39 protein-coding genes and 2 tRNA genes are annotated in these 41,886 nt (G+C 59.4%); 22 read left to right on the forward strand and 19 right to left on the reverse strand.

The genetic code is table 11. From position 1 onward, the window contains the following. Positions 1-114 precede the first annotated feature (114 nt). From ACP7D4_RS25015 to ACP7D4_RS25025, 3 genes are all read right to left on the reverse strand, one after another. A complete protein-coding gene (locus tag ACP7D4_RS25015) occupies positions 115-1,761 on the reverse strand; it encodes an alkaline phosphatase family protein (protein ID WP_426211955.1) in 1,647 nt (548 codons plus the stop codon). A gap of 136 nt (positions 1,762-1,897) precedes the next feature. Continuing rightward, complete coding sequence (locus ACP7D4_RS25020) at positions 1,898-2,026, reverse strand: hypothetical protein (protein WP_426107564.1); 129 nt, start codon at positions 2,024-2,026, stop codon at positions 1,898-1,900. Next, positions 2,026-2,235 carry a hypothetical protein gene (locus ACP7D4_RS25025; protein ID WP_426211956.1) on the reverse strand — a complete coding sequence of 70 codons (210 nt, stop codon included), beginning with the start codon at positions 2,233-2,235 and terminating at the stop codon, positions 2,026-2,028. Before ACP7D4_RS25025 ends, ACP7D4_RS25020 begins: the two co-directional genes overlap by 1 nt. A gap of 345 nt (positions 2,236-2,580) precedes the next feature. On the opposite strand from ACP7D4_RS25025, the gene ACP7D4_RS25030 reads away from it, so the two are divergent. After that, positions 2,581-3,969 (forward strand): esterase-like activity of phytase family protein, encoded by a 1,389-nt coding sequence (locus ACP7D4_RS25030; RefSeq protein ID WP_426211958.1) that lies wholly within the window; start codon positions 2,581-2,583, stop codon positions 3,967-3,969. 95 nt (positions 3,970-4,064) lie between these two features. Here ACP7D4_RS25030 and ACP7D4_RS25035 read toward each other — a convergent pair whose 3' ends face one another. Next, the gene (locus tag ACP7D4_RS25035; RefSeq protein WP_426211959.1) at positions 4,065-4,529 is read right to left on the reverse strand and encodes an HMA2 domain-containing protein; all 465 of its coding nucleotides are present in this window, start codon (positions 4,527-4,529) and stop codon (positions 4,065-4,067) included. 217 nt (positions 4,530-4,746) lie between these two features. Here ACP7D4_RS25035 and ACP7D4_RS25040 point away from each other — a divergent pair, with 217 nt between their 5' ends. Further along, a complete protein-coding gene (locus ACP7D4_RS25040) occupies positions 4,747-5,016 on the forward strand; it encodes a DUF3562 domain-containing protein (protein ID WP_426107568.1) in 270 nt (89 codons plus the stop codon). 31 nt (positions 5,017-5,047) lie between these two features. Here ACP7D4_RS25040 and ACP7D4_RS25045 read toward each other — a convergent pair whose 3' ends face one another. The 3 genes from ACP7D4_RS25045 to ACP7D4_RS25055 all read right to left on the reverse strand — a co-directional run bounded on the left by ACP7D4_RS25045 (position 5,048) and on the right by ACP7D4_RS25055 (position 9,104). Continuing rightward, positions 5,048-6,013: a GGDEF domain-containing protein gene (locus tag ACP7D4_RS25045; protein ID WP_426211961.1), complete on the reverse strand. Its 966-nt coding sequence runs from the start codon at positions 6,011-6,013 to the stop codon at positions 5,048-5,050. A 144-nt stretch (positions 6,014-6,157) separates the two neighbouring features. Further along, on the reverse strand, positions 6,158-7,843 hold the full coding sequence (locus ACP7D4_RS25050) for a methyl-accepting chemotaxis protein (RefSeq protein WP_426211962.1): 1,686 nt from the start codon (positions 7,841-7,843) through the stop codon (positions 6,158-6,160). A 154-nt stretch (positions 7,844-7,997) separates the two neighbouring features. Further along, positions 7,998-9,104, reverse strand: coding sequence for an ABC transporter substrate-binding protein (locus tag ACP7D4_RS25055; RefSeq protein ID WP_426211964.1), 1,107 nt, complete (start codon positions 9,102-9,104; stop codon positions 7,998-8,000). Between the two features lie 196 nt (positions 9,105-9,300). Here ACP7D4_RS25055 and ACP7D4_RS25060 point away from each other — a divergent pair, with 196 nt between their 5' ends. Then, the gene (locus tag ACP7D4_RS25060) at positions 9,301-10,545 is read left to right on the forward strand and encodes a DUF2252 domain-containing protein (RefSeq protein WP_426107572.1); all 1,245 of its coding nucleotides are present in this window, start codon (positions 9,301-9,303) and stop codon (positions 10,543-10,545) included. A 74-nt stretch (positions 10,546-10,619) separates the two neighbouring features. Here the strand turns inward: ACP7D4_RS25060 and ACP7D4_RS25065 are convergent, their stop codons facing one another. Continuing rightward, the gene (locus tag ACP7D4_RS25065) at positions 10,620-10,835 is read right to left on the reverse strand and encodes a hypothetical protein (protein WP_426107573.1); all 216 of its coding nucleotides are present in this window, start codon (positions 10,833-10,835) and stop codon (positions 10,620-10,622) included. 291 nt (positions 10,836-11,126) lie between these two features. Here ACP7D4_RS25065 and ACP7D4_RS25070 point away from each other — a divergent pair, with 291 nt between their 5' ends. Further along, positions 11,127-12,659: a CHAD domain-containing protein gene (locus tag ACP7D4_RS25070; RefSeq protein WP_426107574.1), complete on the forward strand. Its 1,533-nt coding sequence runs from the start codon at positions 11,127-11,129 to the stop codon at positions 12,657-12,659. Positions 12,660-12,737: 78 nt separating this feature from the next. Here ACP7D4_RS25070 and ACP7D4_RS25075 read toward each other — a convergent pair whose 3' ends face one another. Both ACP7D4_RS25075 and ACP7D4_RS25080 read right to left on the reverse strand, forming a co-directional pair. Then, on the reverse strand, positions 12,738-12,992 hold the full coding sequence (locus ACP7D4_RS25075; RefSeq protein WP_426211965.1) for a hypothetical protein: 255 nt from the start codon (positions 12,990-12,992) through the stop codon (positions 12,738-12,740). Further along, complete coding sequence (locus tag ACP7D4_RS25080) at positions 12,989-13,546, reverse strand: tetratricopeptide repeat protein (RefSeq protein ID WP_426211967.1); 558 nt, start codon at positions 13,544-13,546, stop codon at positions 12,989-12,991. The genes ACP7D4_RS25075 and ACP7D4_RS25080 overlap by 4 nt, the downstream gene beginning before the upstream one ends. Positions 13,547-14,249: 703 nt before the next feature. Here ACP7D4_RS25080 and ACP7D4_RS25085 point away from each other — a divergent pair. The 4 genes from ACP7D4_RS25085 to ACP7D4_RS25100 are packed head-to-tail and all read left to right on the forward strand — an operon-like array spanning position 14,250 to position 19,843. Beyond that, entirely contained in the window at positions 14,250-15,482 is a 1,233-nt protein-coding gene (locus ACP7D4_RS25085) for a GDSL-type esterase/lipase family protein (RefSeq protein ID WP_426211968.1), read from the forward strand. Positions 15,483-15,496: 14 nt separating this feature from the next. Next, on the forward strand, positions 15,497-17,539 hold the full coding sequence (locus ACP7D4_RS25090; protein ID WP_426211970.1) for an acyltransferase family protein: 2,043 nt from the start codon (positions 15,497-15,499) through the stop codon (positions 17,537-17,539). Between the two features lie 50 nt (positions 17,540-17,589). After that, on the forward strand, positions 17,590-18,330 hold the full coding sequence (locus ACP7D4_RS25095; RefSeq protein WP_426211972.1) for a transglycosylase SLT domain-containing protein: 741 nt from the start codon (positions 17,590-17,592) through the stop codon (positions 18,328-18,330). Positions 18,331-18,379: 49 nt separating this feature from the next. Then, positions 18,380-19,843 (forward strand): hypothetical protein, encoded by a 1,464-nt coding sequence (locus tag ACP7D4_RS25100; RefSeq protein ID WP_426211974.1) that lies wholly within the window; start codon positions 18,380-18,382, stop codon positions 19,841-19,843. A gap of 45 nt (positions 19,844-19,888) precedes the next feature. Here ACP7D4_RS25100 and ACP7D4_RS25105 read toward each other — a convergent pair whose 3' ends face one another. The 5 genes from ACP7D4_RS25105 to ACP7D4_RS25125 all read right to left on the reverse strand — a co-directional run bounded on the left by ACP7D4_RS25105 (position 19,889) and on the right by ACP7D4_RS25125 (position 24,381). Continuing rightward, a complete protein-coding gene (locus tag ACP7D4_RS25105) occupies positions 19,889-20,830 on the reverse strand; it encodes a hypothetical protein (protein ID WP_426211976.1) in 942 nt (313 codons plus the stop codon). Between the two features lie 381 nt (positions 20,831-21,211). Beyond that, a complete protein-coding gene (locus ACP7D4_RS25110; RefSeq protein ID WP_426211977.1) occupies positions 21,212-21,856 on the reverse strand; it encodes a tetratricopeptide repeat protein in 645 nt (214 codons plus the stop codon). Positions 21,857-21,874: 18 nt separating this feature from the next. Beyond that, a complete protein-coding gene (locus ACP7D4_RS25115) occupies positions 21,875-22,489 on the reverse strand; it encodes a tetratricopeptide repeat protein (protein ID WP_426211978.1) in 615 nt (204 codons plus the stop codon). Positions 22,490-22,583: 94 nt separating this feature from the next. Further along, positions 22,584-23,795, reverse strand: coding sequence for a glycerophosphodiester phosphodiesterase (locus tag ACP7D4_RS25120; RefSeq protein ID WP_426212010.1), 1,212 nt, complete (start codon positions 23,793-23,795; stop codon positions 22,584-22,586). 139 nt (positions 23,796-23,934) lie between these two features. Next, the gene (locus tag ACP7D4_RS25125) at positions 23,935-24,381 is read right to left on the reverse strand and encodes a hypothetical protein (protein ID WP_426211980.1); all 447 of its coding nucleotides are present in this window, start codon (positions 24,379-24,381) and stop codon (positions 23,935-23,937) included. A gap of 32 nt (positions 24,382-24,413) precedes the next feature. On the opposite strand from ACP7D4_RS25125, the gene ACP7D4_RS25130 reads away from it, so the two are divergent. Both ACP7D4_RS25130 and ACP7D4_RS25135 read left to right on the forward strand, forming a co-directional pair. After that, entirely contained in the window at positions 24,414-25,325 is a 912-nt protein-coding gene (locus ACP7D4_RS25130; RefSeq protein WP_426211982.1) for a patatin-like phospholipase family protein, read from the forward strand. 71 nt (positions 25,326-25,396) lie between these two features. Continuing rightward, positions 25,397-25,804, forward strand: a complete 408-nt coding sequence (locus tag ACP7D4_RS25135; RefSeq protein WP_426211984.1) for a GlcG/HbpS family heme-binding protein — start codon at positions 25,397-25,399, stop codon at positions 25,802-25,804. 130 nt (positions 25,805-25,934) lie between these two features. On the opposite strand, the gene ACP7D4_RS25140 is transcribed toward ACP7D4_RS25135, so the two are convergent. Continuing rightward, positions 25,935-26,348, reverse strand: coding sequence for a hypothetical protein (locus ACP7D4_RS25140; protein ID WP_426211986.1), 414 nt, complete (start codon positions 26,346-26,348; stop codon positions 25,935-25,937). Positions 26,349-26,603: 255 nt separating this feature from the next. Here ACP7D4_RS25140 and carA point away from each other — a divergent pair, with 255 nt between their 5' ends. The 4 genes from carA to ACP7D4_RS25160 all read left to right on the forward strand — a co-directional run bounded on the left by carA (position 26,604) and on the right by ACP7D4_RS25160 (position 32,001). Then, the gene (gene carA, locus ACP7D4_RS25145; RefSeq protein ID WP_426211987.1) at positions 26,604-27,767 is read left to right on the forward strand and encodes a glutamine-hydrolyzing carbamoyl-phosphate synthase small subunit; all 1,164 of its coding nucleotides are present in this window, start codon (positions 26,604-26,606) and stop codon (positions 27,765-27,767) included. Position 27,768: 1 nt separating this feature from the next. Beyond that, positions 27,769-30,999, forward strand: coding sequence for a carbamoyl-phosphate synthase large subunit (carB, locus tag ACP7D4_RS25150; protein WP_426211989.1), 3,231 nt, complete (start codon positions 27,769-27,771; stop codon positions 30,997-30,999). 103 nt (positions 31,000-31,102) lie between these two features. After that, positions 31,103-31,582, forward strand: a complete 480-nt coding sequence (greA, locus tag ACP7D4_RS25155) for a transcription elongation factor GreA (RefSeq protein ID WP_426211991.1) — start codon at positions 31,103-31,105, stop codon at positions 31,580-31,582. Beyond that, the gene (locus ACP7D4_RS25160) at positions 31,582-32,001 is read left to right on the forward strand and encodes a DUF4149 domain-containing protein (RefSeq protein WP_426211993.1); all 420 of its coding nucleotides are present in this window, start codon (positions 31,582-31,584) and stop codon (positions 31,999-32,001) included. Before greA ends, ACP7D4_RS25160 begins: the two co-directional genes overlap by 1 nt. Before the next feature lie 143 nt (positions 32,002-32,144). Here ACP7D4_RS25160 and ACP7D4_RS25165 read toward each other — a convergent pair whose 3' ends face one another. Continuing rightward, entirely contained in the window at positions 32,145-32,615 is a 471-nt protein-coding gene (locus ACP7D4_RS25165) for a YhbY family RNA-binding protein (RefSeq protein ID WP_426211995.1), read from the reverse strand. 40 nt (positions 32,616-32,655) lie between these two features. Here ACP7D4_RS25165 and ACP7D4_RS25170 point away from each other — a divergent pair, with 40 nt between their 5' ends. From ACP7D4_RS25170 to ACP7D4_RS25195, 6 genes are all read left to right on the forward strand, one after another. After that, the gene (locus ACP7D4_RS25170) at positions 32,656-33,351 is read left to right on the forward strand and encodes an RlmE family RNA methyltransferase (RefSeq protein ID WP_426211996.1); all 696 of its coding nucleotides are present in this window, start codon (positions 32,656-32,658) and stop codon (positions 33,349-33,351) included. Positions 33,352-33,532: 181 nt separating this feature from the next. Next, the gene (ftsH, locus tag ACP7D4_RS25175; RefSeq protein WP_426211998.1) at positions 33,533-35,422 is read left to right on the forward strand and encodes an ATP-dependent zinc metalloprotease FtsH; all 1,890 of its coding nucleotides are present in this window, start codon (positions 33,533-33,535) and stop codon (positions 35,420-35,422) included. 102 nt (positions 35,423-35,524) lie between these two features. Then, positions 35,525-36,361 carry a dihydropteroate synthase gene (gene folP, locus ACP7D4_RS25180; protein WP_426212000.1) on the forward strand — a complete coding sequence of 279 codons (837 nt, stop codon included), beginning with the start codon at positions 35,525-35,527 and terminating at the stop codon, positions 36,359-36,361. Positions 36,362-36,383: 22 nt separating this feature from the next. Further along, the gene (gene glmM, locus ACP7D4_RS25185) at positions 36,384-37,724 is read left to right on the forward strand and encodes a phosphoglucosamine mutase (RefSeq protein WP_426212002.1); all 1,341 of its coding nucleotides are present in this window, start codon (positions 36,384-36,386) and stop codon (positions 37,722-37,724) included. 257 nt (positions 37,725-37,981) lie between these two features. After that, positions 37,982-38,058: transfer RNA gene (locus tag ACP7D4_RS25190), tRNA-Pro, on the forward strand. A 74-nt stretch (positions 38,059-38,132) separates the two neighbouring features. Next, positions 38,133-38,209, forward strand: a tRNA-Arg gene (locus ACP7D4_RS25195). A gap of 120 nt (positions 38,210-38,329) precedes the next feature. Here ACP7D4_RS25195 and ACP7D4_RS25200 read toward each other — a convergent pair. Both ACP7D4_RS25200 and ACP7D4_RS25205 read right to left on the reverse strand, forming a co-directional pair. After that, positions 38,330-39,049 carry a DUF5677 domain-containing protein gene (locus ACP7D4_RS25200; protein WP_426212003.1) on the reverse strand — a complete coding sequence of 240 codons (720 nt, stop codon included), beginning with the start codon at positions 39,047-39,049 and terminating at the stop codon, positions 38,330-38,332. A 57-nt stretch (positions 39,050-39,106) separates the two neighbouring features. Beyond that, complete coding sequence (locus ACP7D4_RS25205; RefSeq protein WP_426212004.1) at positions 39,107-39,391, reverse strand: ATP-binding protein; 285 nt, start codon at positions 39,389-39,391, stop codon at positions 39,107-39,109. Between the two features lie 536 nt (positions 39,392-39,927). On the opposite strand from ACP7D4_RS25205, the gene ACP7D4_RS25210 reads away from it, so the two are divergent. Beyond that, the gene (locus ACP7D4_RS25210; protein WP_426212006.1) at positions 39,928-40,968 is read left to right on the forward strand and encodes a hypothetical protein; all 1,041 of its coding nucleotides are present in this window, start codon (positions 39,928-39,930) and stop codon (positions 40,966-40,968) included. 70 nt (positions 40,969-41,038) lie between these two features. Next, on the forward strand, positions 41,039-41,563 hold the full coding sequence (locus ACP7D4_RS25215; protein WP_426212008.1) for a hypothetical protein: 525 nt from the start codon (positions 41,039-41,041) through the stop codon (positions 41,561-41,563). The last annotated feature ends 323 nt before the right edge of the window (positions 41,564-41,886 follow it).

Below are 41,886 nucleotides of genomic sequence, written 5' to 3' on the forward strand. Positions count from 1 at the left end.
CGCCGCGATACTGCGTCAAAAATGCTCGCAAGGCCTCGGCCTTGCTCCGCTTTTGTTCCTTGTCTCTCGGCGATTTCGGAACATTTATAAGCAACGAACTTTCAACTCAGGACACTAGCGCAGCGCTTCGGTCAGTACCCGGCCTTCGGAGGCCGCAGGCGGGCGCAGGCGCAGCAGGTGCGCCAGCGTTGGCGCAATGTCCACCACCTCGGCGTACGATGCCTGGCTGCCCGGGCGGATCCATTGCGGTCCCATCAGCAGCAGCGGGACATTCGTGTCGTAGGCGTAGGGCGAGCCGTGCGAGGTGAGGCTCTTGCCCCCGCTAAAGTGCCAGTATGGCTTGGTCACCAACATCAGGTCGCCCGACAGTTGGCGGTTCCACGCGCGCTGCATCAGCGTTCCCAGGCGCGTGGCAGGCAGGCCGGCTTCGAACTCGGTGCGAGTGAACACCTCGGCCACGCCAGCCTGGCCCAGCAGGAAACGGGCGGCACTGTGTTCCAGCTCGTCGCGCCGCAAGCCCGCCTTGGCGGCCAGCGCATAGTCGAGGTGAATGTTCGGCAGCGACGTTGCCGCCACCAGTTTTGCCACCCCGTGCGTGGCAGTTAAATGGGCGTCGAGGACGGCGGCCAGTTTGTCGCCGTCGATGCGGCCCGCGTCCAGATGCGCCGCTTTGGCAAACTCCGGCGTATTCGGAAAACCATGGTCGGCGGTCAGGACCACCAGCACATTGCCGGCGCCTACGCGCTGATCGAGGTAGCCGAAAAAACCGGCCAGCATGCGGTCCAGCCGCTGCAGGTGGTCGTGCGACATTTTGCTCTCGGGGCCGAAGGCGTGGTTGATGTAGTCATGGGCGGACAAGCTCACGGCCAGCAGGTCGGCCACGCCGGCGCTATTGCGGCCCAGGTTTTCGCCTTCGATGGCGGCGCGCGCAAACGCCAGCGTCAATTCATCGAGGACGGGCGTGGTTTTCAGGCGCGTGTAGTAGTCGGCATCGATGCTGCCCGTTTCGCTGTAGTGCGTGAATCGAAAGCGCTGGCCTACGCCTTCAATGCCGGCATACAGCGCGTCGTCGGCGTCTTGCGCGTAGGCGCTGTCGGCCAACAGCGGCGTCCACGATTTGCCGTAGTAGCGGTCCTGCCCTTTGGCTTGCTGGTAGTGCTGGACCCATTCTGGGTGCGCAGCCATGTAATAGCTGCTGCTGGCAAAGTTGCCGCTTTTTTCCATATACATGTAGGCGGTGCCGCTTTTGCCGGCCAGCAGGATCGCGCCGCGGTCCTTGCCGGACACGGCAATCACCTTGGCGCGGTTGCCGCTCGCATAGCGCATTTCGTCGCCCAGCGTGCCCACCTTCAGCTTCGACGGCGAGGTGCCGTCGGCCGGCTTGGTGTCTTCGCCCAGATAGGTGTAGGCAGTGTCTTCGGTGCAGTACACCGGTTTGCGGGTCGCGGGATCGATCCAGTTATTGCCGATCACGCCGTGCTGGTAGGGGTAGGCGCCCGTCAGGATCGCCGCGTGGCCGACCGCAGTGACGGTCACGCCATGGGCCTGGTGTGCGTTGCTGTACGAGGCGCCCTGGCGCAGCAGGCGGTTGAAGCCACCCGCCGAGAACTGCTCGCGGTAACGCTGCACTTGCTCGTTGGGCAGGCCGTCGACGACCAGGACGACCACCAGTTTAGGCTGGGCGGGCAGGGCGGCACTGGCGCTGAAACTGGCCGCCAACAGGAAGGCGCCGAGAGAAAGCCGGGAAAGGGTAAATGTCATTGAGGTCGTTGTATTTTTGTTGAAAGAGTGAGGGACGTGCGAAGGAACCGGACAGGGCCGGCGCGGCAATCGTAGCGCGCCCGTATGACGCGCCCATGACACGGCAAGGTGGCGCTAACGCGCCTGCGCGATCTGGCTAACGCGCCTGCGCGATCTGTTGCACGACGACCAGCGGCTTGATGCGCTTGGGACCGGGCGGATAGAAAAAAGTGGCCCAGAGGAGCCCGAAGACGACGCTGCCAATGGCAAACGATTTGCTGGGCATCAGGCACTCCCTCGCGTGCCGGTGGCGCTGGTGCGCGCGCGCCGCTGGTAGCCGATGGCCAGCATACGCAATGCCAGCTGGGACGCGGCGCCGAGGGACATTACATGCCGCTTGGCATAGTCAAAGCTGTATTGGGCCTGTAGTTTGAGTGCTTCCGCGATGTGTTCGGCCGTGTTCTGGTCGGTGCGGAAATTATTTTCACGCGTCATCGAATCCTCCACTTGCGAATCTGGTGCCGATACTTGAGCCGACCGGACAAAGCTGTCGGCGCGCCAGGATGCGGCGCTTTCCAACACGACGATGTTAAGCACTTTCTATGACGCGCAAATGACAGCGGCAAGCGGATAAAAATTTTTCTTCGCGGTCATTTCGCCGTCACATCTCTTTGTCATCATTGCTCCTGTCTTCACGGGTATGTAGCACGCTCCCCCTTTTCCCGCGCCGCTCGGCGCGGGATTTTTTCTCCGTCGGCCCCTCCCATTTCGATATCGTTTTGTAATTGCCCCGTCACACGGCAGCGCTAGCATGAAGCTCCAACTTGATGAGGATGCCCCGTGAAAATTACTCCCTTGCTAGCGGCGCTGCTCGCGGCACTGTTTTCCATGCCGGCCGCGCAGGCCGGCGTCCAACTGATCGCCATCGGCAGCATCAACGGCCATGGCGCCGACCGCGCGAGCGCCACTGCCGGCCTGCTGGAAAGCGGCGTCGCCGGCAACTTGCTGGGCGGCGTCGGCTCGGGCCTGGCGTATGCCGGAGGCGAGCGTTTTATTGCGGTGCCGGACCGCGGCCCGAATGCCAATCCGTACAACGGCGCGGTCGACCACACCACGTCCTACATTCCCCGTTTCCACACGCTCAGCCTGGCGCTCAAGGCCAGCGCCCCCGGGGCCGCTTTACCGTTCACGCTCAGTGCGACCCTGCTCGAGACCACGCTGCTGTCGAGCAAAACACCGCTGTTCTATGCTGATGGCGGCGCCCCTGCGCTGAACCGCAAGCACAAGGGCTACTACTTCAGTGGCCGCTCCGATAATTTCGATCCGGCGCGTGCCTCCACCCATGCCGGCAATGGCCGTTTCGATCCGGAAGGCGTGCGCTTGTCAAACGACGGCCAGCATGTCTACATCAGCGACGAATACGGTCCCTACGTCTATGAATTTCACCGACAGACCGGCAAACGCCTGCGCGTGTTCGCGCTGCCGGCAGAGTTTGCGGTCAATCACCTCAGCGCCCAGGGCGACACTGAAATTGCCAGCAATCTGATGGGCCGGGTGGCCAACAAGGGCATGGAAGGCCTGGCCATTACGCCGGACGGCAAGAAACTGGTCGGCATCATGCAAAGTCCGCTGGCCCAGGACGGCGGCGTGGGCGGGGGCTATACGCGCATCGTCACCATCGATATCGGCACCGGCGCCGTGCTCCAGCATGCCTATCCATTGACCAACATCGGCACCGCCGCCAAGCCGAAGTATCCCACCGTGAGCGACATCGTGGCGATCAACGACCACGAATTCCTGGTCGACGAGCGTGACGGCAAAGGCTTGGGCGACGACTCCAAGGCCGTCTATAAAATGATCTATCGCATCGATCTGGCCAGCGCGCCCGTAGTCGACGGCGTGGCGGGCAACGCCAACCTGGCGCGTTATGCGGTAGGCAAATCCTTGTTTCTCGACGTGGTGCACTCGCTCAGCGCTGCCGGCGTGGCCGTGCGCGACATTCCCGCCAAGCTGGAGGGCCTGGCGTTTGGACCGGACGTGGCGGTTGGCGGCGTTGCCAAACATACGCTGTTCATGTCGAACGACAATGACTTTATCGGCACCGTCACCGATACGGGCCATCCGGCGGGCAAGGACAATCCAAACCTGTTCTTTGTATTTGCGGTCGATGCGGCAGACTTGCCGGGCTTTGTGCAGCAGGGCGGCGCATTGCACAAGATGGCAAAGTAAGCTGGTCGTGCGGGCCGGCAAGGCTTGACTTGTCAAGCCTTGCCGCAGCGCTGGCCGTCAGGCCAGGCAAGCGCTCCGCTTTCATTGCTCACCGTTCACGCCAGCATCGCCGCCAGTAGTGCAAACGAGCACAAGGCGGCGGCCTGCCGCAGGGGCCGACGGGGCGCCGCTTTGCGCTGGTGCTGGCGGGCCGGGGGCAGCAAGTCGCTGTCCGTGCCAATGCATGTGGCCGATCTGGTGGCCGGCGTGGCGGGGTGCTCGCCCCGGCCACCATTGTGGCCCGGGCCGTCCTGGCGCTGGCGTCCCAGCGGACGCGGGTCGAGCAGCAACTGGTGTGCCAGCAGCACCGCTTCCACCTGATCCCAGAACTGCGTCGTCTTGCCGCTGGCCGCTGCGTAGTTGATCAGCAGGCTGCCAGACGGCGCGTTGGTTTCCACCGCCTGCACGCCGTCGATGGCGTGCAGCGCGGCCGCCATGCTGTCGAGCTGTGCTGTTTGCTGCTTGAGTTGCGTGAACCGCAGCCGCAGGCGGCCCGGAACAGATGAAGATGGTTGGTCCATGTGGGCTCTCCTGTGCTCGCAGTGAATATTAACTAATCGACATGACAGACAAATGACATGCGCAATTGCCGAGCGCGGCAAGGACGACTCCGCAGCGCGCCGGTGGGACGGAACGGGTGCAAATTGCTCAGGCCGTCTGAAGTTTTGGCAGCTCAGTTGAACCAAGGCGCTTGAAAAACGCTCTTACGACTAACGAGCATAAGTTCTGGAGGCTGCGATGATGCCGATCATGGCGGATGGGAGGCGGGCCACGCACTTGTTGCCCGTGGAGCGTAGCGCATCAACCCTGCAGCGGCACGTAGCGAGCATCCAGGCCATTTGCGATGAGGTTGGCAGGCCGTTCGAGGAAATCGCGGGCGTGTACCAGTGCGAGTTGCTGCGCATGGCAGCTGGCGCCGCGGTTGTCGACTATCTTCCCGTGCTTGTCGGAAAGCATGTGCGCGCGCTGTACAAGCGGCGCGTGGAGGCGCGCGCCGAAGACCATTGACAGTGCCGAACTTTGAAGCCGCCGTGGTGCGTCAAATGGCGACCGCAACACCGCTCGCGTCGTCAGATCCTTGCTGGTACGGCATGCGCCGCTCCAGCGACCGGTTCAGTTCCTTGAGCAGTTGGCGCGGCTCGGCATCGACGCTGCGAAACGTGTAGCGCACGGTAGGCATGAGCGGCTGGCCGCTGTGCTGCGTGTGGTGGCGCAGGCTGCCGACGGCGCGCCGCAGCTGGTGCCCCAACGCTTGCGCGATGTCGGCGGGAGTGTGCGGCAACAGCACGGCGAAGCGGTCGCCGGCGTAGCGGCACAGCAAATCGGTGCTGCGCAGGTTGAGCAGCAGGACGTGGGTAACAGCCTGCAGCACCCGGTCGCCTTCGCGCTGGCCGTAGTCCCGGTTGACGAGGTGGAAGCTGTCGATATCGAGCATCAGGATGCTGCAGTCGCCTTTGCCGCTGGCGTAGGCGATGCCCAGTTGATCGCGCAGGTAGTCGGCGTCTGCCACCTGTGTCAGGTGGTCGAACGAGCGGTGGCCGCGAAATAGATGTTCGCGCTTTTGCGTATGCTCGGACACCTTTAACTGTTCCTTGCGCCACGACAGCAGGCCCCAGGTCAGGCCCGCCATGCCGGCAAGGGTGATGCCGCTGTCGACCAGGTGGTGCCAGTGCTGACCAACTGCGACGCTGAACAGCGCGTCCATGCAGTGTGCCAGCGTGCCCAGCATCAGGCCCGCCAGGCCGCAGGCGAGCAGCGTAGTGGCACGCCCCTGGGGGCGGCTGCGTAGCACAATGACGAACCAGGCGCAGGCCATCAGCGCTATGCTGCCTTCGGCGGCGATGTCGAGCATATTCCATTGGGCCATTGGTTTGGCGCTGCCCGCGCCGGCGTACAGGGCAACGATGGTGCAAGCCCCCAGCGCGGCGAGCAGGATGGAGAGGCGGGGGATATCAACGCGGGAAAAAGCGACGCGGGGAAAAGCGACGCGGGGAAAACGTGGCATGGTGGTCTCGCTGCAGAGGGGGTAATGCCTCCCGATACTAGGGCGCCGTAGTGACAGGACGATGACAGCGGCGCGCTGGGTTGATGTAGCGCAAACGCGGCAGCCGCAGCAGGCGAGGGCGCAACAGCGGCCGCGCGGATCGCCCTACAGTTCTTCCCATTCCCGCTCTTGGGGCGCGGGCGCGCGCAGCGCAGCGCGGCGCAGCGGCGCGCGCCGGCGCGCGGCGGCGCCAAGGGGCGTGGGCACCGGCGCCACATAACGCTCGTGAATCTTGAACACGCTGACCGCTTCCTTCAGGCTGGCGGCCTGGTGCTTCATCGATTCGGCCGCGGCAGCGGCTTGCTCCACCAGCGCGGCATTTTGCTGGGTCACGGCATCCATCTGCGCGATGGCCTGGCTGATCTGGTCCAGTCCCACATTCTGCTCGCCGCTGGCCACGGAAATATCGGTAATGATGGCGTTGACGCGTTTGACGCTGGCAACCACGTCATCCATCGTGGTGCCGGCCTGGCTCACCAGAATGCTGCCGGCGGCCACTTGCTCGACCGAATCGCCGATCAGCGTTTTGATTTCCTTGGCCGCCGCCGCCGAGCGCTGCGCCAGGCTGCGCACTTCGGACGCCACGACCGCAAAGCCGCGCCCCTGTTCGCCCGCGCGCGCCGCCTCGACGGCCGCGTTCAGGGCCAGGATATTGGTCTGGAAGGCGATGCCGTCGATCACGCCGATAATGTCGACGATCTTCCTGGACGAGTCATTGATTGAACCCATGGTGGCGATGACGTTAGCCACAGCCTCGCCTCCGCGCGCGGCCACCACGGACGCGGTGCCGGCTAGCCTGGTGGCCTGGCCCGCGCTCTCGCCATTTTGGCGCACGGTGCTGGTCAGCTGTTCCATGGCCGAGGCCGTTTCTTCAAGCGAGCTGGCTTGCTCCTCGGTACGGACTGACAGGTCCAGGTTCCCCTGCGCGATTTCTGACGATGCCACGGCAATGGCATCGGTGCCGACGCGCACTTTGGCGACGATGTCGGCCAGGCTGTCGTGCATTTCCTTGAGCGAGGCGAGCAAGGTGCCGATTTCGTCGCTGCCGCGCACCGTGATATCGGTCGACAAATCGCCGGCGGCGACGATGCGCGCGATAGCGACTGCTTCGTTCAGCGGCGTGGTGATGCTGCGCGCCAGCCACACCATGATGACGCCAAGCACAGCAAGCGTCGCGACGACGGTAGCGGAAATCTGCAGGTTCGAGGTTCGCTGCGCCTCGGCATTGGAAACAATGCTGGCAGCGATCAGTTTTTTGGCATGGTCCTGGATGAAACCGACGATCTGGTCGATCTTGGCAGTAGGCGGACGATCCATACCCTTGACCAGCGCGTCGACGAGCTTGAAGCTCTCGCCATTGGCGCTGTCGTATTTTTCCAGCGCCGTCAGGTAATTTTTCTGCAGTTCGTCATGCGCGCTGAGCGCCTCGGCCACCAGGGGTGTGCTGGTGCCCAGCTTGGCGAGCAGGGCGTTCACCTTGTCCAGTTCGGCGCGCGTAACGGCGCCGCTTTTCTTGAACGAGGCCGTATATTTTTCCAGCTGGGCCGGGTCATTGCCACGCAACAGGATGTTTTTCCATTCCTGAACCTGGATCTTGAAGTGCACCTGAGCGCTGCGCGCTGTATCGATGGCGTCGGCGGACAGGGCCAACTGCTGCATGTCGGCCAGGTTGTTGGCGTTGGCCTGGCTCAGCGCAGTGGCGCCGCCCACCCCCACGCCGACTAAAGCGATGAAAAAAATTGCGCCGAGCAGCGCCAGGCGCGCGGCAATTTTCATATTGGCCAGTCTCATGTTGCTTATCCTGTGGGTGGGTACGGCTTACTCAAAATAGAAATTGATTGAATACAATAATGCACCCGCACAGCATAAATACCAACACGAAGCGCCGATATTCCACACCGATGCATCAGGCTGGTGCATCGGTGTGGAATTCTGGCAACATGCGCTAAAACATCAGCCCGCCGCCGCGCTTGAAGAGGGCGATGTCGACGTAGCGCGACAGGTTCTGGCCGCCCTGGGCCGACACGACCGTCATGCCGCCCAGGTCGATGGGGGTGCGGCTTGCCGGGACGGCGAGCGGGTCCGGCTTCATCATCCGCACCAGCGTTTTGGCCACTGCGAAGCCTTCCAGCGTGACCGACGAGACGGGTTCGTCGCGAAAACGTTTCATCATTTCGACGTGTTCGGACTGCAGCGCCGACACCGTACTCGACGGATTGGGGACCACTTGCGAGAACACGGTAAATTCGGTGGCGCGGGCGCCGGCGATTTCGCTTAGCGTCGTCAGGTTGATCAGCGAGGTACCAGCGACGAAGGTGGCCGCATCATAGGCACGGAAGGCGCGCAGGAACTGGGCCGAGCCGATGGTGTCGCCGATCGAGATCACCAGCTTGGCACCGGCCTGGCTCAGGCGCAGCGCTTCCTGCTGCAGGCCCTTCTTGTTGGGCACGATGTTGGCCACGCCCGACAGCGTCATGCGGCGCTTGTGCATTTCAGCCGAGAGGAACTGAAAGGCGCGGTTGTTCTGGGGCGAGGCTTGCAGCGCGATGCCGACTTGTTTGACGCCGAGTTTTTCAAAGTAGGACAGCAGGAACAGCAGTTCGCTCTCGATGCTCGGGCGCCAGAATACGATGCGGGCGTCGCTGCTGGCCGACGAATCGGCCAGCGGAGCGAACAGCACGTGGTGCGACTGGGCAAAGGCGGGGGCGGCGGCAATGGCCCGGGTGGCGTCGTTGCCAATGGCGCCGAGCAGGTAGTCGGCATGGTCGTCCTTGATCAGGGCGGTGACGTTGGCGGCCGCTTCAGCAGCGACGCCATGGTCGTCGCGCACCAGGTACTGGACCTTGCGTCCGTTGATGCCGCCTTTCTGGTTGACGCTGTCAAAGTAGGTGGTGATGCCCGCCACGTAATCGCGGCCGATGCTGCCGTTCGGACCGGACAGGTCAATCGACTGGGCGACGATCACGGCTTTGCCCGCGTGAGCGAGCGGGCACATGGCGAGGGCGAGGCCGAGGCCTAAACCGGCGAGCAAGGTGGAAAAGCGAATGGACACGGCAACTCCGGATGGGAAATCCAGAGTGTAAAGTTGCAATGTGACAACTTGATGACGGCTTGTCATATCCCCGGCCCCAGACTGAAATCCGCCGCCTCAAGACGGCAGTCGCGCGCTGGTCTGCGGTGATAGAACAGCGCGGTGAGAATCTCGTGTAGGCTGTTACTCCCACATGGCTCCCCGGAAAGGCGCTTCAATGTATCAGTATGCACAGCGCGATGTTGCCCACCTGGTCGCCGCCTTTAACGCCGACCGTGAGCCAGAGCGTGTCAGCCTCAAGTACCGGGCGCTGGCAGCGACCCCGTTTTCGTTCTTGCGCGGCACGTGCCACTTGTTTTACCAGGATTTTTCGCAAGCCTTGCCGCAAGTCGACTCGCCGCTGGCCTGGATCAGCGGGGATCTTCACCTGGAAAACTTTGGCAGCTACAAGGGGGATAACCGGCTGACCTATTTCGACATTAACGACTTCGGCGAAGCAGTGCTGGCGCCGGCGCACTGGGAACTGGCCCGTTTTTTGGTCAGCGTGCTGGTCGCAGCAGACGCACTGGAGGTCAATTCCAGCGTGGCTACCGGTTTGTGCAACCGTTTTCTTGATGCTTACGTTGGCGCACTTGCTACGGGCAAGGCGCGCTGGATCGAGCGGCCCTTGGCGACCGGCATGGTGAGGCAACTTTTACTGAGTGTAAAAGCGCGCAGTCGTGCCGATTTTCTGGACAAGCGCACCAAGCTGATTGGGGGAAAGCGCAAGTTGCGTCTGATCGAGGGAAAATCCTTGCCTGTCACCAAAGACGAGCGGGACAAAGTAAGGACCTTCATGACCGGCTATGCGCAACGCCAAGCAGTGCCTGCGTTTTACAAAGTGCTCGACGTTGCACGGCGCATCGCCGGCACCGGTAGCCTGGGGCTGGAGCGCTACGTGATTCTGGTCCGTGGCCGGGGCGGGTCGGCAGGCAACTTTTTGCTGGATCTGAAGTACACCCCTGCATCAGCCCTGACCCCTTTTTTGCCCGCCCGGCAACCGGCTTGGGAGAGCGAAGCGCAGCGCGTCGCGACCGTCGGGCGCCTGAGCCAGGCGATCGAACCGGCACTGCTCGAGGCGGTCACGATCGGCACGCGCTCCTATGTGCTGCAGGAACTGTTACCAACGCAAGACCGGCTGGCGCTCGACATGTGGGGTGGAAAGCCGCAGCGCCTTGAGGGAGTGATGCGCAACATGGGTGAAGTACTGGCTTGGGGACAGTTGCGCGCCGCCGGACGCCAGGGTGCGGCCGATGCCGAGGCCTTGATTGCTTACGCCGGTAACGCCAAGGCCTGGCGCCATGCGCTACTGGCCTATGCGCAGGGCTATCGCAAGCAAGTCTTCGCCGACTGGAAACAATATAAAACCGCATTCCAGGCGGCAGACAAGGCGCGCGCGAGGCACGCCAAGACGACAGCTTGAATGCAGTAACTGCGCGCTACAACCGTGACGGCTGCACCCTCGTCACGGCGGGGGCCGCCACGTAGCTGGCCGCTTCAGGCGCCTTCGATGTAGTTGCGGCACAAAGTCTGCAACTCGCCCAGCGCGCGCGCGTCGTCCCGCTGCAGGAGGATGTCGAGCACTGCGTGAATTTGGCCACTGGTGGGAACAAGTTCAGCAGGGCTATGGACCATCCAGGCGATCAGCATCGCGCGCAGGTCCTTGACCGGCAGCGTGCGCACCTCTTTGCGCGTTGGTACCTGGGTTGCCATCTTGTGCTCGCATTGGTCGTGTTGCCGGTGCAAGGTAAGCGAGGAATCGGTTCTTGGTGGTGCAAAACAGTGTGCATCGATGGGCATTGCTTGGCCTCCTGGCAAGTAAAAACGGGGAATGCTGCTAATGGTGAGATCGCATGGTTCGACCTTTGTTCCGTTTTTGTTGATGAGAAAGCGCAGGAGAGATTGACGAGGTGAAATAGGATTGCAGCGCGCCATTGGACCGCATGATCGCGCCGACATGGCGGGGACCGGCTTAGAATCGGACTAGACCACCACGGAGAAACCATGGAAAACGAAATCAAGTTATTGGCACGCCACGAAGACTTGGCCACGCTGCTCAACAGCCCCTTGCTGCAAAAGTACGCCACTGCGCCAGCGGTCGAACACGTCATCGCCGACACCTATTACGACACCCCCGGCTACGATCTGCGTTCGCGCCATGCCTCGCTGCGCTTGCGCAAGAGCGGCGGCAACTACCTGCAAACGTTTAAGGTCGGCAACGGCGCTGTCGCGGGTTTGCACAGCCGCGAGGAGTTCGAGTCGCCGGTCAAGGGAAACCGGCCATCGCTGGCCCTGCTGCGCAAACTGGACAAGGCCGGCAATGGCGCGGTGCATTCGCTACTGCACTCCTGCCAATTGAAGCGCCGGCTTTCCCCCGTCTTTTCGACGCGTATCAGCCGCACAATTTTTCAGTTGCAACTGCCGCACGGTGACGTCGTCGAGTGCGCGGTCGACCAGGGCGAAATCAGCGCCAACGGCGCTTCTGTCCCGATCTGCGAAGTTGAACTGGAATTAAAATCGGGCGAGGTGGCATGTTTGTTTGACCTCGCCCTTGAACTTTTCGACGAAGTGCCGCTCGCATTTGGCGAGCAGAGCAAGGGCGATCGGGGCTACGCCTTGCTCGCGCCGCAGGCTTTTCCAGCGTGCAAAGCTACGCTTGTAGCACTCAAGAAAAAAATGACGGTGGAGCACGCCTTTACGGAGATTGCGGCCAACTGCATTACCCACATTGAAGCCAATGCCCCCGGTGTCGCCCATTGCGACATTGAGGCTTTGCACCAGATGCGGGTAGGATTTCGGCGCCTGCGCGCAGCGCTGGGCCTGGTGGCGGACCTGATCGACTTGCCGCCGCCGCTGCGCGCTGAAATGGATTGGCTTGCCGAAGTGCTGGGCACGGCGCGCGACTGGGATGTACTGGCCCACACCACGCTGGCCGACCTGGCGCAGGCGCATCCCGTCGCACCGCAAATTGCCCAGGTGACGCAGGCAGCATTGAACGAGAGCGAGCAAGCGCGCCGCGCAGCGGCTGAGGCCGTTGCATCGCCGCGCTATGCGCGCCTGCAGCTGTCGCTGACCCAATGGCGTCTGGGTGCGCCCTGGCGCCACGACGCCGATGCGCGCAGCCTTTCCCGGCTGGACCGGCCGGTGGGCGAATTCGCCCGCAAGGCGCTGGCCAAGTCTCACAAGCGACTACTCAAGCGCGGCGCGTGCCTGGATGGAGCAACGCACGAACAGACGCACCGGGTCCGCATCGCCGCCAAGAAAACGCGCTATGCCAGCGAGTTTTTCAAGTCACTTTTTCCCTCTGCCAAAATGCGTGCCTTTATCAAACGACTGTCGGGTTTGCAAGATGAATTTGGCAAACTGAACGACGTCGCTGTGGCCGACAAGCTGCTCACGACCTTGGAACAGAAGCAGCCTGCGCTGGGCGGCAGCGCAGCGTATGTCAAGGGCTTCCTGGCGCGTGGCACGGAGGGCGGGGAGAACGCGGTCAAGAAAAGCTGGCGCACATTTTCGCCGGCGCGGCGTCCGCATTGACACTGGTGCGCGCAGGATTCCGATGGCTGCAGACGAAGGTATTTCAGACTGCTCGGGATCGCGGCGCGCAGTGTGCAATCACTTGTTCGCGGCCAGCACCTTGCTGATGTTTTTCGTCTTTTTCATGTCCCTGAACAGGCGCTCAGATTCGCGTTGAATGGTGGACGTGAGCTGCCGGTTCAGGATGCCGCGCCCATCGGCCAGTTCCTTTGTCCAATTTTCATTCGGACATTGATCAAGAATGGCGAGTTGCTCCGTTACTGGCCGCGCCGGCATCGGCTCAAGCTCGCTGCGGCCAATAACAGGGTTGGCGAAGGTTGCCGCCTCCTTCATGACGGCTCTGCAATTCCAGTTGGCCGCGGAACCATGATTGATCTCGACTGCGCTGCCTTCATCGGAGGCCATGCCCAAGCGCCGGCCCGCTCTCGCATGGCCTGCGCTGCGGGGACTGACTGGTACCTGTTCGCCGCCTTTTCGTCATAGTTAAAGGCGCTGTCAAAGTCCTGGGAAACTTCCAAGCCTTCCACCAACAGGTGCGCCAGATGCTCGAGGCTGTTCTGCTCAGCCTTTGCCATGCCGGTGCGAAGATATTGCAAGCCTTTTTCTTTATCCCTTACGCCTGCTTTAAAAGACAAGCAAATCATGGCTAACAAGCTCAGACCGCCATCGTCGCCGTTCTTATAAGCCTTCGTTGCATATCCAATGGTTTTTTGCACGGCCCGAGGTACGCCTTCGCCGTTGAGATACATGATCGACAGGATGGACAAGGCCTCGGCATGGTTATGGGTGGCGAGCACGTTGAACTCGGAAAGCGCAGCGGCATAATCCTTGCGCTCATAGGCTTTCCGCGCGGTTTCGATACCTGCGTGTGAAGCATCGGTGATCAACGCGAAGTGATAGGCAATAAACAGGACAGGCGCGTGATGGTCGGGGCAGCGACGACCCTTGATTTTCTAAATAAATATTATTGCATATTTGAAATCGCCATGCGGAGTCCACAGCGGTGATGGCAGCGCCTAAAGACCTTTTCCTTTTAAAACAAGGCGCGTGCCGTCAGCGTTCGCATGGCGCCAGCGGCTGGCGCGCTTTGCCGCCAACAGGCAGGAGGTCAAGTCCTTGTGCCAGGCAGAGTCGGTATTGGAGGCGACGTTTTAGCGCCGATGCAAGCAGTTGGCGGACAATTTCAGCCCCCGTTCTCTTATGGCGTAATTGCGTGAAGGTTTGAATAAGAATGCTTGATGAATTATCACCAAAGGTAACAAAACTTTAATCACTCTTTGTACAAAATATAAAATATAATTGCCGCACGAGAAAATTTTGTTTTATGTCGTTGATGGTATTCCCATGCCTTGAAAATCCGTAGAGCGGCTAAACGATCGGTTCGGGACGGCTGACGAGAATTTGGTCTGTAACTTCCATCTTAAAAATGCGTTTTTAAATGGATTTAGCCAGCACCCCGAGTAAATGATGAGGTTTCAAGTAGTTGAAGGTTCCGAGGATATTGGCGTATCGCGTGGATAGGTGTAGCGATTGCCACGCGTGCTGTGTATCAGTGGGGAGATGATCCCTGGACGAATAAGAATGTAGTTTATGAACAAACAATCGCTCTGGATAGCGATACTTGGCATGAGGGTGTTATCAGTTCAGGCGGAAAACATCGCATCCACGCAGGAATGCGTACGGCTCGATGCAGCATTGCCCAGGGAAAGTCGAAACGGCGCTTCGTTTTCGTCGCGCACCCACAGCAGCCGCCCGGACGCGCGTCCGGCGCCGGCGGTTTCCATCGCCGTTTGGGGTGATAGCCTGACGTCGGCACGCGATTTCATGCAGGCCGCGATGAATAGCGCGGGGATGCCGAAAGAATCTGCCGTACCCTCATTCATCCAGGCGGGCATGGCAGTGCCGGGCCTGCAACTTCCGCTCAAAGCCGGCTGTGCCAGCAAGGGTTGGCAGGTCGCCTATGCGCTCAAGGAAAAACGCAGTCAAGCCGGTTTTTCAAAAGGGTTGCTGAGCATGCGCTCAAGAACCTTGGGCGACACGATCGCCCTCGACTTCCGGTTCCCTTCCTTATCGACCCGTGTCAAACAATTGGCGCTCCTTTACGAAAAGCCGACGCCTGACGGTTCGCTTTTGCTCGGTGTTTCGATCGACGGGGGCGTGGAGAATTTCGTTTCCCTAAGCCGGTCATCGGGTTCGGTACTGCAGATACAGCCTGATGTACCGATGACGACGCTCAGGATCCGCCTCGTATCGGGCGAAATCACCGTGCATGGTTTCGCGCCCACCTACCAGGACGCGCCCGCGGCAATAGTAGATTCGTTCAGCGTGCCAAGCGGCTTGCTGCGTAGCTGGTCATCTACAGGAGAACGTTTTTTTTCAGCGGCTCCCGAAGTGGCGCTGCAGTACAGCCTGATCGTTGTCCAGTATGGAACCAACGAAGGTGCCAGTCCCATTTTTTCGCGCCAGAACTACGTCAGCTACGTGGATGCGAACCTCAGACGGCTGCGCCAGTTTTATCCGCGCTCACGCTGCGTTTTGATCGGGCCGCCAGACAGGGGCGTCGTCGGCAATGCCGGGCCGCTTGACCCTTTGAAGTACGCAAATGTTCACCGTCAGATCGCCCAGGTGCAAAAGCAGGTTGGACTGGAACACCGTTGTGAATTCTGGGACTGGCAAGCGGCAATGGGCGGGCCGGGGAGCGCGCTGCGATGGGCCACGATGAAACCGCCACAGATGCAGCCGGACCTCACCCATCTGACGGCCAAAGGTTATCAAGTCAGCGGCCACATGTTTGCACAAGCTTTTCCGTTGAATAAAAACTGAATTTGAATGGATCCATGTCTTACTCTCACATCAATCAGGGTCATCCACGCTTTGCGGAACTCGATGGCTTGCGCGCACTGGCGGTGGTCTCCGTCATTCTCTATCACTGCGATATTACGGGAGTATTCAACGCCGGTTTTCTTGGCGTAGACGTGTTTTTCGCCATTTCCGGATTCATCATCACGGCGACGCTCCTCAAGGAATACCGCGAAAGCGGCAATTTTCAATTTCGCGCTTTCTATTTCCGCAGGCTTAAACGGTTGATGCCGCCAGTGCTCGCGCTGGTGGTGCTCGCGTCCTTGACGGTTTTTATATCCGAAACGGCATTCGCCGCGTTCAGCGCGGACGTGCCCGCAGCACTGATGTATGCGTCAAACGTGTGGCAAATCCTTGAAAGGCAAGCCTATTTTGACGATACGCCGCGTGTTCTGAAACACCTTTGGTCGCTCGCCGTGGAAGAGCAGTTTTACCTTCTGTGGCCGCCGCTTGCGTACGCCATGCACAGGTGGGTCCGACCAAAGAGTGTGGGCGTGCTGGCGCTCCTGCTGGCCTGCGCCAGCACCGCCTGGATGTGGTACCTGTACGACTTGAATGTTGATAGCGCCGATCAGAACCGGATTTACCTTGGACCTGACTCCCATGCAATGGGACTGCTTGCAGGGGCCGCGCTTGCCTCATTCTGGAACCCCTGGAGCCGGCAAAACGCGGCGCCAGTGGTGCGCTGGTCGTGCCGCATGGCCGCTTGTGCTTCCATCGCCTGTCTCGGCTATATGATGCTTGCATTGAATCCGTCCAGTCCGGCCTTGTATCACGGCGGTTTTCTGTTGGTGCCGGTGCTTACTGGCGTTCTCGCCTATTGCACGTTGAACGACCCGCAGTTCTTCCTGTCACGCTTACTGAGGTGCAAGGTCGCGCAGTGGCTTGGTTCGCGCTCCTACTCGCTCTACCTCGTCCATTGGCTCGTTTTCGTGTGGATGAAATTGCTTGCCTTCCCCGATTTTTCGAATCCGGTGGTGCTCGCAGGCGCACTGGCGAGCGTGGGCGTGCTCTCGGAACTGATGTATCGTTGGGTAGAAGTTACTTCCAAGCGCTTCAAACCGAAAAACCTCAAGAACGGATGGATTGTCAACAGCACCTTCGCCTATTCGCTTGCGACGTGGTCGATCGTCGCGGTGTTGTTCTCTTCTCACAATGCGCTGCCGGTGCTGGCCAACAATGCGCCAGCAGTGCCTACCCTGACGGCGCTGGAGGCGCCCGTGCAAGCGCCAAAGGTGGCGAATGCAGCCCAGCCGGAACCGGCGCCGGAAGACTTGGACGATGACGGCGAAATGATCGCAGGTGGCGATGATATCTACGCCATCGGGGACTCGGTTCTGTTGGGAGCGCGAGGCTACTTGACAAAGACCATCCCAGGCATTCGCGTCGACGCCGAGGTGGGGCGCCAGGCAAGCCAGGGACAGAAGGTGGTAAAGAAGTGGCGCGGCAAGTCAGGCAAGGCGTCGACTATACTCTTGCATCTCGGCACGAATGGCTATATAGATGAAGCCCAATTCAGGACCCTGTTGGGTGAATTGGCGGATCGCAAGGCCGTCATTGTTATCAACGTGCATGCGAATCGCCGTTGGACAGCGCCAAATAACGAGATGATCGCACGCTTGGCGCCGCAATTTCCGAACGTGCAATTGATTAACTGGGCTGCGGTTTCCTCCGGTCGCGCCGACTACTTCGTCAAGGATGGCATACACCTGACAACGAAAGGCATGCACGCCCTGACGGCGCAGATCAAGCTGGCAACCGGTGGAATCGTCATCGCCCGGGCAAAGGGCGATACAATGTTGGCAAACGGAAATGGTGCGCGTCCCATGCGCCTCGCAGCGGCCCAGGTAACGGCCGGTGGTGAGCCGGGTACCGTTGCCAAGTTGCCGGAGCTGGTGTCGGACGCCAGTCTGGCTGAAAAATTGGTCACGCCGGCGAGCAGCGTTCCGACGGCCGTAGGCGTGAGCGGATCGGGCGAAGCACCGGCGCGCTCCGCCCCCATGTTGCCGGATGTGCCGTAGCCCAATCAGGTGCACGGGTCGGGCTGCAATAAGACTGTGAAGGGTAGGGCATGATTGCAATGCGTAACATAGTGACGTTGGTGAGAGTGATCGGCGTCTTGGCGCTGGCGCTGATTGTCTTTGCCTTGGCGTATCCGGAACACCTTGGCAAATGGATCGGCAACACAGCTGTCGAGCCCGGCCTGGCGACGGCCCCGAAGGTACAAGTCGCTGCCGGAGTCGCTGCAGCACCTGCGGGGGGCGCCGCAGTGCCTGCCGCAGTGCCCGTCGGCTTCCCTGCAGTGGCGGCGAAGCCGGATCCATCACCTGTTGCGGCCGAGCCGGTCAAGGCAACGAAGAGCCAGGCGGCAATGGCGCAATGGTTGGGCACCAAATATCGCGTTTCGCCGGGGGCGATCGCGGCGCTGATCGTCGATGCGGACAAACTCTCGAAGGCCTACGCACTGTCTCCGAATTTGATCATCTCGGTCATGGCGATCGAATCAAATTTTCACCCGTATATTCAAAGCGAAGCCGGCGCACAGGGCCTCATGCAGGTAATGCCTGTCATTCATGCGAAGCGCTACGAAAAATATGGCGGCAAGTCGAGCTTTATCGATCCGATCGTCAGTTTGAAGGTGGGCGCGGAAATCCTGCGCGACTGCGTCAAGCTTAGGGGCGGGTCCGAGGCAAAGGCCTTGCGCTTCTATTTTGGCGGCGGCGCCGCGAGCGCTGTCTATATCGAAAAGGTGCAAACAGAGCAGCGCCGCCTCAACCAGGTGGCCGCTGGCGTGTCCGTCCCCGTCGATTGATGTCATCACATAATTCTCGCCAATATCTACTGGCGACACGGAGGCTGTCATGCGAACACCACTTTTTCTGATATTGCTCTCGATCGGTGTGCTGCCGATCGATGCGTTTGCGCAGCAGCGTTTGCCTGCTGTAACGATTGTTCCCGTCCGTGCTCACAGCCCGTTGCAGGAATTGGGTTGCGAAGGCAAGTCTTCGCCCGTACGCCCCCCGGCCTCGCCAAACCCCGATCCCATGGAAATTCCCAGCGAGGACCTGCTTGAGGACGCGACACTGGTTGACCCCGGAACTGGCGAACTGCCGGGTGCCGCTTCCGTGCCATCGCCTAAGCCTGTGGCCGTGAACGACAGTTTCCGGATCGCTGTCTGGGGCGACAGCCACCTGGCCGCAAATTTCTTCACTGAAGAGCTGGTGAAGCTGCTCAAGGTGCCGCAAGACATGGCGCCAAATGTCCTGATCCCCGCGAACATGGGCAAGGCGGGCGTGCGCCTGCCACTGCGCAAAACGTGCGTCTCATCGCAATGGAAATATGAGCCGGGCTACTTGGGCGGCAGTCAGGCCGCCGCACCCGGTCCCGCGCTGGTGAACATGTTCAGCGATGAGGCCGGCGCCACCCTGGCCTGGGATGTCCGGAAAGACGCGCAGTCGCCTGGTTACGAGCGGGTGCGCCTGTTGTATCAGCAAACCGAGGTCCCGATGGTGGTGGGCATCAGCGTTGACGGCGATACCGAACAGGAAGTAACACTCCACGAAAATGCAGGTCCGGCGGTGCTGGAACTTGTGGCGGAACGGCCGATGGCGCAAATACGATTGCGCTTGATCGATGCCCGGTTCCGCTTTCATGGCCTCGAGCTGTCGTCCGCGCAGTCCAAGCCGTTTGTTCTCGACGTGTTCGGCTATCCCGGTGCCACGGTGGCAAGTTGGAAGCTGGCCAATCTTGATTACCTGAGAACCTGGTTTGCCCAGCGTCCATACCAGCTGGTCGTGCTTGAATTTGGCACGAACGAAGGCAATGGCAAGCCGTTCGATCTTTCCAGCTATCGCACGATGCTCACCGATTCGGTGCGCAATATGAAGACAGTGTTTCCGGGTGCGGCCTGCATATTAATTGCCCCGGGCGACCGTGGGGTGCTGGTCCGGCGTTCGGAAAACTTGCGCAAGAAAAAAGGGGCGGTAAGCCGTGCATTGCGCAGCATCGCAGCGAAAGTGAAAGTCTGGGATCGGCACGGCAAACGCCGAACTGCCGGCGCCGGCGTGGCGGTCGATCTGTACGCGTTCTCGAAAATCCACGCTGCAATTGGGCGGGTGCAGGCGGAAGTGGCGGCAGGCGCCGGCTGCACTGCATGGAGCATGCAGGATGCGATGGGTGGCCAGGGGCACGCCTACCAATGGGCGCAAGCGTCGCCGCCCTTGATGGCCAAGGATCTGATCCACTTCACCGTGGCCGGCTACCGGCACTTGGCGAAGGACTTCGTCAGGGACATGGGCTGGAATGTGGCGTCGCCGACGCCATGAAAAAGCTGGATGCGGACGCGCCTGTGGCGCGCCGTTAATGCTTGTTTAATGCTTAGCCGGCTTGTATGAGATCTTTCCGGCCGGCGAAATGATGAGCGGCGCGTCCTCGCGCTGACCGAAATCTTCGTCGGCAAGAACGTCCCGCATCGTGGCGCTATCGATCTTGCGGGTGGCGCCAGAATAACGATTCGTTCCCTGATTGAAGCGTGCCCAGAAAAAATCGGACGTGACGGCGTCGATCATCACGAAAGCATAATTACCACCGCAATCATGCGGCATGCAGCCCTGCATGACAATATAACGTCCTTGGACCAGCGTTACCGGACTGGCCACGCTGATCGCCTGTCTCACATCGCGAAAGTTATCCAAGCCGACTGCTTTGGCAAAGGGTTCCCGCATATTTTTGTCGTCAAAAAAGACATCCGGGTGCGCACCGACAAGACTAGCGTACTGGTTTTTGAATCCAGAGGCGACGAACCCGGCGCCGGGAATAAACATGCGTGTCGTCGTTATTTTGCTTCCATACTTATCTTCTCCAGCGGGAATGCCATCGGCTTGTCCGCCGACGACTTGGCCGCCCGTCACCGTCAGCGTGATCTTGCCTGGGCTGCCAATACGGTAGGTCTTGATTTCTCCTCCGCTTGGAAGAACCATTGTCAGATTTTTCCAATCGCAAATACTCCCCGAGCAACTGTCAGATACCAAAACGGCGGAGGCATTGCCAGGATTTGGATAAGCGGCTTCGATTTGCGTAAAATCGTTGTGCACCAGCACGGTTTTCTGTTTGCTGCGCAATGTACTAGTCGTGATCGATTGATCGAACATGGTCTCACCCTTGACTTCCTCCACCGTTGCCTTGTTCGAGAGCGTTACCCTGGGTATGCGCTTTTCGCTGTCCGATTTTTGTGGATTCCATACGTAGGTACTGGCATTCGTCTCGGCGGCGGCTGCCAGGAGGACAATCAACATCAAACGATAACTGGTCATGCTTACTTTCTTGAGAACAGAGGATTCGGGCGATACGATGGGAAGATTTTGCGCAACTTCAAGCGAGACCGCGTGCCAAGTGACAGGTGCTGCGGCAACCGGCCTGCGAAGATGGCGTCAGTTGGCACTTGCCTTTCTGCTAGATCCTGAACCGGCGCGAGGATACTTGCATCCTAGCATCTAATTTCAGGCGCCGTAAGCGATATCGCCCGCAAGGCGCTGTTTGGCGCGCGGCACGGAGGGCGGGGAGGCCGCGGTCAAGAAAAGCTGGCGCACATTTTCGCCGGCGCGGCGTCCGCATTGACACTGGTGCGCGCCGGGCCCGACCGGTGCAGACGCGGGGTCTTCAGTCTGTTCGGGCTCGCGGCGCGCGATGTGCGATCAAGGGTTCGCGGCAAGTACCTGGCTGATGTTGTTCGTCGTTTTCATGTTCTTGGACAGACGCTCAGCCTCGCCCTTGATGGCGGGCGTGAGCTGCCGGCTCAGGATGGCGCGCGCGACTGCCAGGTCATCATCCCATTTGTCATCTGGACACTGATCAAGCATGGCGAGTTGCTCTGCCACTGGGCGGACCGGCACTAGCTCAGGCTCGCTGCGGCCAATAACAGGGTGGGCGAGGATTGCAGCTTCCTTCATGACGGCTCTGCAATACCAGTTGGCCGCGGAACCGTGATTGATCCCGACTGCAGTGCCTTCATCGTAGGCCTTGCCCATGCGCCGGCTCGCCATCGGGTGGCCCGCTTCAGCGGCTTCCCGATACCAGTTCATCGCTTCACTGATGCTCTGCTTGACCCCCAGTCCTTTTTCGAAAAGGAGAGCGCCACTGTATATGGCGCCAGCCGAGCCGGCGTCGGCCCCCCGCTCATATAGCACGGATGCGGTAACATAATTTTGCGCGACGCCCTTGCCGGTTTCGTAGAGCTTTCCCAGGCGATTCATTGCTTCGGCATTGCCGGCTTTGACGGCATCGTCATACAGCGCGACCGCATCGGCGAGGTCTTGCGGACGGCATGGATTGCGCACCATGATTGCCGCCTGCCGCACCTACACACCGGCGATCTCCGCCAATACCGGGCGAGTCGACGTTTTCGGCACGGACCGGTACCATTTCAGCGCTTTTGCCTCGTCGATGGGCCGTCCCAAGCCGTATTCGTACATTTGCCCCAGGCCCTGCGCTGCGGGGACCGAATCGTACCTGTTCGCCGCTTTCTCCAAGTAGTTGAAAGCGCTATCAAAGTCCTGGGGAACTTGCACACCTTCCAACATCAGGTCCGCCATACGAACGAGGCTGTTCAGTTCACCCTTTGCTACGCCGGTGCGAAGATACTGCAAGCCTTTTGCTCTATCCCGTAGCCCCGCTTTGGGAGACAAGTACATCGCCGCTAGCAAGCTGAGACCACCGTTGTCGCCTTTTTCAACCGCCTTCGTTGCGTATTCAATTGCTTTTTGCACGTCCCGTGGAACGCCTTCGCCGTTGAGATACATAATCGACAGGATCGACAGGGCCTCGGTATCGTTACGCTTGGCAAGTACGTGGAACTCGGCAAGCGCAGTGGCGTAATCCTTGCGCTCATACGCTTCCCGGGCGTTTTCGATACCTGCGTGTGCAGCACTGGTGATCAAGGCAAAAGTGATAGGGAATAAACAGTACAGACGCATGATGGTTGGGTCAGCGACGACCCGTGATTGTATCAACAAATATTATTGCATATTTGAAAACGCAATGCCTTCCCAGCTGCGCTGACGACAGTCCTTACAGACCCTTTTCCTTCATGAACTCGGCGCGCGCCGCCAGCGCGGTATCGGCAAAATCCGAGAACAAGCCGTCCAGTCCAAGCCCGAAGTACTGTTTGTATTCCAGCTTGGGATCACCCTTGTAATCCATCGCCAGCCGGCGCTTTTCGTTGCGAAAGGTGTAGGCATGCACGACCAGCCCCGCCTTGTGCGCGTCAGCGATCAGCGTGCTCGGCGCCATGGTGCTCGTATCGGTCTCGTTGACCTTGCCGTCGCCGTTCACATCCACAACTTTGCCGTCGGCCCCCACAGTCCCTTTCACGCTGACGATGTAGCGCTTCCATGGCCCGATGCCGTCGGCATAGGTCTTGATCTCTGCCAGCCCTGCAGGCGTGACCATGGCGCCAAACAGGCGCGACTCGCCCGCCAGCGTCCAGTCGTAAGGACGGTCGTAGGGCGCCGCGTAGGTCAGTGCGCCGGTCTTCAGGTCGACATCGTCGGCATCGATCAGCTGAATCATTTTCAAGGTGGAGCCTTTGCTGCGCATGTACTTCAGGCTGCCAGGCTCGAAGGACTGCACGAACACCGGCGCATCCTTGCCGCTCCAGCCGGCCCCGGCCAGCAGGGCGATCAGCTTGTCTTCCAGCGGCAAGCCCTGCGCCTTGTGAAAGCTCGGGTTTTTGGTCTCCGGGTACATGGAAATGGTGCGGCCGCTCTTTTTGATCATGTCGATCACTTCCTGGATCGTGGCGATTTTGTACGTGCCGTTGTACTGCTGCGGGCGTTCCGCGTCGGTGGCAATGCCGCCCAGGGTCTTGATTTCGGCGAGTGTGAAGTCGCCCGCGAACCAGCCTTCCTGGACCTCGCCGTCGACCTTCAGTGTACGCTTGCGCGATGCGAATTCCGGGTGCAAGGCGACGTCGGTGCTGTAGGCCAGGTTGGGATCGTGGCGGGCAATGAGCACGCCATCCTTGGTTGACACGACGTCCGGCTCGATGGCGTCGGCGCCCTGCGAGATCGCCATCGCGTACGCTTCCAGCGTTTCTTCCGGAAGATAGCCGCTGGCGCCGCGGTGGGCGGCGATCAGGGTGGGCTTGCCGTCCAGCGTGGCCAGCGTTGGGGAATCGTTGGCGCCGCATGCGGCCAGGAGTGTGGCAACTGCGGTGGCAACTGCGGTAGCAACCGCGCTTGCGCGCAGCTGGGGTAGTGTGCTGCGGTCATGTGCCTTCATTGTCATCGTATCGCTCCCGTTGTTGAGTGCGTCGATTCTAAAAGGGTGTCATGACAACACTATGACCATTCGTTCAAGATTTCTCGCTTCCTGCCGCGCGGTCCCAGCGCGTCTGTGTTGAGCGAATCATCAAACTTGCTTACGCATTGTCGGCCTTGTTGGCGAGGTAGTTCTTGATATACGCAACAAATATAGAGCCCGGCATGACGACCAGAATATAGCCGAACGGGCCTTCAGGATCGATCGCGCGCGATTCCAAGGTCACTAAGTACAGCAGAAATATGGCGAACGCATCGACACCGGCCAGCGCGAGCACCCACAGAAATTTGCGGGTGGCGGTGGCGCCGGCCAGGCAAAGAATATAAATCGCCTGGCCAGCCATGATCGCCAGCGCGATCATCGCATAGAGGATGAAATACATTTTCATGTTGGCGTAATTGCCTTCGGCATGCGCAGCGCTTGCCAGCACACTGAGCAAGGCCGTCGCGGCGAGCGATTTACATCTCATAATTTCTTCAATTATCATTCCGTCTATTATGACAGGATGATAACCACGCCAGGCTTTTATAAACGTTTGCAGGTACAATCGCGTTCGTTTATCTTTTCCCGGCCCTCTCCATGTATTCACGTCGTCTTGCCCTGATCGCCATCGCAGCAATGCTGGCCGCCTGCAGCTCCACCCCGCCGCCAAAGGCGCCGGATCCAGTGGTGGCCACGCCGGCACCGCTGCCACCAAAGAAAATCAGGATTGGCCTGGCGCTCGGCGGCGGAGCCGCGCGCGGCTTTGCCCACATTGGCGTGATCAAGGCGCTTGAAGCGCAGGGCATCTACCCGGAAATCGTGGTTGGCACGAGCGCCGGCGCGGTCGTCGGTTCCATGTACGCGGCGGGCAACAGTGGCTTCGCGCTGCAAAAGACCGCCATGGAAATGGATGAGGCGACCATTTCCGACTGGGCGCTGCCGCTGTTCGGCAAGTCGTCGGGCGTGCTCAAGGGTGAAGCGCTGCAAACCTATGTCAACAAGGCAGTCAAGAACGTGCCGATGGAAAAGCTCAAGCTCAAGTTCGGCGCCGTTGCGACCGACCTGGCCAATGGCCAGCCGATCCTGTTTGCACGGGGCAACACCGGCCAGGCGGTGCGCGCGTCGTCGTCGGTGCCAAGCGTGTTTCAGCCTGTAACCATCGCAGGACATCAGTATGTTGACGGCGGGCTCGTTGCGCCGGTCCCGGTCCGTTTTGCGCGCGAGATGGGCGCGGACTTCATCATCGCGGTGAATATTTCGACCCAGACCGACGCCCAGGCGGCAGTGAGCTCGCTTGAAGTGCTGTTGCAGACCTTTAGCATCATGGGCCAGCGCTTGAATCACTATGAACTCAAGGATGCCGATATTGTCATCCAGCCGGCGCTGGGCAAAATGGGCGGTAACGACTTTGCGGGCCGCAACCTGGCGATCATGGCCGGGGAGCAAGCCGCAGCCGCGATGATGCCGCAAATTAAAGCAAAGCTCATGAAAGCGCGCCAGCAGCCATAAGCTGACGGTTGTGCCAGACATTGGGCGGCCTTATCGGTCGCCATTTTTTAATCCAGATGACAAGGACTGACATGCAAACCAAATCCGTACTCACCGCCGCCGACGTGAAAAAAATCGCCGCCGCCGCCGAAGCCGAAGCGCTGGCCAATAACTGGGCGGTAACGATTGCCATCGTTGATGATGGCGGTCACTTGCTGGCGCTGCAGCGCCTCGATGGTGCGGCGCCCATTTCGGCGCATATGGCGCCGGCCAAGGCCAAGACGTCGGCCATGGGGCGGCGCGAGACCAAGGTGTATGAGGACATCATCAATAACGGGCGCACGGCGTTTTTGACGGCGCCTTATATCGAGGGCATGCTTGAAGGGGGCGTGCCGGTGGTGGTTGACGGGCAGGTGATCGGTGCGGTGGGCGTGTCGGGCGTGAAGTCGGAGCAGGATGCGCAAATTGCCAAGGCGGGGATTGCGGCGCTGGGGCTTTAAGACGGATTTGTATTGGCGGTCTGTTTCTTGGCAGGAGCCGTCGACACGCGTGCATGGCGGAATGCGCGTTGCACGCTTTTCCGCCCTACGGCTGCCATGCGTCGTTCGAATGCACGCATGGGCATCAGAGTCAGGCGTGAATTTCCGGGCCGGCCGGCGCGGAATCGAGCGCGTTGGTGCGCTTTAGCCATTCGCTTAGCGCGTCCATGTCGCGCACCAGAATTTCCGGCCCTTCAATAAAACCCACTTGCACGATATTGGCGGCGTCGCAGGTGAGCTTGTTTACCGTGGGCGATCCTTTGACCATGCGGTCGTATGCCTTGAAGACCTTGTTTTGCCATGCGTGCAGCGCCGAGTCGTTGAATTTGTTATTTTCAAAATAGACAGTCACCGATCCATCCGTGTTGCCGAACCCGACCATGCCGGAGCCGTTCTTCAATGCCGTGGCGACAGCTTCCTCCGCATCAATGCCTGGCACGAATACGGCTGCGCGGCCGCCCGGGTTGGGGCGGTCCATCGGGGTGTCTCTGCCAAAGGTAGTCATATTTTCCTGTCGTGTTATTGAATCTGTATCGCATCTGTAAAAACCTGAAAAATCTGCGCTGCAGCCATCCGCAGTGATTGCCGGGGAGGGCGCTTTGCGCTATAATTCGGAGGTTTAGCCATTCACCATATACCGTAGCGACTTCCCACACATCCCTCATTCAAAATGACACCAACCCTTGAGCGCAAGCGGCTCAGGATGCATGGTCGTCGGTCTGACGTGGCGCAGCTACGGTAACTTTATCAGGAGTTGCCCTTGCCGCCATTTTTTTCTGGCCCTTCCGTTCCAGCCATCCTTGCGCTTGCAGACGGAACGATATTTAAAGGTATTTCCATTGGCGCCGCCGGCCACACCACCGGAGAAGTCGTGTTCAACACGGCGATGACAGGCTACCAGGAAATCCTCACCGATCCGAGCTATTCGCGCCAGATTGTCACCCTTACCTATCCGCACATCGGCAACACCGGTATCAATCCGGAAGATGTCGAGTCGTCCAAGGTGCATGCTGCAGGCTTGATCATCCGCGACCTGCCGCTGATCGCTTCCAATTTCCGCTCCACCCAATCGCTGTCGGACTACCTGAAGGCTGAAGGCATTGTCGCCATCGCCAACATCGACACCCGCAAGCTGACGCGCATGCTGCGCGAGAAGGGTGCGCAGAGCGGCGCCATCCTGGTCGGCACGCAAGGCAACGAGCCGTCGGCCGCGCAGGCGCTGGAGCTGGCGCGTTCGTTCCCGGGCCTGACGGGCATGGATCTGGCCAAGGTGGTGTCCACCACCAAGGCCTACGAATTCACCGAGACCGAATGGACGCTGGGCGAAGGCTACGGCAAGCTGGCCGATCCCAAATTTCACGTGGTCGCTTTCGACTACGGCGTCAAGCGCAACATCTTGCGCATGCTGACCGAACGCGGTTGCAAGGTCACCGTGCTGCCGGCCCAATCGAGCGCTGCGGACGCGCTCGCGTTGAACCCGGACGGTATTTTTCTGGCCAACGGTCCGGGCGACCCGGCCCCGTGCGACTACGCCATTGCAGCGACCAAGGAACTGATCGAGCGCGGCATTCCCACCTTCGGCATCTGCCTGGGTCACCAGATCATGGCGCTCGCCTCGGGCGCCAAGACGCTCAAGATGAAGTTCGGCCACCACGGCGCCAACCACCCGGTGCAGGACCTCGATTCGAAGCAGGTGATGATCACGTCGCAAAACCACGGTTTTGCGGTCGATGCCGCCACGCTGCCGGCCAATTGCCGCGTGACCCACGTGTCGCTGTTCGACGGTTCGCTGCAGGGCTTTGCCCGCACTGACAAGCCAGCCTTCTGCTTCCAGGGCCACCCTGAAGCCTCGCCTGGACCGAACGACGTCAGTTACCTGTTTGACCGCTTCATCAGTCTGATGCAAGCCGCGGAGAAAAAATAAAATGCCAAAACGTAGTGACATTAAAAGTATCTTAATCATTGGCGCAGGCCCGATCATCATCGGCCAGGCTTGCGAGTTCGATTATTCCGGCGCCCAGGCGTGCAAGGCGCTGCGCGAAGAAGGCTACAAAGTCATCCTCGTCAACAGCAACCCGGCCACGATCATGACCGACCCTGAAATGGCGGACGTGACCTACATCGAGCCGATCACCTGGAAGGTGGTCGAGAAGATCATCGCCAAGGAGCGCCCCGACGCGATCCTGCCGACCATGGGTGGCCAGACGGCGCTCAACTGCGCGCTGGACCTGCACAACAACGGCGTGCTCAAGCAGTACAACGTGGAGCTGATCGGCGCCTCGCCCGAAGCCATCGACAAGGCTGAAGACCGTTCCAAGTTCAAGCAGGCGATGACCAAAATCGGCCTGGGCTCGGCCCGTTCCGGCATTGCGCACACGATGGAAGAATCGTGGGTGGTGCAGCGCGAGATGGGTTTCCCGACCATCATCCGGCCATCGTTCACGATGGGTGGCACGGGCGGGGGCATCGCCTACAACGAAGAAGAATTCGAGACCATCTGCAAGCGCGGCCTGGAAGCGTCGCCGACCAAGGAACTGTTGATCGAAGAGTCCCTCATCGGCTGGAAAGAGTACGAGATGGAAGTCGTGCGCGACAAGGCCGACAACTGCATCATCATCTGCTCGATCGAGAACCTGGACCCGATGGGCGTGCACACGGGCGACTCGATCACCGTGGCGCCGGCGCAAACGCTCACCGACAAGGAATACCAGATCATGCGCAACGCCTCGCTGGCGGTGCTGCGTGAAATCGGCGTGGACACGGGCGGCTCGAACGTGCAGTTCGCGATCAACCCGGAAGACGGTCGCATGATCGTCATCGAGATGAATCCGCGCGTATCGCGTTCGTCGGCGCTGGCCTCCAAGGCAACCGGTTTTCCGATCGCGAAAATCGCGGCCAAGCTGGCAGTGGGTTTTACGCTCGACGAACTGCGCAACGAGATCACCGGCGGGGCGACGCCGGCGTCGTTCGAGCCGTCGATCGATTACGTCGTGGTCAAGATCCCGCGCTTCACGTTTGAAAAATTCCCTGCCGCCGACCATCACCTGACCACCCAGATGAAATCGGTGGGCGAAGTGATGGCGATCGGGCGCACCTTCCAGGAGTCGTTCCAGAAGGCGCTGCGCGGCCTGGAAGTGGGCGTCGACGGCTTGAACGAAAAAACGCGCGACCGCGAAAAGATCGAAGAAGAACTTGGCGAACCCGGCCCGGACCGCATCTGGTACGTGGGCGACGCCTTCGCACAGGGCTTCACGCTCGAAGAAGTGCATAACTTGACCCGCATCGATCCATGGTTCCTTATCCAGATCAAGGAAATCGTTGACATTGAACTGTGGCTCGACACCCAAAAGCTGGAGATGCTCGACAAGCCGCTGCTCTACAAGTTGAAGCAAAAAGGCTTCTCGGACCGCCGCCTGGCTTTCCTGCTCGGCACCACCGACAAAGCAGTGCGCGAAACGCGCCATGCAATGAACATCCGTCCCGTGTACAAGCGGGTGGACACCTGCGCGGCGGAGTTTTCGACCGACACGGCGTACATGTATTCAACGTATGATGAAGAGTGCGAGTCGAACCCCACCGACAAGAAGAAAATTATGGTGCTGGGCGGTGGCCCGAACCGCATCGGCCAGGGTATCGAATTCGATTACTGCTGCGTGCATGCGGCGCTGGCGATGCGCGAAGACGGCTACGAGACCATCATGGTCAACTGTAATCCTGAAACCGTATCGACCGACTACGACACGTCCGACCGTTTGTACTTTGAATCGCTGACGCTGGAAGACGTGCTGGAAATCGTCGCGCTTGAAAAGCCGGTGGGCGTGATCGTGCAGTACGGCGGCCAGACGCCTTTGAAGCTGGCGCTGGATCTGGAAGCGAACGGCGTGCCGATCGTGGGCACCTCGCCCGACATGATCGACGCGGCCGAAGACCGCGAGCGCTTCCAGCAGATGCTGCAGACGCTGGGCCTGCGCCAGCCGCCTAACCGCACGGCCCGCACCGAGCCTGAGGCGATCGCCCTGGCCGAAGAAATCGGCTATCCGCTGGTGGTGCGGCCATCGTACGTGCTGGGTGGGCGCGCGATGGAAGTGGTGCACGAGCAGCGCGACCTGGAGCGCTACATGCGCGAAGCGGTCAAGGTGTCGCATGATTCACCGGTGCTGCTGGACCGCTTCCTGAATGACGCCATCGAGGTGGACGTCGACTGTATTTCGGACGGCGAAACCACCTTCATTGGCGGCGTGATGGAGCACATCGAGCAGGCAGGCGTGCACTCGGGCGACTCGGCCTGTTCGCTGCCGCCGTATTCGCTCTCGCAAGAGACGATCGATGAACTCAAGCGCCAGACGTCCTTGATGGCCAAGGGCCTGAACGTGATCGGCCTGATGAACGTGCAGTTCGCGATCCAGAAGCAGTTGCGCGACGGTGAAATGGTTGATACCGTGTATGTGCTGGAAGTGAACCCGCGTGCTTCGCGCACGGTGCCGTTTGTCTCCAAGGCAACCGGGCTGCAGCTGGCAAAGATCGCGGCGCGCTGCATGGTCGGGCAAACGCTCGCCTCGCAGGGCATCACCAAGGAAGTGATCCCGCCGTTTTACAGCGTCAAGGAAGCGGTGTTCCCGTTCGTGAAATTCCCGGGCGTGGATACCATTCTCGGACCCGAGATGAAGTCCACCGGTGAAGTCATGGGCGTTGGCATGACGTTTGGCGAAGCCTTCGTCAAGTCGCAGCTGGGCGCCGGCGTCAAGCTGCCTGAATCGGGCAAGGTATTCTTGTCGGTGAAAGGTTCGGACAAGCCGCGCACCGTGAAAGTGGCGCGCGACCTGCACGAAATGGGCTTTACGATTGCCGCCACCAAGGGCACCGCTGCGGTCATCAACGCAGCCGGCATTCCTTGCCAGCCGGTGAACAAGGTGATCGAAGGGCGTCCGCACGTGGTGGACATGATCAAGAACCACGAGATCGCCCTGGTGATCAACACGGTCGAGGAAAAACGCAGCGCCATCGTGGACTCGCGCGCGATCCGGATTTCGGCTTTGGCCGCCCGGGTCACGACATACACTACAATAGCGGGTGCGGAGGCTGCCGTCGAAGGCATGCGCCATCTCGACGAGATGCGCGTCTATGATTTACAAGGCCTGCATAAAACCTTAAACTAAGCGGTACGTTTTACCTCTAACCACAGAGTTCGCGCGGCGGCACGTTTTGTAAACGCCGCGTGCCTCTGTGGTTTTCACTTTTTAGTAGAAACGCGAATACAACATGAATTCATCCGTCCCCCTGACCAAATACGGCGCCGAACTGCTCAAGGAAGAGCTGCACCAGCTCAAGACCAAGGAGCGCCGCATCGTGATCGACGCCATCTCCGAAGCGCGCTCGCACGGCGACCTGTCCGAGAACGCGGAATATGACGCTGCCAAGGAACGCCAGGCGTTCGTGGAAGGCCGTATCGCCGAACTCGAAGGCAAGCTTGGCGCCGCGCAGATCATCGACCCCGTCACGCTCGACGCCGAAGGGCGCGTGGTGTTTGCCTCGACCGTTGACCTGGAAGACCTGGACAATGGCCAGAAGGTCACGTATCAGATCGTGGGTCTCGACGAAGCGGATCTTAAACTGAATAAAGTGTCGGTGACGTCGCCCATCGCGCGCGCCCTGATTGGCAAGTACGCCGGCGACGTGGTCGAAGTGCAGGCGCCGTCGGGCCCGCGCGAATACGAGATCCTCGAAGTCAAGTACATCTGATGTTTATCTCGCGGGCGCGCTTGCTGGTGGTGACGCTATGGGCGGGCAGCCTGTGGACGATCGGCTACCTGGTGGCGCCCACGCTGTTTGGCACGCTGCATGACCGTGTGCTGGCTGGGGTGATTGCGGGGAGTATGTTCACCACCGGGGCCTGGGTGTCGATGGCGTGTGCAGTGCTGACGGTGGCGCTGTTGGCCGCGTCGAAAGACGTGACGGCGCAGCGGCGCAAGACGCTGTACATCATTGTGGGTGTGATGCTGGGGTGTTTGTTGCTGAGCCATTTTGGCCTGCGGCCCGTGATGGCCGAGGTGAAGGAGGCAGGGGACAAGGCCAAGTTCGGGATGCTGCACGGGGTGTCGATGGTGTTGTATTTGGTGCAGAGCGTGCTGGCTATTTTCTTGGTGGCCAAGAATCCCTGATGAAACGTGGTGGCCTAGGCGAAGGGTAGGGCGGAAAAGGACGTAGTCCGCATTCCGCCACGAGCCGTCGGCGACGCATGGCGGAATGCGGACTTACGTCCTTTTCCGCCCTACGCCCCTTTCCAGATCCGTGGGTGTTCCGATTACGTCCCCAACTGCCCCTTCTTGATGCTCTTCTGACGTGGCTTGGCGCGCTTGATGGTGCCGCCTTCGGTCACACGCTCGTTACCCTTGATCATCACCTTGGTCACGCTAGGGCGCTTGGTGCCGCTGGCGCTGGCCTTGACGATGGTGACTTCGCGCATGCCCTTGCCGGACTTGCTGCTGCGCTCTTTCTCAACTTCAACCTTGGGCCGATAAATAACCAGCAGCTTGCCGATATGCTGCACCGGGTGGGCCTGCAATTCAGTACAGATGTTCTCGTAAATTTCAGTGCGCATCGCCCGGTCGTCACCGAACACGCGCACCTTGATCAGGCCGTGCGAATCCAGGCTGGCGGAGATTTCCTTGATGACCGACGGCGTCAGGCCCGCTTCGCCAATGATGACGACAGGCTTTAGCGCATGGGCTTCAGCGCGCAGTGCGCTGCGCTCGACGGGTGTAAGTTTTAGCATAATATTTTAATTAATCCTTTAAAAGCAGTATTCTACGCGAATGGCAAAGAAAAAATTAAACAAGAACTGGTTGCACGACCATATTAACGACCCCTACGTCAAGTTGGCGCAGAAAGAGGGTTATCGTGCACGCGCCGCCTACAAGCTCAAGGAAATCGACGAGAGCGAAAAGCTGATCAAATCCGGCCAGGTCATCGTCGACCTTGGCTGCACGCCGGGCAGCTGGGGGCAGTACGTGCGCCGCAAGCTGGCGGGCGCCGACGGCGGCGGCATCAACGGCACCATTATCGGCCTCGACATGCTGCCGATGGAGCCGATTGCCGACATGCATTTTATCCTCGGCGACTTCCGCGAGGCGCGCATTTTACGCCAGCTCGATACCATCCTGGCCGGCCGCAAATGCGACCTGGTGTTGTCGGACATGGCGCCCAACCTGTCGGGCATCCCGACGGCAGACTCGGCCCGCATGGAACACCTGATCGACCTGGCGATTGAATTTTCGCAATTTCACATGAAGCCGAGCGGAGCGCTGGTAGTAAAGTGCTTCAAGGACATGGGTTTCAGCCAAGTCGTCGAAAAGTTCCGCGCTGAATTTAAAATTGTCAAACAGATCAAGCCGAAAGCGAGCCGCGACAAGTCGTCGGAAATTTTCCTGGTTGGAAAAGGATTGAAGAATCCGACCACCACCAATGCAGCCTTGCAGGAAGATTCCGAGAATTTGCCCCTTGATATTTGATGCGCTAAGCCGCATATCTGCCTTGGAAGCACCGAAAAAGCATGTGGATTAAGTAATTCGCTCAGATTTTCAGTGGTTTTTTCGATCCCGCAGCGGGGCGCGCGTGGCACCGCTTGCTTATTACGAGTAAAATCGGCGTTCTAAAATCTGTAATGGATGCGCCTGCATCGAAGGAGTTTTCGTGAATAATATGTTTTCCAAGTCGGCCATCTGGGTTGTAGTTGCCCTGCTGTTATTCATGCTGTTCAAGAATTTTGACACGACAGCAAGCAGCGGCGCCACCAAATCCATCGCCTATTCCGAACTGCTCGACGCGGTCAAGTCCCATCAGGTCAATGACGTGTTGATCGAAGGATCCAGCATCACGGCCACCAAATCGGACGGTACCAAGGTGCGCACGACGGCTACCTCGCTGGACAAGGGCTTTGTTGGCGACCTCGTCAACAACGGCATCAAGTTCGACGTCAAGCCGCCAGAAGAGCCAGGCTTCCTGACCCAGATTTTCATGAACTGGTTCCCGATGTTATTGCTGATCGGCGTATGGATTTTCTTCATGCGCCAAATGCAAGGTGGCGGTAAGGGCGGTGCGTTTTCCTTCGGCAAGTCGAAAGCGCGCATGATGGATGAAACCAACAACACCGTCACCTTCGCCGACGTCGCCGGTTGCGACGAAGCCAAGGAAGAAGTCAACGAAATCGTCGACTTCCTGAAAGATCCCACCAAATTTCAGAAGCTTGGTGGGCGCATTCCGCGCGGCGTGCTCATGGTCGGCCCTCCGGGTACCGGTAAAACGCTGCTGGCGCGCGCCATTGCCGGCGAAGCAAAAGTGCCGTTCTTCTCGATCTCGGGTTCCGACTTCGTTGAAATGTTCGTCGGCGTCGGTGCCAGCCGCGTGCGCGACATGTTTGAAAACGCGAAAAAGCATTCGCCATGCATCATCTTCATCGACGAGATCGACGCCGTCGGCCGTCACCGCGGTGCAGGCATGGGCGGCGGCAATGATGAGCGCGAACAGACCTTGAACCAGTTGCTGGTTGAAATGGACGGCTTTGAAGCGAGCTCCGGCGTCATCGTCGTCGCTGCCACCAACCGCGCCGACGTGCTCGACAAAGCGCTGCTGCGTCCAGGTCGTTTTGACCGCCAAGTCACGGTCGGCCTGCCGGACATCCGCGGCCGCGAGCAGATTCTGAATGTGCACATGCGCAAAGTACCCATCTCAACCGACGTCAACGCTGGCGTGCTGGCCCGCGGCACCCCTGGCTTTTCGGGTGCCGACCTGGCCAATCTGGTCAACGAGGCAGCGTTGTTTGCCGCCCGCCGCAGCAAGCGTTTGGTGGAAATGAATGACTTCGAGGATGCCAAGGACAAGATCTACATGGGGCCTGAGCGTAAATCGATGGTCATGCGTGAAGAAGAACGCAAGAACACGGCTTACCACGAGTCCGGCCACGCCGTTATTGCCAAGCTGCTGCCAAAGGCTGACCCGGTGCACAAGGTCACGATCATGCCGCGCGGCTCAGCCCTCGGCCTGACGTGGCAGTTGCCGGAGCACGACACGCTGTCTTGGTACAAGGACAAGATGCTGGAAGACATCTCGATTTTGTTCGGTGGTCGTATTGCTGAAGAAATCTTTGTCGGCCAGATGTCGACCGGCGCATCGAACGACTTTTCGCGCGCTACCAAGCTGGCACGCTCGATGGTTACCCGTTTCGGCATGAGCGACAGCATGGGCGTGATGGTCTACGAAGATAGCGAGAACGAAGGCTTTTTCGGCGGTGCTACCAAGACGATTTCGGAAGCGACCCAGCAAAAGGTTGATGCCGAGATTCGCGCCATCCTCGACACGCAGTACGCCCTGGCGCGCCGCTTGCTCGAAGAAAACCGCGACAAGGTCGAGAAGATGACGCAGGCGCTGCTCGACTGGGAAACCATCGACGCTGACCAGATCAACGACATCATGGCCGGCATCGAGCCGCGTCTGCCAAAGACGGGCATGCTGACCAAGCGTGTGCCGCCTGGTGGCGACAAGGGTTCGGGCGGGGTTTCGCCAAGCGCCACGGCACCCGCCTAATCAAACTCGGAATCTTTCCGTAGCAGTATATAATGCCGTTCAGGCAATAACTGAACGGCATTTTTTATTTCCTACTGCCATTTTCTACTTCCTTTCAAGCTAATGCGACAATATCTTCAATGCGGCCGATTCGGCTTTTCGCTTGAAAAGCGCGCCCTGGTGATGGGCATCCTGAACACAACGCCGGACTCGTTTTCCGACGGCGGACGCTTTCAGTCGCTGGAGTTTGCCGTCTCGCGCGCCGAGGAGATGATTTCCGAAGGCGTGGACATGATCGACATCGGCGGCGAATCGAGCCGGCCCGGTGCACCGCCAGTGTCCCTGGAGCAGGAATTGGGGCGCGTGATGCCCGTGTTGTATGCGCTGCGCGACATGGGCAAGCCCTTGTCGGTTGACACGTACAAGCCGCAAGTGATGCGCGAAGCGATCCTGGCCGGGGTCGACATGATCAACGATATTAATGGCTTCAGGGCGCCTGGCGCGCTGGAGGCGGTGGCCGGCAGCGACTGCGCGTTGTGCGTGATGCACATGCAAGGCTCGCCCCAGGACATGCAAAAAGACCCGGTGTATGGCGACGTTGTGGCGGAGGTGACTGCTTTCCTGCGCGAGCGCGTGGACGCGCTGTTAGCGGCAGGCATCGAGCGCGAACGCATCTGCATCGATCCCGGGTTTGGCTTTGGGAAAACGGTGGAACACAACTATGCACTGTTGCGCAACATTGGCAAGATGCAGCAGGCGCTTGGGCTGCCTGTGCTCGCTGGCGTATCACGCAAGTCGATGATAGGCGCCGTCACCGGCAAGCCCGTGGAGCAACGGCTGGCAGGCAACATCGGCGGCGCATTGGCTGCGATAGCGCACGGCGCGCGTATTGTGCGCGTGCATGATGTAGTCGAAACAGTCGATGCAGTGAAAGTGTGGCATGCAGCCACAATTCCTTAATTACTACTAAGAAGAGCACAACATGGCACGTAAATATTTCGGTACAGACGGTATCCGTGGACTCGTTGGCGTTGCGCCAATCACGCCCGACTTCGTGATGCGCCTCGGCTACGCTGCCGGCAAAGTGCTGGCCAAGACCAGCAACGCCGCGTCCAAGCGACCGACCGTTCTGATCGGCAAAGACACCCGTATTTCCGGCTACATGCTCGAGTCCGCGCTGGAAGCAGGCTTTAACGCCGCCGGTGTCGACGTGCTGCTGGCCGGCCCGACGCCAACGCCCGCCGTCGCTTACCTGACGCGCGCGCTGCGCCTGTCCGCTGGCGTGGTCATTTCCGCTTCGCACAACCCGTTCCATGACAACGGCATCAAGTTCTTTTCCAAGCACGGCACCAAGTTGCCCGACGCGGTGGAAATGGAAATTGAGGAAGCGATCGACCAGCCGATGATTTGCGTGTCCCCTGAAAAGATGGGCCGCGCCAAGCGCCTGCAGCATTCGCAGGGCCGCTACATTGAATTTTGCAAAGGCACGTTCCCGAACGAGCTGGACCTGCGTGGCTTGCGCATCGTCGTCGATTGCGCGCACGGCGCAGCGTATGACATCGCGCCGCACGTGTTCCATGAGCTGGGCGCCGAAGTGATTTCGATTGGCGCCAGTCCGGATGGCTTCAACATTAATGCCGGCTTCGGCGCGACTGCACCGAAGGCGATGGCCGCCGCCGTGCTGTCGCACCGTGCCGACCTGGGCATCGCGCTCGACGGCGACGCCGACCGTCTGGTGATGTGCGACGCCAAGGGCCGCATCTATAACGGCGACGAGCTGCTTTACATTATGGTGCGCGACCGCATGATGACCGGGCCGGTGGCTGGCGCGGTGGGGACTTTGATGACGAACATGGCGCTGGAAGTCAAGTTCAAGGAACTGGGCGTGGGCTTTGCGCGCGCCAAGGTGGGCGACCGTTATGTGTTGGAAGTGATGAAGGAAAATGGCTGGCTGTTTGGCGGCGAGGGCTCCGGCCACTTGCTGGCGCTCGACAAGCATACGACCGGCGACGGGATCGTGTCGGCCTTGCAGGTGCTGTCGGCACTGCAGCGCAGCGGCAAATCGCTGGAAGACTGCTGCGCGGAGCTGGTGCTGTTCCCGCAGACGCTCATCAACGTCAAGGTATCGAACGGATTCGACTGGACCAAGAACGCCGCCATGGTGGCCGAGAAAGAACTGGTTGAAGCCGAGCTGGGCGATACGGGCCGCGTGCTGATCCGCGCATCGGGTACCGAGCCGCTGATTCGCGTGATGGTGGAAGCCAAGTGCGCCGAGCAGGCCGAGTCGACTGCACGCCGGATTGCCGACAAGGTTATGGCGTAAGAGGGCAGGGCGAAGGGCAGCGAGAAGACGACGACAGAAGCACGGAAGGCCAGGCGAAGGGCAGCGCAATATAAGTTGCCTTCAACCTCGTAGCCCGGCTCCACCGCTCCTCCCACGTCGTCCTCGCGAACGCGGGGACCCATAGAACCTCTGCGCTATCAGAAATTTTTTTGCCCCAAATAGCGCGTGATGCTCATGCTCTCCTGAGCGCACAACCAACTTGACCCCGCGCTTCACCCGACATATAATATCGTCTTCGGAGTGTGGCGCAGTCCGGTAGCGCACCTGGTTTGGGACCAGGGGGTCCAAGGTTCGAATCCTTGTACTCCGACCAAGTATTAAGGACGGGCTGTCATTCAGATGACAGCCCGTTTTCATTTCCGCACGCCATTCTGCGTGCGACACAGACTGCCCATAGCTCAGTTGGATAGAGCATCAGCCTTCTAAGCTGAGGGTCACAGGTTCGATTCCTGTTGGGCAGGCCACTACAGCGTAGCATGCATGCGGGTTCCAGCGGTTTTGGCTGATTCAGAACTTGCTTATTTGGGTGCTGCAAAATTTCCAAATAAGCGATAAGTATGCAATTCGCCGCTGTTGTGTGGCGCCTACGCTAACGCCGCTGCCCATGCGGAATCCATTTGAACTCTTGCAGCTATCATTTCTTCCTCTGGGATGTCTGAGAATTTCGGCAGCAGGACAACTGCTTCGGTCATCAGCCTGATTGCGATCGTCAGCATTCCAGTTGTTACGCTGGGCGGGGCTTCGTGGTGGTAGCGTAGGTGTGGCCCAGAGTGGCGAACATGCAATGTCTGCAAGTCGTTGTGAGAATATCCGCACAAAAGCAGGTAGCTGGCGTATGAGTCGCCTAGCCCTGCCTTCGTCAGCTTGTCTTCGATTTTTTGCGGCCTGAATCCATTCTTTTTCAGCCGGTCGCGTTCCATTACGGACAGAGCGGCGGCGGCTTGGATAGATGCGAATGCCAATTTATCGTTTTGCATCTCGGCAAAGGTTGCCATCAGTTCGTAAGTTTTTGCACCACTTCGGGCGCTGTTATACGCCATCTGGTTGAGGTGGGTAGCATCGTCCACAAGAATGTACAAATCAGCCATGCCTTCCAGCATCGAACGAACCATGATGGGCGAGTGGGAAGACATCTGATTTTCAATAAGGCAGTTAGTGGCGTCGAATTGTTCAACGATGGTTAGGCATAGATGGGCCGCTGCCCGTGCCACTTCTGAATCTGTGACCTTCGCACGAAGGATGAATGTGTCGCAGTGCTGCTTAATCAGTCCTGTGGCAAGGAGCATCTTTTGGATGTCGGGCATGGGTCGGTTGTGTTGTTAGGGTGGAATGACATCGTACCGTGTCTGCCAGCACAAAAACTAAAAAAAAATCCTAGTGCCTTGCCCGTGTCGTGTGTAGGTGGCTGGGACTGAGAAAAGTATCGGAGGTCGAACGGGCGACTTAACGCGGCCACGCCGGGTCATCGTGCTTTGCCTCCTCACATTGCGCCCAGCCGCTTCCTCCCTCAGCAGCCACTCCAGGAAGTCGCTGTAGGCCATTTCCTGCTTGGCCGCTTTCTGGATGGCGGCACAATACCCTTGGGCCACGAACGGCAGGTTCAGACTGTCGCACAGGGCTGCAATGCGTTCAGGCGGCAGGTTCATGCCGCCGCTCCTTCGGCCAGGCGTTCAAGCAGCGCGTCGTACACCAGTAGTTGAGGTTATGTGAGGCGGGGCATTCCAAGACGGTCAAAGTAGGCGATTGTTGTCAGCACGCTGTTCAGTGCCAGGGCACTGTTATGCCCCCAAATTACAGGCGCAAACAGATTGCGATAAAACGGGAAGCGCAGGGCAAACCGCCTCCAAAAAATTCCGCTTATAGCGTCCACATGACCAGGCGCAAAAAGCGGAGTCATGCGAAAGAATTCGGGGAACTATTACGGGCCTGCATGTTATGCGTCAAACCTGACCAGTCGCAATGCAAAAGATTGCCAAGACGATAATCTGCGTTAGCCATCTGACATTCCTAAAAGGATCTTCCTGTGAAAAAAACGTTTCCCCCGCTTTCCGTGATTTTTATGCTGTGCGCTAGCTGGTCAGCAACAGCCTCTGCCACCCCACCTGTACGAGGAAGCACCGTGCTGGTCCCGCCGTTAATTTCCAAGGAGCCTCTTGGGACTGCAAGAGCAAGGACAGTCGTAATGCGTTTGCCAGTACAGGCAGGCAAGGTCAGCAAGATGGTTACAACCAATCTGGTTTCAAACAGCGAAAGCTGGATTGCCAAGGGCGACAAATACTACAGCCTGTGTATGCCAAACCGTCACAGAGTCGCGTGCGCCCCAATCGTTGCCGCTTCCATCATGCAGGGCATTGATGTCGGCGCATTCGCTGGCACTAACGGCGCACCGTCGATAACCTTCCATGTCGACCCAGCCGCCAAGCTGACGCCCAAGCACATCGTCTATACCATTGACTACTTCCTTAAACGCATTGACAAGCAAGTTCAGCACTTCAATCGCATGGTGATGATTTATGCCCCGATGAAGGGAGCGCCTACGTTGAAAGCGGGCATCGACAAAAAATTAATCTCTGATGGCAGCGGTGGTTGCGGCTATGACGACTTCGGCAGCTATGATTGTAGCGGGGGTGACAGTGGCACGGGCGGCGGCGGCTACGACTGGAACGACTACGACTGGGGTGGTGACTACGGCGGCGGCGGGGGAGCGGGAAACGACACAAGCTCTACATCACCGTCTCTCCCCACTTTCCCATCCGGTAACGACAATGGCGACGACGACCCCTGTCTAGATGAGAACGGTAACAATTACTGTCAGCGGGTAGTCATTACCGGCAATCTTCCCGATGCTGTCGAAGAGGCATCTTTGGCCGGTTGCGTATTTACTCCCATCGGATTTGTATGCAACAGGACACCGCCGGTGATCGGTAATGTCGAGCCGATCGAGCAGCTGCCAAGGGGGCCAAAGCCCACGTTTCCGCAAAGCGCATGTAACATCGCTCCGATTTTTTGCGCTGAAGGGCAAAAGCCAGTAGAACCACCACCACCGCTAACCGATTGGGACCGGAAACAGCAGGCAATACAGCAGTGCGTCGAGAGAGCGAGCGTGAACATGAGCACTTGCTACGCTTTGAGAGAGAGACTTGGAGAAGGTTATTTCGATACGTGCAGGCGAGAAGCCCTGGACATGTATAAGGAATGCGACATGATTGGCAAGGGCGGCTGACTCTAACCCTAGGCTGACGACATCAACTAAGGGACAGCACAATGCTGTCTCTACCTTTCAGAGAACAACCATGTTTCCCGACACTACATACATCTCTCTTGGTATCTCCCCCGACGCTGCCACCTTTGTGTTGCAACCGGTCATTCCCGACGGCTACCCACGACCCTTCTTCGCGTATGCGGCTTCAATAGCAGAACTCAATAGTCGTGGTCGCGCCGAAGCCATACACAAATTCGGGTCCATGATGCTCTGTTCAATGCGAACCTTTTTCCCAGTTATCAACGTGTTTGCCGAGTCACTGATTCCAGAAGCTGAAGGCGTACCGCTTACCTTCGACCCAGAGGGCGATCACACAGGCACCAAGCGCAGTCTGCATTTACGCATCAGCGCCATTAATGGAAACCGAAGCGTAGTAGTCCGACGCTTCAACAACGATGACGCCACCAGCCACGAAGCCCCTACGGTGATGTTGGAGCCGCTTATGGCAGTTGGGCCACACGCAGTTGTAAATTCCGTGGGTGCGATAGTGTTGGCAGAATTCGCAGCGCTGTACCCAGAAGTCTTCGCGCCATTCCGAGAGTTGCTTGCCTCGTAAGCTGGTAGCAATGAGTCGTAGGTAGACTTTTTGGATAATGCCACCTACCAAGCAGCAGCTAGCGCACTGCAGAGGTCTGTTTCCGTGGCGGGAATTCAAAACCTACTCTCCATCATGATCTGAGTCGACTGAAGGTCGGTCTGCTGTTCCAAGTGCGCCCGGCACCATCCCATAACCTGAGGCCCGTTCGGCTCCTGCGGCCCACCCCCTGTGTCAGACTACTTGTCGGGTGTGTTTTTTGAACAAATTATGTCCTGATCTTGGTTGTTGTGGTGGAATTTAGGGTTCGTTCTTGTGCTTTATTTCTAACATCGTTTCCGGGA

Source organism: Massilia sp. TWP1-3-3 (assembly GCF_049897805.1).
Classification (GTDB): domain Bacteria; phylum Pseudomonadota; class Gammaproteobacteria; order Burkholderiales; family Burkholderiaceae_D; genus Telluria_A.

What these genes read in the sequence shown, in the direction of transcription:
- ACP7D4_RS25050 (WP_426211962.1), bottom strand. Translation starts at nt 7,843, where the DNA reads ATGAGACTGGCCAATATGAAAATTGCCGCGCGCCTGGCGCTGCTCGGC.
- ACP7D4_RS25215 (WP_426212008.1), top strand. Translation starts at nt 41,039, where the DNA reads ATGTTTCCCGACACTACATACATCTCTCTTGGTATCTCCCCCGACGCT.
- carB (WP_426211989.1), top strand. Translation starts at nt 27,769, where the DNA reads ATGCCAAAACGTAGTGACATTAAAAGTATCTTAATCATTGGCGCAGGC.
- ACP7D4_RS25075 (WP_426211965.1), bottom strand. Translation starts at nt 12,992, where the DNA reads ATGAAGGAGGCGGCAACCTTCGCCAACCCTGTTATTGGCCGCAGCGAG.
- ACP7D4_RS25160 (WP_426211993.1), top strand. Translation starts at nt 31,582, where the DNA reads ATGTTTATCTCGCGGGCGCGCTTGCTGGTGGTGACGCTATGGGCGGGC.
- ACP7D4_RS25105 (WP_426211976.1), bottom strand. Translation starts at nt 20,830, where the DNA reads ATGACCAGTTATCGTTTGATGTTGATTGTCCTCCTGGCAGCCGCCGCC.
- ACP7D4_RS25040 (WP_426107568.1), top strand. Translation starts at nt 4,747, where the DNA reads ATGATGCCGATCATGGCGGATGGGAGGCGGGCCACGCACTTGTTGCCC.
- ACP7D4_RS25210 (WP_426212006.1), top strand. Translation starts at nt 39,928, where the DNA reads ATGCGTTTGCCAGTACAGGCAGGCAAGGTCAGCAAGATGGTTACAACC.
- folP (WP_426212000.1), top strand. Translation starts at nt 35,525, where the DNA reads ATGCGACAATATCTTCAATGCGGCCGATTCGGCTTTTCGCTTGAAAAG.
- ACP7D4_RS25025 (WP_426211956.1), bottom strand. Translation starts at nt 2,235, where the DNA reads ATGACGCGTGAAAATAATTTCCGCACCGACCAGAACACGGCCGAACAC.
- ACP7D4_RS25020 (WP_426107564.1), bottom strand. Translation starts at nt 2,026, where the DNA reads ATGCCCAGCAAATCGTTTGCCATTGGCAGCGTCGTCTTCGGGCTCCTC.
- ACP7D4_RS25170 (WP_426211996.1), top strand. Translation starts at nt 32,656, where the DNA reads ATGGCAAAGAAAAAATTAAACAAGAACTGGTTGCACGACCATATTAAC.
- ACP7D4_RS25070 (WP_426107574.1), top strand. Translation starts at nt 11,127, where the DNA reads ATGGAAAACGAAATCAAGTTATTGGCACGCCACGAAGACTTGGCCACG.
- ACP7D4_RS25140 (WP_426211986.1), bottom strand. Translation starts at nt 26,348, where the DNA reads ATGACTACCTTTGGCAGAGACACCCCGATGGACCGCCCCAACCCGGGC.
- ACP7D4_RS25045 (WP_426211961.1), bottom strand. Translation starts at nt 6,013, where the DNA reads ATGCCACGTTTTCCCCGCGTCGCTTTTCCCCGCGTCGCTTTTTCCCGC.
- ACP7D4_RS25115 (WP_426211978.1), bottom strand. Translation starts at nt 22,489, where the DNA reads ATGCGTCTGTACTGTTTATTCCCTATCACTTTTGCCTTGATCACCAGT.
- ACP7D4_RS25165 (WP_426211995.1), bottom strand. Translation starts at nt 32,615, where the DNA reads ATGCTAAAACTTACACCCGTCGAGCGCAGCGCACTGCGCGCTGAAGCC.
- ACP7D4_RS25095 (WP_426211972.1), top strand. Translation starts at nt 17,590, where the DNA reads ATGATTGCAATGCGTAACATAGTGACGTTGGTGAGAGTGATCGGCGTC.
- greA (WP_426211991.1), top strand. Translation starts at nt 31,103, where the DNA reads ATGAATTCATCCGTCCCCCTGACCAAATACGGCGCCGAACTGCTCAAG.
- ACP7D4_RS25120 (WP_426212010.1), bottom strand. Translation starts at nt 23,795, where the DNA reads ATGAAGGCACATGACCGCAGCACACTACCCCAGCTGCGCGCAAGCGCG.
- ACP7D4_RS25130 (WP_426211982.1), top strand. Translation starts at nt 24,414, where the DNA reads ATGTATTCACGTCGTCTTGCCCTGATCGCCATCGCAGCAATGCTGGCC.
- ACP7D4_RS25205 (WP_426212004.1), bottom strand. Translation starts at nt 39,391, where the DNA reads ATGAACCTGCCGCCTGAACGCATTGCAGCCCTGTGCGACAGTCTGAAC.
- ACP7D4_RS25100 (WP_426211974.1), top strand. Translation starts at nt 18,380, where the DNA reads ATGCGAACACCACTTTTTCTGATATTGCTCTCGATCGGTGTGCTGCCG.
- ACP7D4_RS25065 (WP_426107573.1), bottom strand. Translation starts at nt 10,835, where the DNA reads ATGGCAACCCAGGTACCAACGCGCAAAGAGGTGCGCACGCTGCCGGTC.
- ACP7D4_RS25085 (WP_426211968.1), top strand. Translation starts at nt 14,250, where the DNA reads ATGAACAAACAATCGCTCTGGATAGCGATACTTGGCATGAGGGTGTTA.
- ACP7D4_RS25015 (WP_426211955.1), bottom strand. Translation starts at nt 1,761, where the DNA reads ATGACATTTACCCTTTCCCGGCTTTCTCTCGGCGCCTTCCTGTTGGCG.
- ACP7D4_RS25090 (WP_426211970.1), top strand. Translation starts at nt 15,497, where the DNA reads ATGTCTTACTCTCACATCAATCAGGGTCATCCACGCTTTGCGGAACTC.
- ACP7D4_RS25035 (WP_426211959.1), bottom strand. Translation starts at nt 4,529, where the DNA reads ATGGACCAACCATCTTCATCTGTTCCGGGCCGCCTGCGGCTGCGGTTC.
- ACP7D4_RS25060 (WP_426107572.1), top strand. Translation starts at nt 9,301, where the DNA reads ATGTATCAGTATGCACAGCGCGATGTTGCCCACCTGGTCGCCGCCTTT.
- glmM (WP_426212002.1), top strand. Translation starts at nt 36,384, where the DNA reads ATGGCACGTAAATATTTCGGTACAGACGGTATCCGTGGACTCGTTGGC.
- ACP7D4_RS25200 (WP_426212003.1), bottom strand. Translation starts at nt 39,049, where the DNA reads ATGCCCGACATCCAAAAGATGCTCCTTGCCACAGGACTGATTAAGCAG.
- ACP7D4_RS25110 (WP_426211977.1), bottom strand. Translation starts at nt 21,856, where the DNA reads ATGGTGCGCAATCCATGCCGTCCGCAAGACCTCGCCGATGCGGTCGCG.
- ACP7D4_RS25135 (WP_426211984.1), top strand. Translation starts at nt 25,397, where the DNA reads ATGCAAACCAAATCCGTACTCACCGCCGCCGACGTGAAAAAAATCGCC.